The following is a 48817-nucleotide window of genomic DNA, read 5'->3' on the forward strand; positions in this document are numbered from 1 at the left end:
GTCGGCAGCACACTGGCTTTGTATTCAGGGGACTGCTCCTCAAAAAGTTCCCAAGAAGGCATGGACACCACTCGCACTTTCTTGCCGTTGGCAGTCAGTACTTCGGCGGCTTTGACACAGAGGGAGACTTCTGAACCTGTGCCGATCAGGATCAAGTCGGGGGTACCTTGGCAATCCACCAGTGTGTAGGCTCCCTTGGCCACATTGGCGGCAGAAGTACCGGCCAAGTTAGGCACATTTTGGCGGGTAAGCGCGAGGAGGGTCGGCTGCTTACGCCGTTGGATTGCCACTTGGTAGGCACCCGAAGTTTCATTGCCATCGGCAGGGCGGATCACCAAAAGGTTAGGAATTGCCCGCAGGGAAGCTAAGGTTTCTACGGGTTGGTGAGTGGGGCCGTCTTCGCCAAGGGCAATGGAATCGTGGGTCATGACATAAATGACCCCTGCTCGGGAGAGGGCTGAGAGGCGTAGGGCAGGCCGCAGGTAATCGGCAAAGACCAAGAACGTAGCACAGTAGGGAATCAAGCCGGAATTGTGGAGGGCAATGCCATTGCAGATGGCGGCCATGCCGTGCTCGCGCACCCCAAACCGAATGTTGCGATTTTGGTACTGGCCTTTTTGGAAGTCACCGGAGCACTTGAGTTCCGTGAGGTTGGAGTGGGTCAGATCCGCAGACCCACCGATGAGTTCCGGCAGCTTAGGGGCGATCGCATTTAGGCAAATTTCCGAATGCTTGCGGGTGGCCACAGCCTTGTCTTCGGGCGTATAGCTCGGCAGATCGGCATCCCAATTGGCGGGCAACTCCCCGCGCAGTAGCCGTTCAAACTCGGCGGCCTCCTCAGGATATTTCTGGCGATAGGTGGCCAAAGTTTGGTTCCATTCGGATTCATAGCTAGCACCCCGCTCAATGGCTTTGCGGAAGTGATTCAGCACCTCTTCAGGAACCACAAAAGGCTCATAGGGCCAACCGAGGTTTTCGCGGGTGAGCTTGACTTCCTCAGGCCCTAGAGCCGCGCCATGCACTGCGGCAGTATTGGCTTTGTTCGGAGAGCCATAGCCAATGGTAGTGGTGATCTTGATGAGGGAAGGTTTGTCGGTTACCGCTTTGGCGGCTTCAATGGCTTTGGCAATGCCTGCGAGATCCGTATTGCCATCGGCCACGTGCTGCACGTGCCAACCGTAGGCCTCAAAACGCTTGCAGACATCCTCCGTAAAGGCAATGTCGGTGGAGCCGTCAATGGAAATATGGTTATCGTCGTAGAGGGCAATGAGTTTACCCAGACCCCAGTGACCGGCGAGGGAGCAGGCTTCACCGGAAATGCCTTCCATATTGCAGCCATCGCCGAGGATGACATAGGTGTAGTGATCCACTAGTTTGACATCGGGCTTGTTGAAGCGAGCCGCCAAATGCGCCTCGGCCACTGCTAAGCCAACGGCATTACAAATCCCTTGACCGAGAGGACCTGTGGTTACTTCCACACCGGGGGTTTCAAAGTTTTCGGGGTGACCGGGTGTGCGCGACCCCCATTGGCGAAACTGCTTGATGTCCTCAATCGTAACACTGTCGTAGCCCGTAAGATACAGCAGGGCATACTGCAACATACAGCCATGACCCGCTGAGAGGACAAAGCGATCGCGATTGAACCACTGCGGATTTTTGGGGTTATGCCGCATGAACTGGTTCCAGAGCACATAGGCCATGGGTGCTGCCCCCATGGGCAGACCGGGGTGCCCAGAGTTGGCCTTTTGCACCGCATCGATCGCTAGGAACCGAATGGCATTAATACAGAGTTCATCAAGGGATTGAGTCACCGCAGGCATTGCTTCCTCTCTCTAATTGGGTTTGCAGCAGAAGTTAACGGTCGGGAGTGTATTTGCGGAAGGCCAACGTTACGTTATGCCCACCAAAGCCAAAGGAGTTGGACAAAGCCACCGTCACCGGACAAGCCCGGCTCTGATGGGGAACATAGTCCAGGTCGCAAGCAGGATCTGGCTGTTCCAAGTTAATTGTAGGGGGGATGCGATCGTGGGCAACTGCCATCACCGTAGCGATCGCCTCAATGCCCCCCGATCCCCCCAAGAGATGCCCCGTCATGGATTTTGTCGAACTCACAGGAACACGACGGGCATTTTCCTCCCCAAGGGCGCGCTTAATGGCGGCGGTTTCCGTACTGTCGTTGGCGGGGGTACTGGTGCCGTGGGCATTGATGTAGCTCACCTGATCCGGGGTAATTCCCCCATCCTTAAGGCAGGCTTCAATGGCACGGGCGGCCCCTTCGCCCCCCGGTGAGGGAGCGGTCATGTGGTAGGCATCACAGGTGAGGCCATAGCCCACCATTTCCGCATAAATGCGTGCCCCGCGGGTCAGGGCAAATTCCAATTCTTCCAGAATTAGGATGCCGGCTCCTTCGCCGAGGACAAAGCCATCACGGCTGAGGTCAAAGGGACGACTGGCATGCTGGGGGTCATCGTTGCGGGTGGACAGGGCACGCGCAGCCGCAAAACCGGCCACTGACAGGGGCGTGATTGCTGCCTCCGTACCACCGCAGATCATTGCCTTAGCATAGCCATGTTGCACCATGCGGAAAGCATCGCCGATGGCATTGGATCCCGCTGCACAGGCAGTCACGGCACAGGAATTAGGCCCTTTGGCACCGGTGTGAATGGCGGTGAGTCCAGCAGCCATGTTGGCAATCATCATTGGAATCATAAAGGGACTGCAGCGACTGGGCCCCTTGGTGAGATAGATCTCCTGCTGCTCCTCCATCACCTTGATTCCCCCCACACCAGTGCCAATAATGATGCCAATGTCCGTGGCATTGCTGTTGTCAATGGTTAACTGGGCATCCGCAAGGGCTTGCTTGCTGGCAGCCACGGCAAATTGGGCAAAGCGATCCATACGCTTGGCATCTTTGCGATCCATGTAAAGGGTGGGGTCAAAGCCCCGCACCTCACCCGCTATGCGGCACTCATGGTGACTGGCATCAAAGGCCGTGATGTAGTCAATGCCGTTGCGACCGGCCATTAACCCTTCCCAATACTCCGCAAGGGTGTTCCCGAGGGGGGTAATTGCTCCCATCCCCGTGACAACTACCCGTTTTTGGTGCGCCTTTGCCATGGACCTATGCAGCTACCTTACTATTGATAAAGTCAAGGACATCTTGGACGGTTTTGAGTTTCTCTGCCTCTTCGTCCGGAATCTCTACGCCGAAGGCTTCCTCAAGGGCCATGATCAGCTCCACAGAATCGAGGGAGTCGGCATTGAGATCTTCGGCAAAACTGGCTTCGGGCACAACTTTTTCTGGATCAACACTCAGTTGATCGGCAACAATTGCTTTGACCTTTTCGAGAATTTCAGATTGATTCATAGATGCCTGAACTGATGGACAACGATGGAGAACAGGAATTGATGCGGGCGATCGCCATTCCTCAAATCTAGGATGTTTCGTGCCCAGAATCAACGCGCCACAATTATAGGACAAAATGGGGATCCCCTAAGAGACTTCTGCAACTGTGATAAGCTACAGTTTGGATACTTGATACCAACAACGCTACATCCGCTGTTGCCCTTCCTTCACCGAGTTACCGATGCATTTTACGATTGCGAGTCTGCTTGCCAACTTTAGCGAAGATAAATTCGTTGCCCCCAAAGTTCTCGAAAAAAAGCTCGGCTGCGATGATCCTGAGAGCCAGCGAGAACTGGAAATTGCCCTTGATGCCCTAGAACGCATTGGCCTCCTGATCAAAGAACGGGGCAAGTATCGCCGTGCCGGTGATGAGGGCTTGATTGAAGGGCGGCTGCGCTGCTCCAGCAAGGGCTTTTGCTTTGCTATTCAGGAGACCGAGGGCGCTGAAGATATTTTTATACGCGAGCATCAACTCAGTACTGCTTGGAATGGCGATCGCGTGCTGGTGCGGGTCACCCGTGAGGGCCGCCGCAAGAAATCTCCCGAAGGGGAAGTGAAGCTGATTTTAGAGCGGGGAAATCCCTCGGTGATTGCCCGGGTTAAACAGACGGAAGACGGTTTTCGGGCTATCCCCCTTGACGATCGCCTGCTCTTTGAAATTGCCCTTGAGCCAAATGACCTCGTGCCCGATCTATCCACCGTCGTGGATCAACTGGTGCATGTAAACATTCGCCGCTATCCCTTGGGGGGATACTTGCCCATAGGAGAAATTGGCCAGATTTTAGGCACGGATGCCCAATCGGCCCCTGTCTTAGACCTGATTTGCTGCAAGCATAACCTCGTGCGGCAATTTAGCCCAGCGGTGCGCACAGCGGCAGCAACGTTGAATGCCCAGTTGGCGGATTTGGATTTAAGCGATCGCCAAGACTTGCGGGAGTTGGTCACCATTACCCTAGTTGCCCCCGGTCAAGAACCCCAAGTCGCTTTTTCCCTTGATCCCCTCACGCCGAACCTCTGGCAGTTGGGAATTCACATCAGTGATGTGGGAGGTCTGCTCCCCCGCGATGAATTGCTGGATCGGACGGCACGGCGACTGGGCATGACCTTGGCCACCCCTGAACTGAGTCTGCCCCTCCTCCCCCAGGAGCTGGAGATGCTGCGCCTCCTGCCAGGGAGCGATCGCGCGGCAATTTCCCTCCTAATTGCAATTGACAACAGCGGCACCGTCCAGTCCTACAAGATGTACCGCAGTCGTATCCGCGTGGATGCCTGTGTTACCAGTGAGCAGGTCGCGGCCACCCTTGCCTTGGGAGATAGTTCGGGCGATTGGCTGCGTGCCCTGATTCACCTTGCCCAGGCCGTCAGTCAGCAACGCCAGCAACGGGGCAGTATTGAAATCCCATTTGCGGATGCCTTGAGTCTTGCCTATGCAGACGAGGGTCTAGCACCCGCTATTTCCCTACCCCAGGTTACCCCTTGGACAAGTTTAGTCGTTCTTGCCAATGAATTAATTGCCCGTCATCTAAGGAAGTTGGGTGTGCCTGCCCTCTACCGCATCCAGCCTGTCCCCGAACTCTACGCAGTGCAGGATTTTCTCAAGCTCTGCCAAAATCTGGGCTTGCCCTTGAGTCTAGAGAATCCCTCCCAAGTTACCCCACGCGACTGTCAGCGCTTTATGGCCCAGTTGGCCACCTCAGATTTGGCACCGCTGTTGCAAGAACTCTTACTGGATAAACTCAAACCCGCCAGTGATGCCAGTGTGCCACTACCCCACTTTAGCTTGGCCACTGGGGAAGGCTATGGCCACTTCTGCTCTCCTTTGCAACGCTACACCGACATTGTCAATCAGCGCATTTTGCATCTTCTGCTCACGGAGGGGCGCGATCGCCGCGGTCCACGGGCCAAGGAGCGCGTTAATCTCGGTGACTCCGCTTGTTTAGAGCAAGTGAACTGGTCGGTTTTCACCACCGATGTCCAGCGCGAGGTGGATACCCTCCTGAACGAACTGGTTCCCCACCTCCAAGAGCGGGAGCGGCAAACCTACACGGCTTGGAAAGATTTGGTGGGTCTGCAACGGGTGCGTCAAGTCCAAGCCTGCATCGGTGAAGTGCGTCCCGGTATTATTACGGGGGTACAGTCCTATGGCTTCTTTGTCGAACTGATTGATTTTAATGTTGAGGGCTTAGTTCATGTCAGTTCCCTCAAAGATGACTGGTATGACTACCGCGCCCTTGCTCAAACCTTGACGGGCCGACGCAACCGATTGCGTTACCGCTTGGGCGATCGCGTTGAAGTGCTGATTAAAAATGTGGACTCCTATCGTCAGCAGGTGGACTTGATGGTAATTAGTGGTGGCTCCCAAGCCTCAGAAGAAGACCTCAACGGCAGCGGTGATGTTGGGGAAACCGCTATCCCTCCCGAAGCAGAAGCCCCTGACGATCTCTAAACCAGCAGTGGATGTTTCGCAGGGAGTGGGCAGCGGTTGAAAATCGTCTATTTTGGCACACCAGAGTTTGCCCTTCCGCCCCTACAGCGGCTGCTGGAAACGGAGGCCCATCGGGTCTTGGGGGTGGTCACCCAGCCTGATCGGCGGCGGGGACGGGGCAATCAAGTGTCTCCTTCGCCGGTGAAGACCTTAGCCCTCAACCACGGCTTAGCGGTCTGGCAACCTGAGCGGCTGCGTCGAGAGGCAGAGTTGCCTGACATCCTGCGATCGCTGGCCGCCGATTTCTTTGTGGTGGTTGCCTACGGTCAACTTCTGCCCCCGTCAATCCTTGAGATTCCCCGCTACGGCTGCCTCAATATCCACGGCTCACTGTTGCCCAAGTATCGCGGTGCAGCTCCCATTCAGTGGGCACTCTACTACGGTGAACGGGAAACCGGTGTAACCACAATGCTCATGGATGCCGGCATGGACACAGGCCCGATGCTCCTGAAGCGAACAGTGACCATTGAGCTAGGGGATAACGCCGCTACCCTCAGTAGGAAGCTCAGCCACATTGGTGCCGATCTGCTGCTGGAAACGTTGCAGCAATGGGGGCAACTTCACCCCGAACCGCAAAACGAGGCTGAGGCCACCTATGCTCCCCTCATCCAAAAAAGTAACTATGCCATTGATTGGCGGCGATCTGCCCTCGCCCTCCACAACCAAGTGCGCGCCTTTTATCCCTATGCCTACACTCAGTGGCAAGACACCCCCTTGAAACTGCTACAAACGTGGCCGTTAGTACCTGAAGTTGCTGCGGAATTACCCGAACCCTTACGGTCTTTTGTCGGTGCGCCCGAGGTGTCCGCTGCTCCTGGCACCGTGGTGGAGCTGATTAAGGGATGGGGACCTGTTGTCCAGACGGGAGAGGGGCGGCTGCTGTTGAGTCAAGTGCAGTTGAGTGGCCGCAAGGCCCAGTCAGGGTGGGATTTTGTCAATGGTGTGCGGCTGGCGATCGCCACCCAGTTCGGGACGGCACCATCACTCCTGTAACTGAGTTTTAAGCAAGCGGGGCTTAATGTAACTAAATATTACGATTTTGCCGTTTTGACAGCACTGTGCCTTGACACCCCTTGGAGTGGCTCACTACACTGACACACATACCTAGGTACGTCTCTAACCCCTATGGAAGATAAGCAAAAGGTTACGTTGTATCTGTCCCCCGATGTGCACCGCCAGCTAAAAATTGCCGCTGTGATCGAGCAGGAAACGATGTCTACCCTTGCGGAACGTGCCATTGAATTTCTGCTGGCTCACCCAGAAGTCTTCGCGGAATACGCAGAGCAAAAGCACGGTAATGTGCATCGGGTCTATCACTGCCCAAAATGCGCCAGTGCCCTTGTCCTACGGGGGGATGAGCTAACGGCCTTGGTCGATCAGCCGACGGTGATTGATGAGGATAGCCTCAGTGTTCCCTCGCTCTCCGTGGAGTTGGTGTCTGCCCGCTAAGCTAAGGGCGGGGGTATCGGGTCAACCTTGAAAAAAGGAGGTGATGGCTGTGCAAGAAGAGTTGAGTATCCTAATCCAAGCGCAATATCCACTGATCTACCTCCTGACCTCCGAAGAAGAGCGGGCTGAGCAGGCGATCGCCAGCATTGCCCAAAGCCAAGTCGGGTCTCAAGGGCGGTCTCCCCGCAAGCTCTACATCTGGACGGTGACCCACGGCATGGTTGAGTATGGTCATCCCCGCAACAACAGCCACCATAACACTGTCTCACCGGAGGCCGCGATTCAATGGGTTGTTCACCAACGGGAACCGGGCATCTACGTCTTTAAGGATTTGCACCCCTTCATTGATTCACCCCCTGTAACTCGCTCCCTGCGGGACGCGATCGCCAGCTTCAAGAACAGCCACAAAACCATTATTCTCATGTCCCCGGAAGCGGCGCAGCGGATTCCCGTCGAACTGGAAAAAGAAATCGTTGTCGTTGACTATCCCTTGCCAAGTATCAACGAACTGGATCAAGTCCTAGGGGAGCAACTAGATCCTCGCAGTCGTCGCCTCACCCCCGAAGCCCGCGAAAAACTGGTTAAAGCCACCCTTGGCCTGACGCGGGATGAAGCCGAAAAAGTCTTTCGCAAAGCCAAAGTTACCGCCGGTCGCCTCACCGAAGCCGAGGTGGACATCATCCTTTCCGAGAAAAAGCAACTCATCCGCCGCAACGGCATCCTGGAATACATGGAAGTGGATGAAACCATTGATTCTGTGGGGGGTCTAGAGGAACTCAAAACTTGGTTGCGGCAACGCGCCAATGCCTTTAGTGAAAAAGCGCGGGAATACGGCCTACCCCAACCCAAGGGGATGCTCATTTTGGGCGTGCCCGGCTGCGGGAAGTCCCTCATTGCCAAAACCACCTCTCGCCTTTGGGGTCTACCGCTGCTGCGCTTGGATATGGGGCGGGTCTATGACGGGTCAATGGTGGGACGCTCCGAAGCAAATTTACGCAACGCTCTGAAAACTGCTGAATCCATTTCCCCTGCCATTCTCTTTATTGATGAAATGGACAAGGCCTTTGCCGGTGGAGCAGGCTCTTCGGACTCCGATGGCGGTACCTCTAGCCGTATCTTTGGCTCCTTCCTGACTTGGATGCAGGAGAAAAAGTCTCCCGTCTTTGTCTTGGCGACGGCCAATCGCGTCGAGCGCCTCCCCGGTGAATTCTTACGCAAAGGCCGTTTTGATGAAATTTTCTTTGTGGATTTGCCCAATGCCGAGGAGCGCAAGGAAATCTTTCGCATTCACCTGAGCAAGCGTCGCCGTGATATCGATCGCTTTGATCTAGAGCAACTGGCCAATATCTGTGATGGCTTTTCCGGTGCCGAGATTGAGCAGGCCATCATTGCCGCCATGTACGAAGCCTTTGCTCAAGGGCGCGAGTTTACCCAGTTAGATATTATTGCCGCCAGCCGTGCCACTCAACCCCTTTCCAAGACGATGCAAGAGCAGGTCACGGCACTTCGCGATTGGGCACGCCAACGGGCGCGTCCGGCGGCTGCTTCAGTGGCTGAATACCAGCGACTGGAGTTCTGACAAGCTTCCTTCTGTCTGCCCTATGCAGACGGGAGAAAGACCCGACCACAGGGGTTTGGTTCGCCATAAATTGTGGTTCATTCAGTCCAATGTTTCTGTCTCAATCTGGAGGAAATCCACATGTCTCACTTCAGCACCCTGCGTACGAAAATTACCGATGCTGAAATCCTAAAAGCCTCTCTGCGCGATTTGGGCATTGCGGTGAAAACCGATGCCGACGTGCGGGGTTACAACGGCCAACGTGTGCGCGCCGACATCGTCGCTGTTCTTGACGGCGAGTACGATCTGGGCTGGTCCCGCAACGCCGATGGCACTTTTGATCTGATTGCCGATCTCTGGGGTGTGGCCAAAAAACACAACCAAACTGAGCTAATCAACTCGATCAACCAAAAATATGCCATCAACAAAACCTTGGCTGAGGTGAAGCGCCCTGGCCTTCAGAACGCCAACGTCAAGCTCGTGGTGCATAGCTAATCCTGTTGCCAATTGCTTTGTACGGTCTAGCGCGCGTTCCCAAGTAATCCGCCGGCCGACTCCCCAGGGGTCGGCCTCTTTTTTATCTCCATTTGGATTCATGTTGCATTCATGAACTGGCGATCGCCCGCTTGAGATGATTTTGCAGGGTTTGGCTGGGCAGGCCACTCTCCAGATGCTGCCACGGTAAGATAGTCTCCACTGGCCAATTGGCAGTGACGTAGGCTTCAAAGTCCGGCAACTGTCCCCGCAGCTCCTTAAAAGCACGGCGATAACTGCCGAGGGAAGTGCCATAGTGGCGAACCCGCTCTAGGAGGGGAGCCAGCCGGCGATCGCCCCGCGAAATTAAAGCTTGAATCAGCGAGTCACTATAGGATTCGGGACGAAACTCTACCCCCAATTTGGCCAACTCTTTTTTTAGAAACTTGAGGCGTTTTTCGGCCACAGGTTGAACGCCCCACCACTGAAAGGGAGTGTGGGCTTTGGGCACAAAGGTACTACAGCCTAGGGTGAGTCGCAGTCGCGGCGCTATTTTTTTCAATTGGCGAAAGAGATCCACTGTGGCTGCAACATCGGCATCAGTCTCTGTGGGCAGTCCCACCATGCCATAGAACTTCAGCCCCTTGAGGCCACCGGCTTGGGCATGGCTGGCGGCAGCAAGAATCTCATCGGTCTCAAGCTTTTTGTTAATCACTTGGCGTAGGCGTTCAGAGCCTGTTTCAATAGCAATTGTCAGTGACTGACTGCCCCGTTGACTCAAGAGTTGGGCAAGGGATTCCGTGACCGTATTTGTGCGCACAGAGGCCAAACTCACCCGCACATGGTCAAACTGCGGCTGACGTAAATACTCCATCAAGGCGGGAAATTCGGGATGTTGGGTAATGGAGGCACCCAAAAGTCCTAGGCGATCGGTGACCGCTAGCCCCTGCTCAATGGCGGGAATCAGGGTTTCTAAGCTCGGTGTGCGAAAGGGCAACGTCAAATAGCTGGCCAAGCAAAAGCGACATAGCTCTGGACAACTGCGCACCACCTCCACCATGTAGATCTTTTCCCAAGCCGCAAGGGGGGTAACCACTGTGGAGGTGGCAAGGCTCTGGCCGCGATGCACTTGTTTGGCCACCGTAGGGGGTACCGTGGACTTTAGCGGTTCAATTCCCTGAAGGGGGCCGGTGGCACTGGCATAACTGACCGCATAGAGACTGGGGACATAGAGGCCGGGCAATTGGGCAAGGGCTTCCAGCCGTTGCGATCGCGGGGCAGTGCGCACCTGAGCCACAGTGTTCAGAAACGGCTCTAGGAGTGGCTCCGCATCCCCCAGTAAAATCACATCAAAGAAATCCGCAAAGGGTTCAGGGTTGGCCGTCAGGACAGAACCACCGCCAAAGACAAGGGGGTGGCTCTCTTGGCGATCGCGCTGCCAAATCGGAATGCCCAGCCGCTCTAAGAGCGCCAACAGATTGCCGTAGTCCAACTCCCACGAGAGGGAAAACCCCACCAACTCTGGATCCCGCGGCAGTGGCTCCTGTACATCCGTAAAGAGACGGCTTATCGCCACATCGGCACGGCTGGCCAGTTGCGCCCACACCAGTTGATACCCCAAGCTAGTAATGCCAACGCTGTAGGTATTGGGAAAGCCGTAGATGATGCGCAGCGCCTCTGGGCGGGGGCGCGATCGCTCAAAGAGAAGGGTTTCAGCGGCAAAGGGGGAATTCATCTAGGTTGGCGTTGACTTACGACGGCTGGTTTTTGTGGTCTTAGTGGCCGCCTTTGCAGTAGCCTTTTTTGTTGTTGATTTTGTTTTCGGGGCGGTGGCCGTTGACGTGCGGCGGGTTTTCTGGGGGGCTTTTTCCGCCAACAGGGAGAGGGCTTGCTCAAGCGTCATTGTCTCTGGCGTCACCCCCTCCGGCAGTGAGACATTCACCTTACCGTGGTTGACATAGGGACCATAGGGACCATCTAGAACTTGCACCGGCTCCCCATCCTCGGGGTGGTTCCCCAAAATCGCTAGCACCTGTTTCTTGGCACGGCCGCGACTGGATTTTGGAGTTGCCAGTAGCTCTAGGGCACGCTCCAGCGTAATCGTATAGACATCATCCTCCCCCTTGAGGGAGCGATAGTCCTTTTCACCTTCAGGGTCATGGACAATGTAGGGGCCAAAGCGGCCTTGATTGGCTTGAATCAGTTTGCCGGTTTCGGGATGAACTCCCAATGTGCGGGGCAGTGACAAGAGGGTAATTGCTAAGTCGAGGGTGACTTCATCGGGACTCACTCCCTTGGGTAGGGAAGCCCGTTTTGGTCTTGGATTGGCCTCGGTGGCTTCCCCCAACTGCACATAGGGACCAAAGCGCCCCGTCAGCAAGAAGATCGGTTCCCCAGTCTCAGGATGCACCCCCAGCTTGTCCGGACCTTCTAGTTTCTGGCGAATGAGTTGCTCTACCTGTTCACGGGTAAGGCTACCGGGCGTGGCGTCTTGAGGCAAGGAGGCCTTAATGGGTGGACTGCCGTTGCCATTCCGATAGACAACAAAAGGCCCAAAGCGCCCCACCACCACTTCCGCATTCAGTTCCGGCAGGGGGATTGCTCTTGCTTCCGTGGCCTCAATCGTGCGCTCCCGCTCTTTCACCTGCTGCTCAAGACCATTTTCACCTAGGTAGAAAGATGCAAGGTAGGGCTGCCACTGCACCTCCCCCGTGGAAATATCATCGAGGGCTTGCTCCATCCGCGCCGTGAAGTTAATGTCCACTAAATCGGGAAAGTATTTCTCCAGCAGAGCGGTAACGGCAAAGGCGGTAAACGTGGGTTCAAGGGTATTGCCGCGGCGAATAGCATACTCGCGGTCTTGGATCGTGCTGATGATTGTGGCGTAGGTGCTGGGGCGCCCAATGCCGGCTTGTTCGAGGGCTTTGACAAGGCTCGCCTCGGTGTAGCGCGGCGGCGGCTGCGTTTCGTGCCCAACACTTTCAAGGGCTTGGCAGCGGAGAATATCCCCCACCTGCATTTGCGGCAGAATCACCTCTTGACTTTCAAGGGCGGCATCGGGATCATCGGATCCTTCCACATAGGCACGGAAAAAGCCCGGAAAATCAATGCGCTTCCCGTGGGCACGGAAGAGGGCATCCCCGGCCGTAATTGAAACCGTTAGCAGGGTCACACGGGCATCGGCCATTTGGGAGGCTATCGTGCGCTTCCAAATCAATTCATACAGTTCCAGTTCCCGATCCTTAAGTCCTGTTTCTTGGGGGGTCTGAAACCGGCTGCCGGCAGGCCGGATTGCTTCGTGGGCCTCTTGGGCACCCTTGGTTTTGGTGGTGTACTGGCGCGGCTGCGGCGACAAAAAGGCTTTGCCGTACATCGCTTCCACACAACTGCGCGCAGCAGCGATCGCCTGCTCCGACAGATGCACCGAGTCGGTGCGCATATAGGTGATATAGCCCTCTTCGTAGAGCTTTTGGGCAATGCGCATTGTCTCTTGGGCCGAGAGGTGGAGTTTGCGGTTGGCCTCCTGTTGCAGGGTCGAGGTGGTAAAGGGGGGAGCAGGTTTGCGCGTCTGTTGGCGTTCCTCTTGCTCCGTCACCGTCCATGTTTCTGTTAGCAGGCGATCGCGCAGGGCATTGGCCGCCGCCGCATCTAAGAGCAAGACCGCTTCGGGATTGCGCACCTGTCCCGTGGCCGGATCAAAGTCACTGCCTGTGGCCAAGCGTTGACCGCCGACACTCACCAAACGGGCTGGAAAAAGCGTGCCCCGTTGATCTAGAGTGGCTTTGAGATCCCAAAATTGCCCCTTACGGAAGGCCAGTCGTTCCCGCTCTCGTTGCACTAATAGGCGCACGGCCACCGACTGCACTCGTCCGGCTGAGAGGTGGGGGGCAATCTTCCGCCACAGCAGGGGTGACAGGGTATAGCCCACCAAGCGGTCGAGGATGCGCCGCGTTTCTTGGGCACGCACCAGTTGTTGATTGACATCGCGGCAATTGCGCAGCGCTTCTTGGATCGCCTCTTCCGTAATTTCATGGAAGACCATCCGCCGCACCGGCACCTTTGGCTCCAATAGTTGCAGCAAGTGCCAACTAATACTTTCCCCTTCGCGGTCTTCATCGGTTGCCAGCAGGAGTTCGTCAGCAGTTTTTAGGGCAGTTTTCAGGTCTTTGACAACTTTTTGCTTGTCTTTGGGGACAATGTAGAGGGGTTCAAAGCCGGCAGCAACATTCACCCCGAGGGTTGCCCACTCTTCCCCCTTGAGTTCGGGGGGCACATCGGCCGCGCTGCGGGGCAGATCACGGACATGACCCATCGAGGCTTCCACGCGATAGTCCGGGGGCAAAAATTTGCGAATGGTACGGGCTTTTGTCGGAGATTCAACAATGACAAGGGTGGACATAGCAGATGCTGCGGGATGGGTTTTTCGGCACTCTCAAGTTTAGCGATCGATCATAGAACTGTGTTCTCCCACCGTATCATGGGGAGCAAGGAGAAGTATTTCCCCACTATTGATAACCCTAGCCCAACCAATTGGCGATGGGGAGAATCTGTTTAGTCAGCATAGCGGTTTTTAGGAAGCAGCGATGACTCAGCGTGGGGCAGCCCCAGAAATCGTGATCCAAACACGCCACCTCAATAAATATTTTGGCGATCGCCATGTCCTCAAGGACATTAACTTCACGGTTGCTAAACAAGAGGTGGTCGCCCTCATTGGCCCCAGTGGTTCCGGCAAAAGCACCTTACTCCGCTGCTTGAATGGATTGGAGACGTACCAATCGGGAGAGATTTTCATTCTCGGCCATTACCTGCCGCCGACACCAACCCCTCAGCAACTGAGAAGAATTCGCCGTCAAGTGGGCATGGTCTTTCAGAGCTTTAACCTCTTTCCCCACATGACGGTTCTGCAAAACATTATTGAAGCCCCCATCCTTGTGCGCAAACTCCCCCGCCGTGTGGCTATCGAAATGGCCGAACGTTTATTGGCGAAAGTGGGTTTGCTGGACAAACGGGATGCCTATCCTCGGCAACTCTCCGGGGGACAACAACAGCGGGTGGCGATCGCCCGCGCCTTGGCCATGCAGCCGGAGATTCTCCTCTTTGACGAACCCACCTCTGCCCTTGATCCGGAACTGGTGGGGGATGTCCTCGCTGTGATGCGACAACTGGCTGAAGAAGCCATGACCATGGTGGTGGTCACCCACGAGATGCAGTTTGCCCGTGAAGTCTCTTGCCGCGTCGTGTTTCTTGCCGATGGCCAAATTATTGAGGAAGGGTCGCCCCAAGAACTGTTTCGTCGTCCAAAACAGGAGCGAACCCGCGTTTTTTTAGAGCGTGTGCTGGTTAGGCACTAACCCTTGTAGGCCTTGATGCATTTTTCCACAAGGGCCTGCACGGCATCCACATCCTGCCAGCCGAGAATTTCAGTCACTTTTTTTTCCAGATTTTTGTAGGTGCGGAAGAACTCGGCAATTTCTTCAAGGCGGTGGGGCGCAATGTCCTTAAGGGATTTCACCTCAGCATAGCGAGGATCATCAGCAGGCACACAGAGAATTTTCTCGTCGCGATCGCCACTGTCAATCATCTCCAGTAAGCCAATGGGGCGGGCAGGAATCACACACCCCGGAAATGTCGGCTCATCCATGATCACTAAACCGTCGAGGGGATCGCCATCCTCCGCCAACGTATTGGGAATAAACCCATAATCATAGGGATAGGTCACCGCTGAATAGAGGACGCGATCGAGGGCAAAGACATTCATTTCCTTATTAAACTCATATTTATTGCGGCTGCCCCCCGCAATTTCCACCAGCACATTGACAATACCCGGCTTAGGTTGGGCAGGAATACGGCTTAGATCAATACCCATAGTAACGATGTCCACGCAACAAGTCTCCATTTAACCGACTTGCGGACCCTGAGGCAAGGATCCGATAGAGAGGCTACTCCTAAGGCCGTCGGAGCTATGCAGACGGAGCACTTCCCTTGGAAGGATTTTGCGCAAGTAACACCGGCCATAGCCCCCAAAGGGCAAAGAAAAGGAACAGAAGGCCATAGCGATGGGATAGGAAACGGAAGTCTAGCTGCTGGTTAAGAATACTCATCAGAAGCACACCACACACCATTGGCAGAGTCTGAACCGCTGCACAGCAGATCATGAAAGAACGTAGTAAATTTGCCGTAGGCACCTTGACTAAGTGAAGTGATAGGAAAAGAGATACAAGTAATGTCAAGAGAATAATTCCAGTGCTGACAAATGGCAGGGAAGCATTCAGCTCATTTAATTTATTACCAGCAAAAAAAGGCGGAAATGAATTGGGCAAAACAAGATAAAATGGCATTACAATAGATATAAATGTCAGTACAGAAACAGATAAGTAAGTCAGAGTGACTGCTAGTCTTCGGCCACTAGCGCGCCAGAAAAGAATGAATATCAATGGTAGTAGTGTTAGAAAATTACTGCGCGAAGCTAGGGCAATTCCTGTAAAAAGACTCGTGCTAATTTTTGCAGAAAGTGACGCAGAGGGTAAAGCTTTCATTTGTAGAAAAATTGCTGTTAAAACATAGATACTATTTGCAATCAAATCGCCACCTGAAATATACTCGTACTGAAATGCCGGTGATAAAACCGACAAGAATATGAGCATTATAATAGCTGATACATAACTTTCTAAGTATATGGTTGTCAAAACAATAAATACCCCTAGCCAAAATAGATTTTGATAGGCGCTGTTACCCAGTAAGATAAATGGTGAAGCGATTAGTATAGCTCCGGGTAGAGGTGTTATCTTTCCACCTAAGTGAGTGTTTGCAAAATAGGGGTATCGTCCTTGCATCAACTCCCCAAAAGCAATATTCAATGCTTCATCGCGATCGCTACCAATTCCAAGAAGACCTTCGTTTTCTATCGGATAGAGAATCCAAAAGCAAGCAATCCCAAAACCAATCACACAGATAAGAATAGCAAAGTAAAACTTAGAAACAAAAGAGAAAATTTGAGATCTGAGTTTGAGAAGGGACACCAAGGTCACTGTATAATAGTGAGATAACTCAAAATACCAATTAAGCCAAAATATTTTTGCACCAATGCTGTGGAGGGAAGAGAAAAAAGGAATACAAAAGAGACGCAAGCAATTGCCAAGGATACTTTGGAGTCATTGTTACTCATGGCATTAAACTGAAATACAGCTCCGTGTCTAAAATGACACAAAAGGAGGATCACTCGATTGATCTATTAGGTCGCTTTCCGCTAAGGTTTTGGGAAGTCCTTTGTCAGCTTTGCCCTATGTCTCTCAAACGGTTGGTGCTTGCTGCCCTCAGTGTGGTAGTGGCTGCCCTGATTACGGTGTCGTTGGTTGGGAGTTACCTCGAACCCCAAACCCAAGGGCAAATTAACCTCTTACAAACCAATTTGTCGCTACAAGCCCACGAATGGCAGGAGTTAGGGGATGTGGCCACCCGCGATCGCCTGATAGGGAATGTGCAAAGCGCCATTGAAGCCTACGAACAGGTACTGGCCACTCCCACGCCCCAAAACCAACGGCTGCGTCTTGAATTAGGACTCCTCTATGCCGATGCCGGCCAGCGCGATCGCGCCTTTGACACCTGGCAACACCTGATCAACGAGGCGCAAGGGGCAACCCACAGTACCGCGGAGGTGCTGATGGGGTTATGGGCAGATCCGCCCCAATTGCTGCCCGATGCTGAAACATTGATTAAAAATGCTCTTCAGGGCTGGTTTCGCGATCGCGCCCTTAAACGCCTGTATGAACTGCAACAGCGACCCGATGCCCTTACTGCCTTGACCACCGCAGTCCAAAACCGCGCCCAAGCCGCCTTCTATCGCCTTGTCCTCATTGGTACCACCCCTCTCCTAGGCAGTTTAATTGGCATTGTTCTTTGGATTGTCTGGATCTATCAGCATCTGCGGCGCCGCCCACAGGAGCAGCCGCTACCTCCACTCACGGCAGTGCCTTGGGGTTGGGAAACCCTTTGGGCAGGCATGGTGATCTGGTTTGCCCTCTTTTTTGCCATTAGTTTAGTGCTCATGCCCTTGGTGCGCTCCTTCATCGGTATGGCGTTGCCGCTGCGCTCTGCCATGGCACAAACCCTCTATGCCTTGCTGACTTACGCCCTGATGACCTTGGCCGGATTGAGCTGGCTCTGGTACTTTCTGCGTTCCTTTGGTAAGCGCCCTTCGGATTGGTTACGCTGGCAGGGGGGAGTAGGGGGTGCCCTGCGTTGGGGTGTTAGTGGCTATCTGGCTGCCCTGCCGCTTGTGCTCTTGAGTTCATTGATTAGTCAAGCACTGCTGAAAAACCAAGGGGGCGGCAATCCGCTGCTAGAGATCATTTTGCAAAGCCGCGATTACACCACGTTTGCCCTGCTCTACGTCATGGTGGCAGTGATGGCTCCCTTCTTTGAGGAGATTCTCTTTCGGGGGTTCTTCTTTCGTTCGGTGCAATCCTATCTGCCCTTGGGAATGGCCATGGGTTTAACGGGGCTGCTGTTTGCGATCGCCCATCTCAACCTAGCCGACCTGTTGCCCCTGACGGTTCTGGGGACAGTGCTGAGTTACATCTACTGGCGATCGCAAAACCTCGGTGCCGCCATGGTGCTCCACAGCCTCTGGAACAGTGGCTCCTTTTTGGGCTTGCTCCTATTGAGCGGGGGGACGGAAGCGGGGTTCTAACTGCTGCACCAACCACTGACGCGGCACCAGCCGACTGGCAAAGGCAAGGAAGCGATTGGCAGGCTGACCGGGAATGATCGTGGCCACATCGGTTGGCAAAGCGGCAAGGGTTTCGGCAACTACCTGTGCGGGGGTATCCTGCTGGGCAATGAGGGCCGGATTGCGGAGCATATCGGCGCGCTCAAAGAATTGCGTAGCCGTAGGCCCAGGGCAGACGGCCAGGACACGAATTCCTAGGGGTTTAACCTCTGCCCAGAGCGCTTCGCTAAAGTGGCGCACAAAGGCTTTGCTGGCGGCATAGACGGCAAGATAGGGCAGCGGCTGAAAAGCGGCAATGGAGCTAACGTTAATGATCGTGCCCTGGCGCCGCGGGCGCATTTCTTGGAGCACCAGATGGGTGAGTTCTACCAGTGCCGTGATGTTCACTTGGAGCATGTCGGTTAATTGCTGGCGATCGCGCTCCCCAAAAGCCCCATAGTCCCCAAAACCGGCGTTGTTAATCAGCATATCTACGCTTAGCCCCAAGGCTTGAATCTGCCCATAGAGCTGGACAGCAGCACCGGGTTCACTTAAGTCTTGGGGGATACACACGACCGGTACCTGTTGGCTAAGGCGAGCCTTGAGCGCCTCTAGGGCGTCGAGGGAACGACCCGTAAGGATGAGATGATGCTGGCGATCGGCCAACGCTTGGGCAAAGGCTTGCCCCAATCCCCCCGTTGCCCCCGTGATCAGTGCAGTGGTCATAAAATTGTTACGAAAAGTAAAGATCGCTATCTTAAAAGTAATACATACTCGATTAGGGAAGAGGCAGCATGACCTCCACGCTCTCAGCCACCGCAGCTTTTCCCACCGCAGAGTGGATGTGGCGCGGCCATCGCATCTGCTACAGCGTCAATGGCAGTGGTGCTCCCGTCGTTTTGGTGCACGGCTTTGGCGCCTCGATTGGTCACTGGCGCAAAAATATCCCTGCCCTTACCGCCGCCGGTTACCGTGTCTATGCCCTTGATTTGCTGGGATTTGGTGCTTCGGCAAAGCCGGATTTAACCTACAGCTTGGATTTGTGGGCAGAACTCCTGGCAGACTTTTGGCAAGCCCATATTGGTGAACCCGTAGTTTGGGTGGGCAACTCCATTGGCGGTCTGCTGTGCCTGATGATGGCCGCTCGCTATGGCCACACCTGTCGCGCTGTGAGTGTCCTCAACTGTGCCGGGGGACTGAACCACCGTCCCAATGAATTGAATTGGGCGCAGAGCCTCTTTACGGCCATTTTTCGCACCTTGGTGGCCTCTCCCGTCATCGGCCATTTGATTTTTCATCAGATTCGACAACCCGAGCGCATTCGTCAAACCCTGACGCAGGTCTATGCCAATCCCGAGGCCATTACCGATGAATTGGTAGAACTGCTGCATCGCCCGGCTATGGATGCCGGCGCCAAGGAAGTGTTTGCCCGCGTGATTTCAGCCCCGCCCGGACCAAAAATTGTGGATTTGCTTCCAGAAATCCAAGTGCCGATTCTCGTGCTCTGGGGGGAGGTGGATCCCTGGACACCGATTTCAGGGGCAAAGCACTTTGAAGCCCATCAAGATCGGCTACCAATTCGCATTGAACGGTTACCGAATACAGGTCACTGTCCCCACGACGATCGCCCGGAGTTGGTGAACCCAATTTTAATTGAATGGTTGCAGCAGTTGGCGCAAGCTTAACTCAAGAGGCAAGCAAGGAGATCGAGACTTTCGGGCAAGTGGGGCAATAAAATGCGATCGCCCACCATGGCGGCACACAGCAGCATCAGGTAGAGAATCGAGAACTTAAAGAGATTACGTGCCTGTTCTTTGTCCTCTGGAGTCTGGGTTAACTGCCATGCGCGGTAAATAAACCAACTGCCTAGGGCGATCGCCACCCCACCATAGATCCAACCCACCACACCACAGGGGTAAACCAACAACAGGCTGGTGGGTACCAGCGCCAAGGTGTAGCGGAAAATTTGCTGTGCCGTCACGCGATCGCCATCCACCACTGGCAGCATCGGCACTCCCACGCGGGCATAGTCCTCTTGAATCAGCATTGCCAACGGCCAAAAATGGGGCGGCGTCCAGATAAAGATAATGGCAAACAGCACCCAAGCTGCCCAACTCAGTTCTCCTGTGACTGCTGCCCAGCCCACCAGAGGGGGAATCGCCCCGGCAGCACCGCCAATAACGATATTTTGCGGCGACAAGCGCTTCAGCCAGTGGGTATAAACCCCCACATAAACCGCAATTCCCACCATGGCAAGGCAGGCACTTAGAAGATTGGCAAACACCGCCAAAAGACTAAAGGCCGTTGTTGCCAAGAGCACTGCCAGAAACCCGGCTTCCCAAGGAGTAACTCGACCTGCCGGCAAAGGGCGATGGCGCGTCCGCTCCATGATGGCATCAATGTCGCGGTCATAGAGACAGTTAATCGTATTCGCTGCTGCCGCCGCACAGGCACCACTGACAAGGGTAATCAGGAGCAGTTGGGGAGCCACCCGACCTTGGCTTGCAACTTCCATGGCCGCCGCAGTCGTAATCAAAAAGAGGAGAATTAACCGAGGTTTGGTGAGTTGGACATAGTCCAGTAATTTTGTTGAAAGATCTCCCGTTGAGGAGGAAAGTCTGGCTAGGAATGTCATGGGAGCCTCAAGATTTCAAAACCTATGCTTCAGGGAAGCGGGTTGGCGATCGCAAGGCCTGCTGTAAGCAATCGCGCCACGCCAATGCGGAAATGGCAACCAGCAACCCCAAGAGGGTGGCGCCAATCACTTGATGGGCAACGGTGAGTGCTGGGACTTGTAGCTTCAGTTGTAAAGTGCTCCACCCCAGAGCCACTTGCAGACCCACCAGCGGCAGGAGCAAGAAACTCAATTGCCGCAACAGGGGAGCCAAAGCTGGGCTGCGCCACGCCACAATCACAACGCTGAGGACGCTCAGGGTGGCCGGGACAACGCCTATTAGATGGCTATTGAGCACTCCACACAGGCGATCGCCATAGAGGCACTGATGTACTGCCCACTGCGACGACACCAAGCCGCCCAACAAGCTTTGGCCATAGACACATATAGCGGCGATCTGTACGACAATCCGCAACCAACGGGCGCTACCCGTGCCACTAAAGGGAGCCAAGCCAACGGTGATTGCCGTTAAAAGACAAAAGAAGAGCAAGCCTGTACCAAGGTGAGCGGTGACAATTTCAAAGCGCAGCAACTCAGTCACCGTGAGTCCGCCGAGAATCCCCTGCACAATCACAAGGCACAGTGCCGCCCCAGCAGCGTAGGGTACCCAAGGAGACAACGCTTGTCGCCAAGCCACGCTTAATCCTGCAAAGGCGATCGCCAGCAGGCCTAAACTCGTGGCCAGCAGACGGTGAAACCACTCTAGAAAGATCTGCAGATCCATTTGCGGCACCAGCGTGCCAAAGCAGAGGGGCCAATCGGGACAGGCTAAACCGGCATCCATTACCCGTGTGGCACTGCCCACCGCCATCAAAAAGAGGGTAAAGACCGTCATCAGCAGAACGAGGCGAAAAATCCACTGGCGACGGACACTGGGATCACTGCCTAGGGTCAAGGGTGGAACATCAAAAGGACCCAGCACAGATGTTTCCTCGACAGCAACAACTCCTTCATGGTAAAGAAGCTAAAGGGGGGATCACGGCCAGGGTGAAAATCTATAGCTTTTCTTTAAGTTTTCGCTAGAGTATAAACTTTTCTTGCAATTTTTTGCTGAGGTGGGCTATCTAAAACGATGGCTCGCTGGCACTGGGTTGGCTGCGCAAAAAGTGGAGAAAATCCAAGAGTTCTTCATCGGTGAGTTGCTGGCGCGATCGCTTACCATAGCGTTCGAGTAAACAGGCACGGCCTTGGGCTTCTGTCCATCCCAAGCGTTTCATTTCCGCGGTGGTTTGGGCAATTTCATCCGCCAGATCCACAGGCTCGCGCTTGGTGGGCGGCTTCTCGCTCGCTGACTTACTACGGCGGGGGCTGGGAGGGGTGGTGGGTTCTAGGAGCAGCTCGGTATTGCTGGCCTCTGACCAAGGGGCCGCCTCTAGGGCTGCAGGGGGGCGGGGAATCAGTTCTGCTTCCGTTTGCACAGGCAGGTGAATTCCCAAAAGTTGCAGGGCGCGCTGGCGGGCGCTATCTTCCGCCTGTTCTAGGGTCGGGGCAGCGGCCATCCCCGTAGCTAGAACGGTGTCCCCCACTAAGAGGGTCGTTTTGACAATGAAGAGACCGTCATGAATTTGCAATAAATCGCTAACAATGCTGCCGGTGGGATAGCGGCGATAGAATTCGTTCATGGGGGGCCGCAACAAAACGACGCATCGAGTTAATCTTATCCTATCCTTGCTGGTGGGCTGGCCTAGAGCAGATTCAGCACTGCCCGGTGAACCGCCGCCGACCGCAGGTAGGGTTGATAGTCGGGCAGGGGGGCTGAAAATGTCTGCTGCCATTGCTGAACCAAGGCAGTGGGGTCAGGGGGTAATGCCTCCAGTTCAACGCCGGCCATACCCGTATCGGCCATTAAGTAACTCACCTTGGGATCGTAGCTGAGGGCAAAGCAGCGACAGCCAACACTGGCCGCCATAATCAAGGCATGCAGGCGCATGGCGATCGCCCCTGCCGTTGTCGCCAGGAGTCCCTTCATCTCGCGGGGATCTTCACAGGACACGAGTTGCGTCTGCTCAGGAACCAATGCCCCATAGAGATCCTCAGCCAAGGGCAAATCCTGTTGAGGTTGAAAGGGCAACAGCAAAAGCGGCACACCTGTTTCTTGCTGCCACTGACGCAAGGCCATTTTCAACAACTGCCAGCGATCGCCCGTCAGGTGCCGATGGGGACGCAAGCAAACTGCAATCGCCCTCTTTTCCTGAGGGGGCGCAACAGGACGCGCCGACAGCAGCCACACGGGATCAGCTCCCTGTTGATGGGGAATCCCCCACTGCCGCAGGAGGGCGGCTGATCCGGAATCCCGCACCGTGACGGCCAGACAGCGGCGGAGAACTGCCCGTGTCCACCCCCGATAGACTGGCGATCGCAGCGGTCCAATCCCCTGTGCCCAAGCAATCGTGCGACAGCCAAACCGCTGTGCAAGGGTCATTAAGCCCAAGTAGTAGAGGGGACTCCGCCAACTGGTTACATCCTGAATGAGGCTGCCGCCGCCCCAAATAAAGGCTTGGCTCTGTTGGAGGGTGCGCAGTACCTTGCGCCACCGGCGGCGATCGCAGGTGGCAACGCCATAGCGGGCTGCCGTGGCTGCCGCATTGCCGCTGAGAACCACGGGCGAAACGTGGGGCGGCAACTGTTCCAAGAGCGTCGCCAAGAGGGCTTCATCCCCGGCATTGCCATAGCCGTAGTAGCCACAGAGAAAGACTTGAGTCATCCCACAGGCTCCACCAGCGGCACCGCTTGTAGAATCTGTTGCAGCACGTTGATCAAGGCGCGGGTGGGCTGAATGGCGGGCACCCAAGAAATGGAGTGATGGGGATACCTAACTTGCAGCCTTGCCACTTGCTGGTGCACTTGGTTGACGGTTTTCCCGCCAAAGAGAAAGTAGCCATAAATTTTGCTACTGGTGTGGCCTTCAGCTATCCGCGCCTCAATGGCCTGATCTAAACTTGTTGCTTGCGTCAGCAGTGCTGGCAGCACCCCACAGGTCTGACACAGCGCCTCAAACCAAGGGAGAACCTCAGGCCGACGACTGCCGTGGCCAAGGAGAATGTGGGCGGATTCATGGGCGATCGCCAATTGTAACCACGCCTGAAAGAGGGGCTGTCCCCCCAAAAAAGGAAGCAATTCGATGGGAAGCACAGCGTTGGCTGCTGCGATCGCCGGCGGCAGATCCACCACCACATGGTTGCCCGGCAACAAAAAGAGGGGCAGGATCACCAGTCGCTCCGCCCCCTGACACTGTGCCTGCTGACTAAACTGGCGAATCTGCTCAGGCAGCGGTGCCCCTTCTAGGGTGCCCCATCCCACCTTACCTAGGCCGGCCAATTGCTGGCAGAGAAATGCCAGTGCCTGCTGCGGCACCGGGTCAGGACTGCCGTGGCTAATGAGGAAGTAGGCCGTCATGCCGAAGCAAAGAAGCGCGATCGCCAGTTCTCGCCCAAGAGTTCCTGCTGCGGGACTAAGACTTGCTCGCCGGAGGCCAACCACTTCACCTGTACGGTGCGCTCCGTAGCTTCACTCTCGCCAATGACCAGACACACCGTGGCACCGACGCGATCGGCACGTTTCACCTGCTTAGCAAAGGCGCTGCCGCTAAGATCCACTTCTACGGTGTACCCTTGACGGCGCAACTGCTGGGCTAAAATCAGCCCCTGCCGTTCGGCGGCTTCGCCGCGCGTCACCATATAGAAATAGGGTTCCGCCCGTGGCGGTAAGGGGCGCTCCCGCAGGAGTAAAATCAACCGTTCTAGTCCCATGGCCCAGCCAATGGCAGGGGTGGCAGGTCCCCCTAACTCCTCCACCAGGTGATCGTAGCGACCCCCCCCACAGACCGTTCCCTCATTGCCCAAGCTTAAGTCCTGAAATTCAAAGGCAGTGTGGGTATAGTAATCCAGACCCCGCACCAGGGCAGGGTTAATCTGGTAGCGAATGCCGAGATCTTGCAGAAGGGATTGCACCTGCTCAAAATGGTGGCGGGATTGCGGACTGAGATAGTCCAATAGACGAGGGGCTTCCTTGACAATGGCTTGGGTGCGCGGGTCTTTGCTATCGAGAATGCGCAGCGGGTTGCGGTGCAGCCGGTCTTGGGAATCGGGGTCTAAGTCGGCTGTGTAGGGCGTGAGGTAATCCACGAGGGCTTGGCGGTACGCCCTGCGATCTTCGCGATCGCCCACAGAGTTGAGCATGAGGGTTAACTCTTTTAGTCCCAAAGCCTGCAGGATCTCTAGGGCCACGGCAATCACCTCCGCATCGGCGCGGGGATCAGCACTCCCGAGCACTTCTACCCCCAACTGGTGAAACTGGCGATAGCGACCTGCTTGGGGGCGCTCATAGCGAAACATCGGGCCTAGGTACCACAGGCGTTGCACGCCCCCTTGGCTATGGAGGCCATGCTCGATATAGGCGCGAACCACCCCTGCTGTGCCTTCGGGGCGCAGGGTTAACGACCGCTGAGCGCGATCGCTAAAGGTGTACATTTCCTTGCTGACAATATCGGTGGCTTCCCCAATCCCCCGCTCAAAAAGAGACGTGTACTCAAAAATGGGGGTGCAAATTTCGCGGTAGGCGGCGCGATCCAGAATCTGGCGAGCAGTGGTTTCCAAGTACTGCCAATAGACCCGCTCGGCGGGCAAAATGTCGCGCGTTCCTCGGGGTGCTTGCAAACCCATGGGGCAGGAGTGAGCAAATGAAACAGACGTATTATACCTGCCTAGCTCCCCAGTAACTTCTCCACTCGCTCCAGAATCTCGCGCATGTGCCTTAATTCCTCTAAAATCTCCCTCAGGAGGTCGGTGGTGGGATTGGGGGGAATGGTTTTCAATTCCACATGGAGCGTGGTAATGCCCATGACATCGCGGGCAAAGCGCGCCACTTCGTTGGGGTGAAACAGCAGCGGTTCGCGGCGAGTTTTGCGATGCTCTGGGTTGAGGCGTTGGGGATCAAAGGGGGGATTGAGGGTGTCTTTACTGGTATTAACGTAGCGGTAGATGGAGGCACGGGAGCGGCGGAGAATTTGCTGTACCTGATCAATGGTCATTAGCTCATCCTCCTCCCCCCAGTGGGCAGAATACTGCATTGAGCATGACCAAAGGGTAATGGGGCTATCAAATTTACTCTAGATAACGCAGAAATGACTCTGTTAAGTTTTCATTGTTACTTCTTCTGAGTCTAGGGTAGTGGAAGAGGGGCGATGTTGCTGCGCCAACAAACCACTCGCAAAAGAGAGTGCCACAGTGGAGCGATCGCCCCCCGCCAAATCCGCAAGAGCTTGGATACGTGCCTCATCGGTTAAGTAGTGTACAGCGATTGTCGTTGTTGAGGTGGTTGAATCAATATCCTTGTGCACCAGATAGTGGTGATCAGCTGCTGCTGCAATTAAGGATTGATGGGTAACGCACAACACTTGATGGGTTTGACCCAAGCGGCATAAGCTCTCGGCAATTGCCGCCGCCACTCGTCCAGAGACGCCCGCATCAATTTCATCAAAAATCAATGTCTTTGGTGTTTGTTGGGTCGTCAGACAGGTCTCCAGCGCCAGTAAAAAGCGACTCATTTCACCGCCAGAGGCAATCTCCCCAAGGGGTTGCAGGGGCTGGCCGGGGTTGGCGCTCCAGAGAAAGGTAATCTCGTCGGCACCGGCGCTAGTCACCTCCGTGGGTGTGAGCTGAACCGCAAACCGGGCTTGGGGAAGGCCAAGGGGTTTGAGGTGCACTAATAGGTCTTGCTGTAGCTGCTCGGCTGCCTGTTGCCGCAGCTGGCGGAGTTGGGCGCTGGCTGCTTCAAGGGCCTGTCGCAGTTGGGTAACTTCTGCTTCTAAAGACTCTTGGCTTGTGGATTCTTGACTCAGGGCTGCTAATTCTGCTTGGCTGCGATCGCGATAGGCAATGACACTGGCCAAATCAGGGCCATACTTGCGGCACAACCGTTGAAGTTGGTGAATCCGCTGACCTAGGGCTTCCAGGGTGGCCGGATCGGCGTCAAGGCGATCAGCATAGCTGCGCAGTTGGCGGGCGGCTTCCGTCGTGTGGGCGATCGCCCCCTCCAACAATTCGCCAATGGGCTGAAGCTCTGCATCCCAGTCGGCAATCGCTTGCAATGCCCCTTGGGCTTGCGCTAGCAGGGTCACCACACTGGGTTCCCCTTCGTAGAGAAGGTGATAGGCCCGCTGACTTTGAGCTTGCAGTTCCTGCACATGGCTGAGGCGTTGATAGTCCTGTTGCAACTGGGTCAGTTCCTCAGGATCGTTTAGAGCAGCAGGCAGCAGTTCTTGGAGTTGAAGGCGCAGCAAGTCCAGGCGTTGGAGGCGCTGCTGTTCTTGAGCAGCAAAGTCTTGCCATTCTCGCTGCCGCGCCTGCCAAGCACGATAGGCTGCTGCCACCCGCTGCCGCTGAGCTATTAAGGCCTCGCCACCATAGCGATCGAGCCAATCCCGCTGTTGGGCAGCACTGGCCAGTTGCACCGCCTGTCCCTGGGCAGTAAGGCGCACAAGGTGTTGCCGCAGTTCCTGAAGTTGTTGGCGATTCACCAGCACACCGTTGACTCGACTGCGACTGCGAAAGGTCTCTCCCCTAAGGCTAAACTCGCGGGTGCAGATTAATTCATCGCCTTCAGCATCAATTTCTAGGATGGACAGCCACTCTCTGACCGGGGGGGTAATGGTGAAAATGGCCTCAATACAGCCCTGCTCTGTCCCCGATCGCAACTGCCGTGCCGAGAGCTTGCCCCCCAGAAGGGCATCAATCGCATCAAGGAGAATAGACTTGCCTGTCCCTGTTTCCCCTGTGAGGACATTCAAGCCCCGCTGAAAGGTCACCTCTAGCTCTGCAATGAGGGCAAAATTCTGAATCCGCAGCGTTTGTAGCATTGTGGCTCCACGAGAGCAACAGTTCTAGGGCAATCCTTGGGAAAAGAGCTGCAACCCACTTTTAGGATCGTGCGACTTGATTTTGTACCGCTGATTAGCCTACATAGTAGAAGGTAACATTTTGCAACAATGTGAGGAGCAACCGCGCGGATGATCACGGAGGTAGCCATCCCGACCACGGTTCCCAAGGAATTTTTAGGTCCCCCGCTGGGCTTTAATCCCACACTGGTGATGTTTTTTGCGGCATTTGCGATCGCCCTTCTCTCCACTTGGGGCCACTTTCAAGGGCATTGGCCGGGCTGGATTTCCTTTGGGGCAAATATGTTGGCCTTGCACTTGATGGGCACAGTGATTCATGATGCCTCCCACAATGTTGCCCACAGTAACCGGATTATGAATGCGATCATGGGTCATGGCAGTGCTCTGATGTTAGGGTTTGTCTTCCCTGTCTTTACCCGCGTCCACATGCAGCACCATGCCCATGTCAATGATCCCGAAAACGATCCTGACCATTACGTTTCCAAAGGGGGGCCGTTGTGGCTGATTGCTCCTCGCTTCTTTTACCATGAGGTTTTCTTTTTTAAGCGGCGACTTTGGCGAAAATACGAACTTCTAGAGTGGTTTCTCAGTCGCCTAACACTGGCAGGGATTGTCACCTTGGCGGCGGTCAATGGCTATTTAGACTACGTGCTCAACTACTGGTTTTTGCCGGCGGGGGTCGTGGGTCTAATGCTGGGTCTATTTTTTGACTATTTTCCCCATCGCCCCCACATAGAGCGCGATCGCTGGCACAATGCGCGGGTTTATCCCAGTCGCCTTCTAAATATCTTGATTTTCGGCCAAAACTATCACCTGATCCATCATCTCTGGCCGAATATTCCCTGGTACAAACTACAGCCGGCCTACTATGCCACCAAACCCCTGTTGGATGCCCACGGCTGTAAGCAGACCCTTGGTATATTTGAACCGGGGAATTTCTTGCCCTTTCTCTACGATGCGTTGGTGGGCTTGCACTTCCATCGCCCCCGTTCTTCTTGAGGTCAATCTCGCCTATGGTAACTGAGGCTGCGGGCGATCGCCCCCTCGTGGTGGCGGTCGAGAATTTACGAAAGTCCTATCGTAGCGGCTTCTGGCTGCGCACCGTGCTCACCCCCTTGCAGTCCGTATCCCTAGAGGTACGCCAAGGGGAAACTTTTGGTCTGCTGGGTCCCAACGGTGCAGGCAAGACCACCTTCCTCAAGATTCTCCTGGGGCTTGTGAAACCCAGTGGCGGTCAGGGCACGCTGCTGGGGCATCCCTTGGGCGATCGCGCCGTGCGGCAGCGGATTGGCTACCTGCCGGAAAACCCCTACTTCTATGACTATCTGACAGCTTGGGAATTCCTAGAGTTTACGGCGGGACTCTTTGGCCTCAGTGCCGCTACCCGCAGAGAACGTATTCCCCTGCTTTTGGAGATGGTTGGCCTCAACCTCAAGGACGCCCGCAAAAAACAAATGTGCCGCTATTCTAAGGGAATGGTGCAGCGGGTCGGCTTGGCGCAAGCCCTGATTAACGATCCTGAAGTGGTGTTTTTGGACGAACCCATGTCGGGTCTCGATCCCCTTGGCCGCTACCAAATTCGTGAGATTATTCTTTCCCTAAAACAGCAGGGCAAGACCATCTTCTTCAACAGTCATGTCCTGGCGGACGTGGAGGCCATTTGCGATCGCATTGGCATTTTGGCCCAAGGGCAATTAATTTGTGCTGGCAGCGTGGATGAACTGCTCGGCAGTAGCGAAGCTTACCATGTGGTGGGCAAAGGAGGTCATGTGGATGGCCTTCAGGAATGGCTCTATTCCCTAGAAATTCAGGGCGATCGCTGGCAAGGGGTGATCAAAATTCCCCTGCCCCGGTTTCTAGCCTTGGTTGAAGAAATGGGGGGCAAAGTCCTACAACTGCGCCTTGCTCGCCCCACCCTCGAAGAGTTTTTTGTGGAACAACTGCGCCAACAGGGGATTCAAGTGACCCATTAGGGACGCAATCCCTCTGAAGTCCTCGTCACAACAGGTCATCATCCATGCTGAACTGGCGCCGTTTTCTCTGGTTAAGTTGCCTTGCGGCTCTTTTGGGGATTTCCTGTGGCACCTCTTTTTCTTCTAACGCCACCGATGCCCTCGGCCAACAGATTGAGCAATTGCGCCAAGCGCCCCTCATGGTCATGGTCGAGAACTCCCAAGGCCGCCCGATTCCCAATGCCCGCATCGAACTGGTGCAACAGCGCCATGCCTTCCCCTTTGGCGTTGCCCTCGATACGCAGATGTTTCGCCCCAGTCCACCGCCGGCTGCCCCTTGGTACAAGCAGACAGCTCAGGAAAACTTCAATGCGGCTGTCCATGAAAATGCCCTCAAGTGGTACGAGTTGGAGCCAGAGCAGGGCAAGCTGGACTTTACCCTCGCTGACACCATCTATCGTTGGGCGCAAGCCCAGGGCTGGCCAATGCGCGGCCATACCCTCTTTTGGGAAGTGGAGCAGTTTAATCCCCCCTGGCTAAAAACCCTGCCACCAGAGCAATTGCGCGCAGCGGTGAAAAACCATGCCATTACGGTGTGTCGCCACTACCGCGGTCGCATCAATGAATTTGATGTCAACAATGAAATGCTCCATGGCAACTTTTTCCGCAGTCGCCTTGGTGAGGGTATTGTCAAGGAGATGTTTGCATGGTGCCGTGAGGGGAATCCTGACGCGATTCTCTATGTCAATGACTACGGCATCATTGAGGGCGATCGCCTGAACGACTATGTAGAGCAGATTCGCAGTCTCTTGGCCCAAGGGGTTCCCCTAGGCGGGATTGGCATTCAAGCCCATCTGGAATCTCCCTTGGACGAGGCCAAAATGCAGCGTGCCCTCGACACCCTTGCCCAGTTCAATCTGCCCTTGAAAATCACGGAAGTGAGTGTAAGTTTGGCCGACGAGCAGCAGCAGGCACAGACCCTGCGCCAAATTTACCGCATTGGTTTTGCCCATCCCGCCGTGAAGGGAATTTTGCTCTGGGGCTTTTGGGCGGGGAACCATTGGCGCCCCCAAGCCGGACTCTATCGCCAAGACTTTTCCGCCAAGCCGGCAGCGATCGCCTACCGCAAACTCCTCTTTGAGGAGTGGTGGACAAAGGCAAATGGCCAAACGAATGCCCAGGGGCAATGGCAAGGACGGGGTTACCTAGGGCGCTATCGTTTGACAGTGACTGCCCAAGGCCAAACCCGCACCCAAGAGTTGGAACTGCCCCCAGGGGGGACAACGGTAACCGTGCGGCTGTGAGCCTAGCCCTGCATCGCTGCTCGCAGGAGGGAAAGCCACGCCAAGGGACGACCCGTGTAAATGTCCATAACCGCCTTGGCCAGTTGGGGGAGGGTGCGGTGGCCATAGAACCAAGGGGGGGTCACCCCTAACTGGAAGGGAACGCGAATCACGGCCTTTGCCGGATAGTCAAACAGGAAACTGTTGTGCACTACTCCCACCCCAGAGCCGATGGCCGCCGGTGTATGGCCGGGAAAAGCCCCCCAAGGAGTACAGCCTAACCCATAGGCCAAGGAAACCCAGGCATTAATGGCAATAGAGCCGTAGCGCAGTTGGGCGATCGCCTGCTCCAGCACCTCTGGATGGCCGGCCTCCGTGCGCGGGTCAATGATCACGCTACACCCCAAGGTTCCCCAGAGCCGCTCATTCACAAAGGGCACCGCCGTGGCCAGATAGGTCGCGGCATCGTTTACGGGCAGGGTCACCTCTGCCAACAGACCGCAAAAGACCTCCTCTTGGAAAATGCGGGGATTGGCGGTGGGGGTGAGGCTTGGAATCAGCGTCCAAGGGATCGTGCCCTCCACAGCAGGGCTGAGGACGATGGCTTGGGGATAGTCGGCCACAAAAGACCGGTAACGGGCGATCGCCCCCGGATAGTAGGCAGGGCGGGGCGGAATCTCTTGCAGTTGTGCCTTGAGGGCATTCAGGAATGCCTCCCGCTGCGGCCATCCTGCAGCCGTGACAAGGATTTGCGCCCCAATGCAGTTGAAGCTGGCGTTATGCACCAAGGCACTGGCCACCTGGCGGGCTTGGTACCTCAGTTCTGCCTCTGTCCATTCCCCAGGAACCATTAACAGGGGAGTAACATTGCCCAATTCCGCCGTGATGGGCTTAAGCAGTTTGCGCTGTTGGCGGGCTTTGCGAATCGCCTGCTCAGCTGCTGTTTCTCCCCAGACAAGGCGATTGTAGGTATGGTGGGAACCGGTGATGTGAATGTGCTGCGTCAACGGATGGTGGCAGAGGGCTTCCCCCATCGCAGCATCTCCCTCAACAATCTCAAGGAACCCCGCTTCAATCAGAGGCGCACAAATCTTGCGAAAACAGGCCGTCAAGGGAGCCAAGAGGGGATTCATCTTCAGCAGTGCCACGCGATTGGCCACCACCAGTTGATAGAGGGCATCCGCCAAGCACAACGATGTGATATTGCCGGCCCCTAGCACCACAGCAACTCCCGGTGGCGGTGGGTTCCGGTAGGCATTCCCCTGGCTAGGGGGTTGATTGGGTTGGATCCAAACTTCGGCTTTAACTCCAAACCAGAGTAAGCGCTCTTGCCAATTGCGCGGCAGAATCTCAGCAATGGCCTGACCGGTGGGAGTAGTTCGCCAGCGGGGCACTGGGGGGGCTGCCTCGTGACGGAGGGCATGGAGATAGTGATCCAGCTGGAGAATGAGTCCCAGAGGGCCTGTTGTCCACTCTTCCCCGGCCCAAACGCCTTGGGGATCAATGCCTTTGATTTGACAGGCTAAGTGCACCCATTCTGCGGCGTGGCGACGGACAAGGGCTTTGATGGGTTCGAGGTAGGGAATCCGTTGACGGGGAGAGAGATTCTGCCAATCGCTGGCCTGCCGATGGAGGCGTTCGAGTTCGGGAATCGTTGCGGTTGAAAGGGTCATAGCAGTTGGTTGCTTTGTTCCTGTAAGCACGGGGGGACAGCGGTGCCGGTTCTGGGCGTGCTGCTACTCTCAATACTCCTCTGCCAAGAAACTCAATCGCGATCGCCAGCCCGCTGCGCTACATTAAAAAATTATGAACGATGCAAGGGAGGTAAGGCGTGATTCGTCCCGACAGCGAAGTCATTTTAGAAGTTCGAGAACTGACGGCCAGTGTAGAGGACACCCCCATTCTCAAAGGCCTGAACTTGACCATTCGCGCGGGAGAAATCCATGCCATCATGGGACCCAATGGCTCCGGCAAAAGCACCTTCTCCAAAATTCTCGCGGGTCATCCCGACTACACCGTAACGGGTGGCGAAGTACTTTACAAAGGCAAAAATCTCTTGGCATTGCCCCCTGAAGAGCGGGCGCGCGAAGGTGTCTTTTTGGCGTTTCAATACCCCCTTGAGATTCCAGGGGTGAGCAATCTTGACTTTTTGCGGGTGGCCTACAATGCCAAGCGTCAGCACCAAGGCCTCGATGAACTGGATGCCTTTGACTTTGATGATCTGGTGCGGCAGAAAATTGAACTGGTGAAATTAGATGAGGGCTTCCTCAATCGCGGGGTAAATGAGGGCTTCTCCGGCGGTGAGAAAAAGCGTAACGAAATTCTGCAAATGGCACTCTTGGAGCCAACCCTTGCCATCCTCGATGAAACGGACTCTGGCTTGGATATTGATGCGCTGCGGATTGTGGCCAATGGCGTTAATCAATTGAGCCGCCCCGATAACTGTATTCTCCTGATTACCCACTATCAGCGGCTGCTGGATTACATCGTGCCCGACTATGTGCACGTTATGGAGGGGGGACGGATTATCCTCACCGGGACGAAGGAACTGGCGTTGGAACTGGAAGCGCGGGGCTATGACTGGGTGCGCGAAGAGGAGGTTGCTACACCATGACAATTACGGTCAACGCCAATTCCGATCAAGCGGATCTGCCCAAAGCTAGTCGCGCCAATGAACTCAATGATCTGTTGACCTTAGCACCGCCGCCGCGCCACGCTGAGCTGGAACCTTTACGCCAAGCCGCCCGCGATCGCCTCCATGAGCAAACGTTACCTACCCCCCGCGATGAGGACTGGCGCTTTACGGATTTAGGGGCTTTGCGCAGGCGCTCGTTCCAAGCTCCTATTGCCCCTCTCCATCCAGAAATTGTTGCCGAAGTAGGGCATCTGTTGGGTGAGCGCAGTTTTCCCACTGTTGCCCAAATTGTCCTGATTGACGGCTATTTCTGTGGGGAACTTTCCCGCGTGAATGCCACTGGAGTTGAGTTATTGCCCCCTTCAATGCCAGCGATCGCCCCCGCGGAGATTTTTAGCGATCTCAACAGCGCTATGCTGGCGGATCGGGTTTGTCTGCGCCTAACGGGACACTTGGCTGAACCTGTGGAAGTGTTTTTTGTCAGTAGTCGGCAGCAGCAGAGTGTTGTTTCACCGCGCCTTTCCATTGAAGTGGCAGCCCAGGGCCAAACTACCCTGGTTGAGCACTTTTTGTCTCTAACGGGCGATCAACAGTTTACCAATAGTGTCACGGAACTTTCCCTAGGTACCAGTGCCCATCTGCGCCATGTACGGATTCAACACCAATCACCCACAGCGATTCACATTGGCTGTACGACAGTTTGCCAAGCCCAAGACAGTCACTACGAAGGACACGCCATTGATTTGGGGGGATGCCTGAGCCGCCACAATTGGCAGGTGCAGATCTACGGCAGTGGTAGCCAGACAATCCTAAAGGGACTGGCGATCGCCAGGGACAGTCAAATTATGGACACCCACTCGGCAGTGTTCTTTAATGCGCCCCACAGCAGGAGTGAACAAATTCACAAGTGCATCGTTGGCGATCGCGCCCACGGCATCTTTAATGGCCGCGTAGTTGTGCCTCAAGTGGCGCAACTGACAGATGCCAAGCAACTCAGTCGCACGCTGCTGCTTTCCGACAAAGCCCGTGTGGATACCAAACCGCAACTGGAAATTGTTGCCGACAATGTCAAGTGCTCCCACGGTGCCACCGTTAGTCAACCGGCGGCCGATGAGCTGTTTTACCTCCGCAGTCGCGGGTTAGATGAGCAGGAAGCTAAGACCCTCATTGTCAAAGCCTTTGCCCTTGAGCAGCTAACGGGTATTGAGCCGCAGATTCTGCGACAGGAGTTAGAAGGAGTACTATTAGCCAAATTACATTGAGTCTGCCGCAGCAGCACTCTTGCACCGCCCTGCGAAAAGCATATTCACTCCAGTCCAACGGAGGACGCCGACCCCTGTCCCCAACAGCAAGACATACGGCGGTCTTAGGGGGCGTCCTAGAAATCCCCCTTGGTGGAGCATCATTAAAATATCGGCCACCTCTTTGGGCAGGCCTAGGTAATAGTAACCAATATGGAATAGCACACCTGTGGCCGCAGTCATGACCTAGGGCGCGGCAAGCCTCGCCGTACCACTGCGCGAGAGCAAGCTAACAGGCCGGGGAGGATGTCAAAGGTTACTCACGGGACACTGAGTTTTGCAATTCAGTTCGCAGTTGCAAGGAAGCAGCCACCATATTTTTCAAAGCAGGGATGACTTCTTCCCAGCGGCGGGTTTTCAGGCCACAGTCGGGGTTGACCCAAATTTGCGCCGCCGGCAGATGTTCTAAAGCAGTTTTGAGCTGGCGGACGACTTGCTCCACAGTGGGTACAGCGGGACTGTGAACGTCATAGACACCGTTCCCCACTTGGTGGCGATAGCCCGCATCGGTAATTTCAAAGAGGGTTTCGTTGTTACTGCGGCTATTCTCAATTGAGAGGACATCGGCATCTAGACGCTCAATGTGTTCGATAATGTCTCCAAATTCCGAGTAGCACATGTGGGTGTGGATTTGGGTCTGCGGCTGCGCACCTCCTGCTGCCAAGCGAAAGGCATCCACTGCCCAACTGAGATAGTCTGACCAACGTTCAGTCTTGAGGGGGAGGCCTTCTCGCAGGGCCGGCTCGTCAATCTGGATGATTTTGGCGCCGGCTGCCTCTAAATCTGCAACTTCTTGGCGCAAAGCTAGGGCAATCTGAAAGGCTTGCTCTTGGCGGGGCAGATCACAGCGGGGGAATGACCAGTTGAGCATGGTCACTGGGCCTGTGAGCATCCCCTTGACCGGCTTGCCCGTGAGGGACTGGGCTACTTTGAATTCCCGCAGCGTCATGGGTTGAGGACGGAAGATGTCGCCGTAGATAATGGGGGGGCGCACACAGCGACTGCCGTAGCTTTGCACCCAGCCGTGCTCCGTCAAAGCAAAGCCGCTTAACTGCTGGGCAAAGAATTCCACCATGTCGGTGCGCTCAAATTCGCCGTGGACAAGGACATCAAGGTTAGCCTCCTCCTGAAGGCGAATACATTTGGCAATCTCGGCGTCAATGGCTGCCTCATAGGCCGCTTGGGAAATTTCTCCCCGCTTGAGTTTAACCCGCAGTTGGCGCACCTCCGCCGTCTGGGGAAAAGACCCAATTGTTGTGGTGGGCAGCAGGGGCAGTTGAATTTGTTGTTTTCGCCGTTCTTCATAGGGCAAAGAGCGCTCAAAATCCTTGGCGGTGAGTGCCTTGAGCTGGCTTTGAACCGTGGAGTTGGCGGGGCTAAAAGCGGAGAATGCAGTCCATTGGTTTGCCCGTTGCTGGAGAGCGTCAACAGCACCGGCTTGTCCTTTTAGATAATCCGCCAGCAAGCGCACCTCCTCGAGTTTTTGCTCGGCAAAACTGAGCACCCGGCGCAGGGGGGCGGCTAGCTTGGTTTCTCGGCGGACGTCGTAGGGGACAAATTGGAGGGAGGCGGAGGGCTGTAATTGGATTTGTGAGGTGACTTGGAGAATAGCCTCTAGGGTGGTCAAAACCGACTGGGGCTGCAAAGCCCAGACATTGCGGGCATCCACTATGCCTACGCCGAGGGTTTTGTCCGGCGGAAAGCCGTGCTGCTGTAGCAGGGCTAAATTGGTGCCACGGGTAAAGTCTAAGCTCAGACTGGCTACAGGCAAGCGCACTGCCCAGGGATAGGCGGCGCCGAGGTCATCGAAGTAGGTCACCAGATGCAGGGGCAGACCCACGGCACTCAATTGCTGATACAGACGTTCATAGAGGGATTGAAAATTCACCGCGTCGCTAAGAACCAGCGCTGGCTCATGGAATTGAACTCCCTTCACACCTAAGGATTGCAGGGTTTCTAGAAGAGCTTGGTAGCGATCGCCCAACTGGGCTGCCGCCTGCTCTAGGGGGATGGATAGGCGACTTAGGCGCAGAAAAGTGACCGGGCCAATGACAATGGGGCGAGCCGAATCCCCCAACAACTGCTGCGCCTGCTGCACTGTGGCAACAAAATCGCTAAAATCTGGCTCTTGCCAGCGATCGCCCACCTCAGGCACCAAGTAGTGGTAGTTGGTATCAAACCACTTTGTCATCTCCAGAGCCGGTATTCCCTCGTAACCGCGTGCCATGGCAAAGTAGCGCTCCCAGCCACTCAAGGCGGCAAAGCGCTCCGGCACAATGCCCAGCCGCAGACTCCAGTCCAGCATTGGGTCGTAGAGGCTCATGTCCCCAACGCCAATGTAGTCAATGCCCGCCGCCCGTTGAGTGTTCCAGTTTTCCTGGGCAATCATCTCTGCGGTTTGTTGCAGCCTATCTATCTCTAACTGACCCTGCCAGTAGGCCTCTAGGGCTTTTTTCAGTTCGCGGTTACGGCCAATGCGGGGAAAGCCAACCGTTGCCGTTGGCACAGATAGGCAGACTGTTGGTGCAGATAGGGGCTTGCTCATAGATTGTTGTCCTCTTGTGGTCTTCTAGGAATGGCTCTCAATTGCTCAAATGGGGTGCTGCCGTCTAGGGCAAGACGGCTAGGAAATATTCGGAAACCAAAGACTGTGCTTCCCTCGGAATGGCTCACGCCATTGGGGAAACTGGGGCTAGAGTTCTCTAGAGGGTTTTACAAAATTCCTTGGAGATGAGGGGGTGCGATCGCCCTTGTCCTGTGCCCTGACAAATCAATGCTCTGGCCGAGAGAGTATAGATACACCGGAAAATTGCTATTCATCCGTACCTCGCAGATGAAGTAAAAGGTGGACTATCACCTTCTGGCGGGCATCCTGACTGAGAAGAGGAGCCTCTTCATCACAGTTGCGGGACAGCGTCGGATTTGCACCGAACTTTCCCCCTTGCGTTTGTCGGCTGCTCCCCGACAAAACCAGAATTAGATAGAGTGTAGCACACGACCCACCTGTCCCAATGGTGCAAGGGGAACTCCATTGACCGGGCCTTACAGGTACCACTGGCCATCTTCAAGGAATACCCCCGCGGCTCCAGTTTTTCCCTAAGGCGGGCAGCTACCCTTTGAAATCAGTCGGGAAACCTTTCTACAAGTTGCCGACAAAAATACCAGTGTCGAAGACGCCCGTTGCATCCAACTGTTGCTTGAGCAACCGCATTAATTTGAAGGCATTGCCGCGATAGTCCCAGGCGTCCAGTTGCTGCTTGAGGCTCAGGGGTGCCCCCAGGACGGTGACATAGCCTTGGGGAATCCTTTGGCGCAGCCGCAGAATTAATTGGCGCAGGTGTTCCTCTTTCCCCTGAAGATAGACATAGCCGACGCCTGCGCTCATTTCACCCCGACACCCACAGGTCAATTCTGTTGCCAACCGGTGCAATTGGTTGAGCGTGGGCAACATCTCCTTAAGGGGTACGCCAATCTTAAGAATGACTTGTTCAGGGGTAGGGTTGAGGACAATCCCCGACGGGCTTTGGGATTCAAGGCGGAGGTTGTGGGTCCGCGCAATTTCACTTAGGCGATCGCCCAACATGCCCAGGGCAAGCACTTCCCGTAGGGTGTGAAACTCCAATTCCAGTAAAAGTCTTCCCGTGGGTTCAAGGCGCAGGACACAGCGGGCAGGGGCAAGGGAACTGCTTAAAATTGCCGCTAGGCCGCCCCCTAGGGCAGTGGTCTCTCCCTGGAGCTGCCAAATTTGCACTGCATCGGGTAGCGGATACACCCGCAGTGTCACTTCCGTTAGAATGCCCAGCGTGCCATAACTGCCAATGAGCAGTTTCATCAGGTCATAGCCGGCAACATTTTTAACCACGCGCCCCCCGGCTTTAACGATTTGGCCATCACTGCGAATGAACTTGACCCCCAAGAGTTGATCGCGCCATGACCCATACCGCTGCCGCAACGTACCATTACTTTGGGTTGCCAAGCAGCCACCAAGGGTGGCCGTTTCCCGAAAGAGGGGGTCTGCTGCAATCCACTGCCCCGCTGCTGCTAGGTGCTGCTGGAGTTGTTGAAAGGGAATGCCCACTTGGGTGGTGACGGTCATATCCGCTGCCGCATGATCTATGAGCTTGTGCCATGCGGTGGTGCGCAGAAAAATATCCGCCTTCGGGGTGTTCCCCAGCCAGTTGAGTTTGGTGCCTGCGCCAATGGGCAATACCCGCCAGCCTTCGCGCTGCGCACAGGCAACCACGGCTGCCCCCTCTGCAGGGGTGGGCGGAGTCACCAGCAGGGCACGCTCAGGGAGATAGGGGCGCAAGTGGGGGGCGCGATCGCCCAATTCCGCGAGGGAGTGAACCGCTGCCTCCCCCAACAGGGCGGTCAACGTTTGTTTCATGGATTACGGGTGGGCAGTTCAAAGACAAACCCTTCGTAGTATAAAAGTTGACCGTCCTCACTTTTGACAGGGCGGGCGCATTCACAAATCGTGGTGATTGTTTGATCAGCACGATACACTTTGGAGACCAAGTTGCGCACAACGCCGTGGGATTGAATTTGCTGTTGGAATTTTACCCAAGAGCTGTCGTCAACATAGGGACGTTTGTTGTGGTGTTCAATATCTGCTAGCCAGTCTTCAGCATCGGCATAGCCATAGATACGCGCCAAGGCATTGTTGACTTTGAAGTAAACCCCCTCCGGGGAACTTTGGTAAATCCCAACCACGGCTTCGTCAAACATCTGCCGATACTGCTCTTGAGCAGCTTGCAATGAGGAGACCAAGTCCCGCCGCTCTTCAGCAATTTCCTGCAACTGTTGGTTTTGCTTTTGTAACAGGGCATTCTTTTGCCGTAGCTTCCGCTGCAGGAGGGCAATCGTCAACTGGTTTTTTACCCGTGCGAGCACTTCTGCCTGCTGAAAAGGTTTGGTGATGTAGTCGGCGGCACCCATCTCAAAGGCCTTGACTTTGTCAAACACGTCATCGAGGGCACTAATGAAGATAATGGGGATATGCTTGGTCTTGGGATTCGCCTTGAGGGTTTGACAGACCTCGTAGCCATTCATATCGGGCATCATGATGTCCAGCAGGATTACATCTGGCGGTTCGGCCTCAATGCCCATAAGTGCCATTTGGCCACTGATGGCACCGCGCACATCGTAGCCCTCAAGTTGGAGCAGTGTGGTTAAAACTTCCACATTTTCGGGGGTATCATCGACAATTAAAATGCGACCAGCCCCTGAGTCAAAGAGGTCGGTGGTCATGCACAGGTCTCCCAATGTCAATCGTTCGTCAGCGCCCTGACATTCCCCATCCTATCAAAGTCTTTTCTGAGTGTAGGCGATCGCGGGTTCACTAGCTGTTGGCAAATTCTCAGCGCGGGATTCTCTTTTTATATATTTTCTTTTCTATAGGATGGGAAGGGGATTGCCGGGCAAAGGGAACGATGACAACCAACTGGGAAAACTTTCGCAAAAACCTTGGGGAGTGGCATGGCTCGTTTACGGCTGTCAGCCCTACGGGAGAAGTGGGAACCTCGGTGCCGTCAATTTTGATCCTTGCCGATACAGCGGACGGGCAGCGGGTGCGGTTTGAACTGCGACGCTTTGGCAATGGCCTCGATCAGCCCCCCACCAGTGAAACGGTGCAGGAGTATGCCACGATTGGCCGCCAAAATGTCTTTTTTCCCACGGGCGCCTTTTCTAAGGGGTCGTTACAGGTGGCGCCCTTTGCGGAGTTTGGGGCCGAATATGGATTTGTGATGGGCGATCGCCGACTGCGGTTTGTCCAACTCTTTGACAAAAATCAGCACCTGCAATCCATGACCCTGATTCGCGAGTTTCGTGCCCACAGTAATGCCGTTGAACGTCCCCCTTTAACCGTGGATCAACTCCTAGGCGAATGGCGCGGTACGGCCTACACCGTCTATGCCGACTGGCGATCGCCCACGGAAACTGCCACCCATCTTACCCTCTGGCGCGAAGGGGACTGTCTCCACCAAGTGCTGCAAACCCCCGACAATCGGGTGGAAACAACCGCCACAATTGCCGGCTCACGCCTTCTCTTTAAGGAGACGGATCAACCCAAGCAGCTTGTGTTGCTACCCGATGGCACCTCTAGCCTAACCCCGCTGCAAGTCTCCTTTCGTCAGTCCTTCTTTGTGGAGGTGGGCTGGTTGTGGGCGCAGGGGCAGCGGCAGCGCCTCATTCGTACCTATGGCGATCGCGGGGAGTGGGTGAGTGCCACGCTCGTTGTCGAAGAACAGATACACTGAGCATCCCCAGTAGGAGGGGAAGCAACCAATCCCCATAGCGGGTGTAGAGAGTTTGGGTCTGGCGACGGAAAATTCTTGCTGCATGAATCACAAATTCATCGGTATCTGAGAGCCAAACGGTCTCCCCCGTCGGTGCAATCACCGCAGAAAGGCCGGTATTGGTGGCACGGACTAGCCAGCGATCGCCCTCCACGGCGCGCAATACATCGTGGCCATGGTGTTGACTCATGAGTTGACGGCGGTAGGGGTCATTGTTGGCCAAACTGAGGATAAACTGTCCGCCGTGAACTAGTTGCCGGCGACTGCGGTGGGAAAAGGCGGATTCAAAGCAAATCAGGACAACGGCCTTGCCCCAAGGGGTGGCAAACACTTGCTCAGGGTTCCCCGGCAACAGGCGCGATCGCAACGTGGACAACCGCTGCACCACCCCTGAGAGCCAATCGGGAATGTATTCCCCTAACAGGACAAGGTTAACTTTGCTATAGCGACTGTAAATCTCACCGTTGCTATCGAGCGTTAAAAGCACCTGTTGATGTCCCCCCGCTGTCTCCATAAACGTCCCCAACCACAGGGGCACCCCTGCCTCCCGCACTGCGCCAGTGAGGGGATTCATTTGCCGGGGGCGCCAGAGAATTGGCAGTGCTCCCTCAGGGGTTAAAACGGCATCCACTCCCAAAGTTACCAGTTGGCGATAGCCACGGACATAGTCCTGCCAAGCACGGCGGATACCCTCTGGCGTGAGCTTTTGTCGGGTCGGGATGTTGCCTTGGATCAGACCCACCCGCAGCGGTTCCCCTTGATCTGCAATGACCCTAGCGCCTAGGACACTATTGAGGCCGATCGCCCCCGCAAGCGTAATCGCAAGCCAGACCCTTGCTCCTACTTGCCGCTGCAGACTGAGGGTGACCAAGCCATTCACGGTCATGATCACCGCTGTAATTGTGGTGGGTCCGCCAAGCCGACCCAGTTGCATTAGTCCCCTTGGACTTTGGGTCAAGGATAAACTAATCCACCACAGGGGCGAATAGCTCCAGAGGGCTTCGAGGGCACACCAGAGCGTTACCCCCCACAGGAGTTGCTGAAGCCTGGATTGCCGCCCACCATAGCGGGCCATCAAAAATGCCCAAAGACCACTGAGGATTCCCCCCCAAACGCTCAAGAAAAGCCAGATTCCCCGTGAGATTAACCAACTGGGCACAGGGGCAATGCCAATCCATGTCAGGGGATGCAGATCCCATACCCAGACTAAGCTGCTGCCGTAGAACCCCAGTCCCCAGCACAGTCCTGCGATCGCTGCCCCCAGGGGAGATAAGACTTGACACTGACACCACAGGGGCACAATTCCTAAAAAGGCTAAGAACCACCAACTCACCGGCGGTAGTGCCAACTGTGTGCCCCAACCCGCGATGCTTAAACCAACGAACAGCAGCCACCTAGGCAATACTTTGGCGTTTGCGTTGCTCTTTGGGGGAAGGAGCCACATGCCAGTGTCCTGCTTTAATGAGTTCCCGTTCCAGTAAAGCAAAAAAGCGCTGGCGATCGCTGCCGCGCACAACGGCTAAATTGTGGGCTTCCGCCAATGCCACAGGATAGCCGTGGCCTTTTGCAATCTGGGCTGCGGTCAATGAGACCGCCTGTTGCCACAGCTCTGCATCCTCCGCCACCCATTGGGGAACTTCCAAGCGCACCACTTCGGTGCCCCCATGGAGATAGGCAACACAGATGCGGTGTTCACCGTAGTGCTCCAGAATACGACTGCGGCTGCGCCAGAGGGGGCTGTACTGTTGTGGCTGCAGCTGAGCTTGCCAAAGGAGAACATCCCGCAATGGTTCAAAGACCTGACAGGGCAGGCGATCGCCCGCCGCCGGCGGACTGAGGGGATGGCTCTGACCACAGTGGCGACTACAGTTGGGTTCAGGGTAGGGGCAAACCCCCAAACGCAGAAAATTCACGGTTTCATGGCTGCGGGAGGCGCTGATATAGCCCACAAGGGGGATCCTTTGGGCGCGCAATTGATCCCACGCAGCCAAAATGGGAGTCAACAGTTCCTCGCGCCCCATTGGCGGCAGTGATTCCCACATCCAGAAAATGAGTGACCCATCCAGCAGGGCCAAACTAGGGGTGGTTGGGGGATGAGTTTGAATCAACTCCCCAAGGGCAAGAATTTCCGCTTGGGTGCGGCGGTAGCGTAACCAGTCCTCAATGGTGAGTCCCCAGCCCCGCGATCGCCCCAATTCATTGGGGTCGTAAATCAGTTGGGGCACGCTGTCTAAATGCGGCCGCTGTCCTTGGCCATAGGCGATCGCCACCCGTCCCACATTAATTAAATAGCAGTAGGCAATTTCATGGTGACTGGGGGCAATTTGCGAGCCATCAACTGCAAAGATAGTGTGCTGGCTGGGGGCAGGGGAAACAGTATGCCGAACCGTTAGGGGTTCAAGGGGTTCGGCCACACTAAAGGGAAAGGCCTCCCCCCACTGTTCAATTGCTTGGCAATAGGTGTCTAAAGTTTCGGCCATGGCTGTGAGCACCTCACGGGCATGGGTCTGTTTCTGTTGGCTGGCGATCGCCCCCTGACGGATAGCTTGACCCACCCTACCCATTTGGGCAGCAACTTTGACCAAGTCCAGCACTGTTTTCGTCTCTAGGAATACAGATGTACAAAAGCCTTATTCCAATACTAAACCTAGATAACATCCCAATAATTGCTTCCTGTCAGCAGTTTGGCTGACGCATTTTTCAGTACCGGCAGAGAATCTCTCTTTGTCTTTGCCCTTTTCCCCGCGGACTGACGAGCCAGAACTGATTCAGCGATCGCCCCAACAACTCAAGTCTCCGCAGTTTCAGCAGCAATTCTGGGGTTGTCTGTGGATGCTCAATCACAAGCCAAGTATTAACTAGGTGTTGATTTCCCATCGGCCTATGGGCTGGAGCAGTTCATTTATGTAAGTCAATTCTAAGATTTATTACAATTATTACAATTGGCAATTGTAAGGAAGTTTGGTGGTTGCGAGGGGTACACTCAACAGTAGCCCTCTATATTCACTACAGTCTTTTGACAAGAATTGAAGATGCTTAAAACTCCCATAGAGTTAAGATTTAGATAGCCTACACCTTAGAAAGCTGCCCTATCCTTTCCGCAGGACATTAGACATTAAAAAAATTCACCTATTAACGTCCCTTTATCATTGAAAGTTCAACCATTTTCTAACAGTAAGGGAAGTATGAAGATTGGCGAACTACTGCTGAAAGCAGCTCTAATTAACCTTGGTCAGCTTCAAGTGGCCTTGATGGAGAAAGACATCTACAGTCACCTGCGCCTCGGAGAAATTCTGGTTCTCCACGGTTGGCTTTCACAGAAAACCGTTGACTTTTTTGCTGAAGAATGGCCTAGGCTGATCCAAGATAAAGAAAAACATCCCATTGGTTTTTATCTCAAAAAGGCCGGTTTATTGACCGAGGAACAAATTCAGCAAATTCTCAAGGAACAGTGGCAGATCGGCTATCGCTTTGGCGCTTTGGCTGTCCTCAATGGCTGGGTAAAACAGGAAACGGTGAACTTTTTCCTGCAATATGTGAACCCCGCCGCTCTCCAAGAAAGCAGTCGCATCGAAAGGGCACGGCGGGAAAATCCAGGGAAATCGAAGGGGTCTTCCCAACTCCCTTCGTTGAAACCAGTTCATCAGCAACTGAAGCAGGAGTGGATTGATCCAGAGGATTTAGCGGAATTCGACCTACACTTTGATGAGAACCAGTGGTTAACTCCGACAGAAACACCACAGCGGCATCCAATAAAAACTCGCATGAGAGGTCAACCCATGCGAGGCTAATTGATCATTTTTTTTTAATCATTCTTGGAAGAGGACAGCCATGGGCCTGCGTTAGCTCATTGTGGCAGGACTGCGGTCATAGCTTGTCCATAGCTGGGGCTTAATTTTGCCCTGAATTTGGTTCCAGTAATGACCTGCAGCTGCAGGTAATCCCATTTGGGCAATCATCCGTGTCAGGAGGGACTGTTCGCGGTTCTTGATCACTTGGTGGTGATGGGTGAGAATCACCCGCGAAAGTTGATTGAGATCAAGGGCTGGCATGTTCACTTCAGTAGCTGTGTGGGCACCGGGAGTTGACATGGTATTCACTCCTGCTGCTGGGTTGGTACGGTAGGCAACGCCACGATAGATCAAATCCTGCACGGGCTGCGCCGGGGGATTCACTGCATGGGTACAGTGGTAATTCCAACCCCGATACTTTGCAACAACATCGGTTGCTTCCGTGCGTACTGCCGGCGGAACGTAATCGTATTGAACGCCGCGATAGGTAAGTGTGGTTGTCATGGTTATCGCCCCCAATTGTTTACGAGGTGGTTTTTGTCCACTGAGGCGCGTTCCTTCGGGACAACTGCCCTACTTCCGTCTTCGCTCCGCCCCCAAATTTTGGGAAGCTCTTTAGCGAAGATGAACGATTTATTTCTGTATCCAATTTAACATTTTTGCCACTATGAATGCAAGTTTTTACAAAAATTTACACTAGCAACCCTCCCCTATGTTCGAGGGGGCCTAAATAGGGGGGATGGGAATGTACTCAAGTCTCAGCAGTGTTGATCAGAATGATGTGGCGATCGCGATCGTAGGTAAGCCACTGCTCCTCTTTGAGCTTGCCCAGCAGGCGAGTCATCGTCACCCGACTTGTCCCAATGGCCGTTGCCAGTTGCTGATGGGTCAGGCGAACACTGTAGCGCGTACCCAAGGGATGGGGTTGACCAATTTCTTGTTTCAACAGCAAAAGTAAATGGCGCAATCGATCCTCAATGCGACGATGGCTGGTAATTCCTAGGAGACCTTCTGCTTGAGATAGGCGACGGGCAAGACCGCGTACAAGACTTTGGGTCAAGTTGGGAGAGGATTCCACTTCCATTAGGGTAAAGAGCATCAGCTCTACCTTAGACAGTGCTTTGGCTTGGTAAGCGGTTAGACGGGTCAAGGGTAAACCAAAGGCGGTTCCCGGTGTAGCCAGCCCAACCACCACTTCCTCGCCCTCAGGATGCAGCAGATTTAACAGGACAACGCCACGGCTGACCAACCAAATTCGCTCCGGCTCCATCCAGATGCTCTCACCCATGCTAAAGACGTGGAGTCGCGCAGAGGAACGCCAGTGTTCCTCCACAGGGGGAGTGATTGCAGCAGTGGAGACGTTTGCCATGGCAGCAGAACCTCAAGCAAAGGAACCAATATCCGGGTGCAAACCCAAGAGATTGGTTGTTTTTCCAACATTCCCAGTGCCTGTGTTCTGGGTAACGTTAGTCGAAACTGCCTATTAGGCTAAGGGGCAAACGTAAAGATGAGATAATCCTTAGCTCAAGAGAGGGTTAAGGTTTTATTGCTAAGGCAGAAATTGCCTCCAGCACTCCCCGTGCTTTATTCAGGGTTTCTTCGTATTCCCGTTGGGGATCGGAGTCCGCCACAATGCCAGCACCCGCTTGCACGTGAATGAGATGTTCGTCCTCAGTAAGGGGTTGCACCACCATTGTGCGAATGGCAATGGCCGTGTTCAGCTGACCTTCAAAGTCATAGTAACCATAGGCACCCGAGTAGGGGCCACGGCGGCAGCCCTCCAATTCATGAATAATCTCCATCGCCCGAATTTTGGGGGCACCACTCACTGTCCCGGCGGGGAAACAGGCTTGAAGTAAGTCCCATGCCGTTTTGTGGGGGAGTAGCTCTCCCACCACATTACTGACAATGTGCATGACATGGGAATAGCGCTCAATCACCATAAACTCTTCAACGGTGACACTCCCTTGACGACACACGCGCCCCAAATCATTGCGCCCCAAATCCACCAGCATGACGTGTTCAGCCACTTCTTTGGTGTCAGCGAGGAGTTCTGCGGCAAGTTGCTGATCTTCGGCGTGGGTGTGCCCCCGCCTACGAGTGCCGGCAATGGGACGCACAGTGGCAAGAAAAGACCCGGTTTTTTCAGGGTGGTGCTCGGCCTTGACCATTACTTCTGGGCTGGAGCCAATGATCTGCCATGGGCCAAACTGAAAGTAGGCCATGTAGGGAGAAGGGTTAATCAGGCGCAAGGAGCGATAGAGGGCAAAGGGATCCCCCCTATAGGTGGCACTGAGGCGTTGGGAGAGCACAACTTGGAAAATATCACCTGCCCGAATGTAGTCTTTGGCACGCTCCACGTTGGCACGGAAGGCTTCAGGGGTAATGTTGCTGGTGTAAGGGGGGGGTTGACGACTGGGCTGCCAGCGGAGTTGGGTCGCCTCGGCGGGAATGGGAGTTTGGAGTTTACTCAAAAGCCGCTCTAGGCGATCGCTGGCGTGGGTATAGGCCGTTTTCAAGTCCGTGTCGCGGGTATCGGCATAGACCACGGCCCAAATTTTCCGCTTTACCTGGTCAAAAATCAGGATTTGATCCACCTGCATCCAGACGCCATCGGGCAAATCCCTTGCGGTGGCAGGATGAATGGGCACCCGCGGCTCAATCCACTGAATGAGTTCATAGCCCCAAAAACCAAAAAGTCCGCCGATGCCCCCCGGCAGTTGGGGGAGCTTCACGGGCTGATAGGGGGCAAGACAATCGGCCAAAATCGTGAAGGGGTTGCCAGTAAATGTGGTTACGGAGCCATCGCGATGGGTTTGAGTAGTTTGGTTGCCCCGTGTTTCCAGTACCCACAACGGATCACAACTGAGGAGGCTATAGCGCGCTAGTTGTTCGCCCCCCTCAACGGACTCCAGCAAAAAGTTGTAGGGGCGATCGCGACAGACCCGGTACCAAGCCGATACGGGCGTATCCATATCCGCCACCCACTCCTCGTAAATAGGGATGAAATTCCCCTGCTTGGCAAGCTGACAAAAGGTCGAAAAATCGGGGTACATGGTTGCGTCAGTGAAAACCTTTTTATTGTCCCTGTGAACTACCGCTACAGAAGTGTTGAACGATAGATTGAGAGACTAGAAAAAAGGGAATGAAGTGGTGTATTCTTCCCTTAAAAAGAAGAAAAAGGAAAATTTTACTGTCGCATCCTTTGGCAAGATTGTCAAGTCTATCCTCAAACACCTCAGCCCTTACGACTCTCCTGTTTTGAACTTACAACTGCTGTTCAAAATCTGGCTGACCTATGTTCGAGACCCCAGCTTGAACAGCATGAGAGCTTTGTTTTATCGCCTGAATCGCTCAGGAATACAGGTGTTCAATAGTGGATTGCAGCTTTGATTGGCAGCCAGAGTTACTTGTGGCCTCTCGCATCCGCTCGACGCAGGCTGAGAGTGTTAAGTTTTGTTACAGGATTCAACACTTCTGCTAACGTTGATAACGCCAATTGTTGGTTAATGATTCCGCAGGCGCTCAATTAAGAAGAAGTGATTTTATTCGCCAAAACCTCTGGCAAGAAGGGGTGGTGTTTTTTAAGGACAGCCATTGAAGGTATTAATGCGCCACCAGTGGATATTGTCTGCTTCAAAGCGACCATCCAGATCCACCCGTACTGAGAAGTCAAACCAAGCTGCGGGTGGGATTTCTATTCCCCATAGGCGATCGCTCCCCAGCACAACGCTAATGAGACACTGCAGAAAGCCGCCATGGCTAACACACCAAACGCAGTCCTCATCGCTGTGACGCCGCAGTTTTTTCCAAGCCTGTTTTGCCCGCTGCCAAGCCATGGCCATGGACTCTGCCTCGGGGACTGGAATCAGGTAATCACTTTCCTCCAGTTCTGCACAGAGGTCGGG

Annotated in this window: 42 protein-coding genes, 1 pseudogene and 2 riboswitches; of the genes and pseudogenes, 17 read left to right on the forward strand and 26 right to left on the reverse strand. The window is 54.8% G+C overall.

Annotated elements, in window-relative coordinates; genetic code table 11:
- The 3 genes from tkt to acpP form a co-directional block, all read right to left on the reverse strand.
- Positions 1–1820, reverse strand: a 1820-nt coding sequence (gene tkt / locus Q0683_RS04310; RefSeq protein ID WP_298976460.1) for a transketolase, incomplete at its 3' end; no start/stop codon positions are given.
- Positions 1821–1854: 34 nt separating this feature from the next.
- A complete protein-coding gene (gene fabF / locus Q0683_RS04315) occupies positions 1855–3117 on the reverse strand; it encodes a beta-ketoacyl-ACP synthase II (RefSeq protein ID WP_298615564.1) in 1263 nt (420 codons plus the stop codon).
- A gap of 4 nt (positions 3118–3121) precedes the next feature.
- Positions 3122–3367: an acyl carrier protein gene (acpP, locus tag Q0683_RS04320; protein WP_298615567.1), complete on the reverse strand. Its 246-nt coding sequence runs from the start codon at positions 3365–3367 to the stop codon at positions 3122–3124.
- Between the two features lie 220 nt (positions 3368–3587).
- Between acpP and Q0683_RS04325 the strand changes: the two genes are divergently transcribed.
- From Q0683_RS04325 to Q0683_RS04345, 5 genes are all read left to right on the forward strand, one after another.
- Positions 3588–5852: a ribonuclease R family protein gene (locus Q0683_RS04325; RefSeq protein WP_298615570.1), complete on the forward strand. Its 2265-nt coding sequence runs from the start codon at positions 3588–3590 to the stop codon at positions 5850–5852.
- A gap of 36 nt (positions 5853–5888) precedes the next feature.
- Positions 5889–6884 carry a methionyl-tRNA formyltransferase gene (gene fmt / locus Q0683_RS04330; RefSeq protein ID WP_298615571.1) on the forward strand — a complete coding sequence of 332 codons (996 nt, stop codon included), beginning with the start codon at positions 5889–5891 and terminating at the stop codon, positions 6882–6884.
- Between the two features lie 132 nt (positions 6885–7016).
- Positions 7017–7340 (forward strand): ribbon-helix-helix domain-containing protein, encoded by a 324-nt coding sequence (locus Q0683_RS04335; RefSeq protein WP_298615573.1) that lies wholly within the window; start codon positions 7017–7019, stop codon positions 7338–7340.
- A gap of 49 nt (positions 7341–7389) precedes the next feature.
- Positions 7390–8919 carry an AAA family ATPase gene (locus Q0683_RS04340; protein ID WP_298615607.1) on the forward strand — a complete coding sequence of 510 codons (1530 nt, stop codon included), beginning with the start codon at positions 7390–7392 and terminating at the stop codon, positions 8917–8919.
- A gap of 120 nt (positions 8920–9039) precedes the next feature.
- Positions 9040–9393 carry a DUF1257 domain-containing protein gene (locus Q0683_RS04345; protein ID WP_298615575.1) on the forward strand — a complete coding sequence of 118 codons (354 nt, stop codon included), beginning with the start codon at positions 9040–9042 and terminating at the stop codon, positions 9391–9393.
- Positions 9394–9502: 109 nt separating this feature from the next.
- On the opposite strand, the gene Q0683_RS04350 is transcribed toward Q0683_RS04345, so the two are convergent.
- Both Q0683_RS04350 and topA read right to left on the reverse strand, forming a co-directional pair.
- Positions 9503–11107 (reverse strand): radical SAM protein, encoded by a 1605-nt coding sequence (locus Q0683_RS04350; RefSeq protein ID WP_298615577.1) that lies wholly within the window; start codon positions 11105–11107, stop codon positions 9503–9505.
- Positions 11108–13771 carry a type I DNA topoisomerase gene (gene topA, locus Q0683_RS04355; RefSeq protein ID WP_298615579.1) on the reverse strand — a complete coding sequence of 888 codons (2664 nt, stop codon included), beginning with the start codon at positions 13769–13771 and terminating at the stop codon, positions 11108–11110.
- A gap of 184 nt (positions 13772–13955) precedes the next feature.
- On the opposite strand from topA, the gene Q0683_RS04360 reads away from it, so the two are divergent.
- Entirely contained in the window at positions 13956–14723 is a 768-nt protein-coding gene (locus Q0683_RS04360; RefSeq protein ID WP_298615582.1) for an amino acid ABC transporter ATP-binding protein, read from the forward strand.
- Here the strand turns inward: Q0683_RS04360 and Q0683_RS04365 are convergent.
- Complete coding sequence (locus tag Q0683_RS04365; protein WP_298615609.1) at positions 14720–15232, reverse strand: inorganic diphosphatase; 513 nt, start codon at positions 15230–15232, stop codon at positions 14720–14722. The two genes, Q0683_RS04360 and Q0683_RS04365, sit on opposite strands and share 4 nt — an antisense overlap.
- 100 nt (positions 15233–15332) lie before the next feature.
- Positions 15333–16391: a hypothetical protein gene (locus Q0683_RS04370; RefSeq protein ID WP_298976464.1), complete on the reverse strand. Its 1059-nt coding sequence runs from the start codon at positions 16389–16391 to the stop codon at positions 15333–15335.
- A gap of 263 nt (positions 16392–16654) precedes the next feature.
- Here Q0683_RS04370 and Q0683_RS04375 point away from each other — a divergent pair, with 263 nt between their 5' ends.
- A complete protein-coding gene (locus Q0683_RS04375) occupies positions 16655–18061 on the forward strand; it encodes a type II CAAX endopeptidase family protein (RefSeq protein WP_298976466.1) in 1407 nt (468 codons plus the stop codon).
- On the opposite strand, the gene Q0683_RS04380 is transcribed toward Q0683_RS04375, so the two are convergent.
- The gene (locus Q0683_RS04380; protein ID WP_298976468.1) at positions 18029–18805 is read right to left on the reverse strand and encodes an SDR family oxidoreductase; all 777 of its coding nucleotides are present in this window, start codon (positions 18803–18805) and stop codon (positions 18029–18031) included. The two genes, Q0683_RS04375 and Q0683_RS04380, sit on opposite strands and share 33 nt — an antisense overlap.
- Before the next feature lie 68 nt (positions 18806–18873).
- On the opposite strand from Q0683_RS04380, the gene Q0683_RS04385 reads away from it, so the two are divergent.
- Complete coding sequence (locus Q0683_RS04385) at positions 18874–19764, forward strand: alpha/beta fold hydrolase (protein WP_298615590.1); 891 nt, start codon at positions 18874–18876, stop codon at positions 19762–19764.
- Here the strand turns inward: Q0683_RS04385 and Q0683_RS04390 are convergent.
- The 8 genes from Q0683_RS04390 to recN all read right to left on the reverse strand — a co-directional run bounded on the left by Q0683_RS04390 (position 19761) and on the right by recN (position 27609).
- A complete protein-coding gene (locus tag Q0683_RS04390) occupies positions 19761–20714 on the reverse strand; it encodes a heme o synthase (protein ID WP_298615593.1) in 954 nt (317 codons plus the stop codon). The two genes, Q0683_RS04385 and Q0683_RS04390, sit on opposite strands and share 4 nt — an antisense overlap.
- A 22-nt stretch (positions 20715–20736) precedes the next feature.
- Positions 20737–21675: a heme A synthase gene (locus Q0683_RS04395; RefSeq protein ID WP_298615596.1), complete on the reverse strand. Its 939-nt coding sequence runs from the start codon at positions 21673–21675 to the stop codon at positions 20737–20739.
- Positions 21676–21817: 142 nt separating this feature from the next.
- A complete protein-coding gene (locus Q0683_RS04400) occupies positions 21818–22375 on the reverse strand; it encodes a hypothetical protein (protein WP_298615598.1) in 558 nt (185 codons plus the stop codon).
- A gap of 62 nt (positions 22376–22437) precedes the next feature.
- Positions 22438–23457 carry a polysaccharide pyruvyl transferase CsaB gene (gene csaB / locus Q0683_RS04405; protein WP_298615601.1) on the reverse strand — a complete coding sequence of 340 codons (1020 nt, stop codon included), beginning with the start codon at positions 23455–23457 and terminating at the stop codon, positions 22438–22440.
- Positions 23454–24149 carry a sirohydrochlorin chelatase gene (locus Q0683_RS04410; RefSeq protein ID WP_298616978.1) on the reverse strand — a complete coding sequence of 232 codons (696 nt, stop codon included), beginning with the start codon at positions 24147–24149 and terminating at the stop codon, positions 23454–23456. The genes csaB and Q0683_RS04410 overlap by 4 nt, the downstream gene beginning before the upstream one ends.
- Positions 24146–25414, reverse strand: a complete 1269-nt coding sequence (hisS, locus tag Q0683_RS04415) for a histidine--tRNA ligase (protein ID WP_298976472.1) — start codon at positions 25412–25414, stop codon at positions 24146–24148. The genes Q0683_RS04410 and hisS overlap by 4 nt, the downstream gene beginning before the upstream one ends.
- Positions 25415–25455: 41 nt before the next feature.
- A complete protein-coding gene (locus Q0683_RS04420) occupies positions 25456–25782 on the reverse strand; it encodes a resolvase (protein ID WP_298976474.1) in 327 nt (108 codons plus the stop codon).
- Between the two features lie 102 nt (positions 25783–25884).
- Positions 25885–27609, reverse strand: a complete 1725-nt coding sequence (gene recN / locus Q0683_RS04425; RefSeq protein WP_298611609.1) for a DNA repair protein RecN — start codon at positions 27607–27609, stop codon at positions 25885–25887.
- Positions 27610–27759: 150 nt separating this feature from the next.
- On the opposite strand from recN, the gene crtR reads away from it, so the two are divergent.
- From crtR to Q0683_RS04440, 3 genes are read left to right on the forward strand one after another with little or no spacing between them, the layout of a single operon-like run.
- A complete protein-coding gene (gene crtR / locus Q0683_RS04430) occupies positions 27760–28647 on the forward strand; it encodes a beta-carotene hydroxylase (RefSeq protein WP_298611606.1) in 888 nt (295 codons plus the stop codon).
- Between the two features lie 14 nt (positions 28648–28661).
- Positions 28662–29621: an ABC transporter ATP-binding protein gene (locus tag Q0683_RS04435; protein ID WP_298976477.1), complete on the forward strand. Its 960-nt coding sequence runs from the start codon at positions 28662–28664 to the stop codon at positions 29619–29621.
- Between the two features lie 44 nt (positions 29622–29665).
- A complete protein-coding gene (locus Q0683_RS04440; protein ID WP_298976478.1) occupies positions 29666–30904 on the forward strand; it encodes an endo-1,4-beta-xylanase in 1239 nt (412 codons plus the stop codon).
- A gap of 2 nt (positions 30905–30906) precedes the next feature.
- On the opposite strand, the gene Q0683_RS04445 is transcribed toward Q0683_RS04440, so the two are convergent.
- On the reverse strand, positions 30907–32556 hold the full coding sequence (locus Q0683_RS04445) for an aldehyde dehydrogenase family protein (RefSeq protein ID WP_298616981.1): 1650 nt from the start codon (positions 32554–32556) through the stop codon (positions 30907–30909).
- 158 nt (positions 32557–32714) lie between these two features.
- Between Q0683_RS04445 and sufC the strand changes: the two genes are divergently transcribed.
- Together sufC and sufD are read left to right on the forward strand one after the other, a co-directional pair.
- Entirely contained in the window at positions 32715–33497 is a 783-nt protein-coding gene (sufC, locus tag Q0683_RS04450) for a Fe-S cluster assembly ATPase SufC (protein WP_298611594.1), read from the forward strand.
- On the forward strand, positions 33494–34780 hold the full coding sequence (gene sufD, locus Q0683_RS04455) for a Fe-S cluster assembly protein SufD (protein WP_298611591.1): 1287 nt from the start codon (positions 33494–33496) through the stop codon (positions 34778–34780). The genes sufC and sufD overlap by 4 nt, the downstream gene beginning before the upstream one ends.
- Before the next feature lie 295 nt (positions 34781–35075).
- On the opposite strand, the gene metE is transcribed toward sufD, so the two are convergent.
- The 3 genes from metE to Q0683_RS04470 form a co-directional block, all read right to left on the reverse strand.
- Positions 35076–37364 carry a 5-methyltetrahydropteroyltriglutamate--homocysteine S-methyltransferase gene (gene metE, locus Q0683_RS04460; RefSeq protein WP_298976480.1) on the reverse strand — a complete coding sequence of 763 codons (2289 nt, stop codon included), beginning with the start codon at positions 37362–37364 and terminating at the stop codon, positions 35076–35078.
- Between the two features lie 299 nt (positions 37365–37663).
- A riboswitch (cobalamin riboswitch) is annotated at positions 37664–37809 on the reverse strand.
- Positions 37810–37958: 149 nt separating this feature from the next.
- Positions 37959–39206 (reverse strand): FAD-binding oxidoreductase, encoded by a 1248-nt coding sequence (locus Q0683_RS04465; RefSeq protein WP_298611582.1) that lies wholly within the window; start codon positions 39204–39206, stop codon positions 37959–37961.
- Positions 39203–40069 (reverse strand): response regulator, encoded by an 867-nt coding sequence (locus Q0683_RS04470; protein WP_298611579.1) that lies wholly within the window; start codon positions 40067–40069, stop codon positions 39203–39205. Before Q0683_RS04470 ends, Q0683_RS04465 begins: the two co-directional genes overlap by 4 nt.
- Before the next feature lie 182 nt (positions 40070–40251).
- Between Q0683_RS04470 and Q0683_RS04475 the strand changes: the two genes are divergently transcribed.
- Complete coding sequence (locus Q0683_RS04475) at positions 40252–41079, forward strand: DUF3598 family protein (RefSeq protein WP_298611250.1); 828 nt, start codon at positions 40252–40254, stop codon at positions 41077–41079.
- Here Q0683_RS04475 and lnt read toward each other — a convergent pair.
- The gene (gene lnt / locus Q0683_RS04480; RefSeq protein WP_298611253.1) at positions 41009–42562 is read right to left on the reverse strand and encodes an apolipoprotein N-acyltransferase; all 1554 of its coding nucleotides are present in this window, start codon (positions 42560–42562) and stop codon (positions 41009–41011) included. The genes Q0683_RS04475 and lnt overlap by 71 nt on opposite strands.
- Positions 42513–43712 carry a DNA double-strand break repair nuclease NurA gene (locus Q0683_RS04485; RefSeq protein ID WP_298611256.1) on the reverse strand — a complete coding sequence of 400 codons (1200 nt, stop codon included), beginning with the start codon at positions 43710–43712 and terminating at the stop codon, positions 42513–42515. The genes lnt and Q0683_RS04485 overlap by 50 nt, the downstream gene beginning before the upstream one ends.
- Positions 43713–43842: 130 nt before the next feature.
- Here Q0683_RS04485 and Q0683_RS04490 point away from each other — a divergent pair, with 130 nt between their 5' ends.
- Positions 43843–43980 (forward strand): hypothetical protein, encoded by a 138-nt coding sequence (locus Q0683_RS04490; RefSeq protein WP_298611259.1) that lies wholly within the window; start codon positions 43843–43845, stop codon positions 43978–43980.
- Between the two features lie 323 nt (positions 43981–44303).
- A complete protein-coding gene (locus tag Q0683_RS04495) occupies positions 44304–44909 on the forward strand; it encodes a hypothetical protein (protein ID WP_298611261.1) in 606 nt (201 codons plus the stop codon).
- 51 nt (positions 44910–44960) lie between these two features.
- Here Q0683_RS04495 and Q0683_RS04500 read toward each other — a convergent pair whose 3' ends face one another.
- From Q0683_RS04500 to trpE, 3 genes are all read right to left on the reverse strand, one after another.
- Positions 44961–45413 (reverse strand): DUF4278 domain-containing protein, encoded by a 453-nt coding sequence (locus Q0683_RS04500; RefSeq protein ID WP_298976484.1) that lies wholly within the window; start codon positions 45411–45413, stop codon positions 44961–44963.
- 44 nt (positions 45414–45457) lie between these two features.
- Positions 45458–45542, reverse strand: a riboswitch (Glutamine riboswitch).
- 118 nt (positions 45543–45660) lie between these two features.
- A complete protein-coding gene (locus tag Q0683_RS04505; protein WP_298976487.1) occupies positions 45661–46278 on the reverse strand; it encodes a Crp/Fnr family transcriptional regulator in 618 nt (205 codons plus the stop codon).
- Between the two features lie 166 nt (positions 46279–46444).
- Positions 46445–47965, reverse strand: a complete 1521-nt coding sequence (gene trpE / locus Q0683_RS04510; protein ID WP_298611269.1) for an anthranilate synthase component I — start codon at positions 47963–47965, stop codon at positions 46445–46447.
- Positions 47966–48062: 97 nt separating this feature from the next.
- Between trpE and Q0683_RS04515 the strand changes: the two are divergent.
- Positions 48063–48260: pseudogene (locus tag Q0683_RS04515) on the forward strand (hypothetical protein); the annotation flags it as partial.
- Between the two features lie 233 nt (positions 48261–48493).
- On the opposite strand, the gene Q0683_RS04520 reads toward Q0683_RS04515, so the two are convergent.
- Positions 48494–48817: histidine phosphatase family protein (locus Q0683_RS04520; protein ID WP_298976489.1), on the reverse strand; the 324-nt coding region annotated here is incomplete at its 5' end.

This window comes from uncultured Thermosynechococcus sp. (assembly GCF_938074695.1).
Classification (GTDB): domain Bacteria; phylum Cyanobacteriota; class Cyanobacteriia; order Thermosynechococcales; family Thermosynechococcaceae; genus Thermosynechococcus.

Excerpts from the sequence above, each read along its gene's own strand:
- Q0683_RS04400 (WP_298615598.1), bottom strand. The coding sequence starts at position 22,375 with ATGAACGAATTCTATCGCCGCTATCCCACCGGCAGCATTGTTAGCGAT.
- lnt (WP_298611253.1), bottom strand. The coding sequence starts at position 42,562 with ATGTGGCTCCTTCCCCCAAAGAGCAACGCAAACGCCAAAGTATTGCCT.
- Q0683_RS04500 (WP_298976484.1), bottom strand. The coding sequence starts at position 45,413 with ATGACAACCACACTTACCTATCGCGGCGTTCAATACGATTACGTTCCG.
- Q0683_RS04390 (WP_298615593.1), bottom strand. The coding sequence starts at position 20,714 with ATGACATTCCTAGCCAGACTTTCCTCCTCAACGGGAGATCTTTCAACA.
- Q0683_RS04440 (WP_298976478.1), top strand. The coding sequence starts at position 29,666 with ATGCTGAACTGGCGCCGTTTTCTCTGGTTAAGTTGCCTTGCGGCTCTT.
- Q0683_RS04345 (WP_298615575.1), top strand. The coding sequence starts at position 9,040 with ATGTCTCACTTCAGCACCCTGCGTACGAAAATTACCGATGCTGAAATC.
- Q0683_RS04465 (WP_298611582.1), bottom strand. The coding sequence starts at position 39,206 with ATGAAACAAACGTTGACCGCCCTGTTGGGGGAGGCAGCGGTTCACTCC.
- Q0683_RS04505 (WP_298976487.1), bottom strand. The coding sequence starts at position 46,278 with ATGGCAAACGTCTCCACTGCTGCAATCACTCCCCCTGTGGAGGAACAC.
- Q0683_RS04325 (WP_298615570.1), top strand. The coding sequence starts at position 3,588 with ATGCATTTTACGATTGCGAGTCTGCTTGCCAACTTTAGCGAAGATAAA.
- metE (WP_298976480.1), bottom strand. The coding sequence starts at position 37,364 with ATGAGCAAGCCCCTATCTGCACCAACAGTCTGCCTATCTGTGCCAACG.
- Q0683_RS04360 (WP_298615582.1), top strand. The coding sequence starts at position 13,956 with ATGACTCAGCGTGGGGCAGCCCCAGAAATCGTGATCCAAACACGCCAC.
- Q0683_RS04350 (WP_298615577.1), bottom strand. The coding sequence starts at position 11,107 with ATGAATTCCCCCTTTGCCGCTGAAACCCTTCTCTTTGAGCGATCGCGC.
- Q0683_RS04470 (WP_298611579.1), bottom strand. The coding sequence starts at position 40,069 with ATGACCACCGACCTCTTTGACTCAGGGGCTGGTCGCATTTTAATTGTC.
- Q0683_RS04475 (WP_298611250.1), top strand. The coding sequence starts at position 40,252 with ATGACAACCAACTGGGAAAACTTTCGCAAAAACCTTGGGGAGTGGCAT.
- Q0683_RS04495 (WP_298611261.1), top strand. The coding sequence starts at position 44,304 with ATGAAGATTGGCGAACTACTGCTGAAAGCAGCTCTAATTAACCTTGGT.
- acpP (WP_298615567.1), bottom strand. The coding sequence starts at position 3,367 with ATGAATCAATCTGAAATTCTCGAAAAGGTCAAAGCAATTGTTGCCGAT.
- Q0683_RS04435 (WP_298976477.1), top strand. The coding sequence starts at position 28,662 with ATGGTAACTGAGGCTGCGGGCGATCGCCCCCTCGTGGTGGCGGTCGAG.
- Q0683_RS04335 (WP_298615573.1), top strand. The coding sequence starts at position 7,017 with ATGGAAGATAAGCAAAAGGTTACGTTGTATCTGTCCCCCGATGTGCAC.
- Q0683_RS04420 (WP_298976474.1), bottom strand. The coding sequence starts at position 25,782 with ATGACCATTGATCAGGTACAGCAAATTCTCCGCCGCTCCCGTGCCTCC.
- Q0683_RS04375 (WP_298976466.1), top strand. The coding sequence starts at position 16,655 with ATGTCTCTCAAACGGTTGGTGCTTGCTGCCCTCAGTGTGGTAGTGGCT.
- sufD (WP_298611591.1), top strand. The coding sequence starts at position 33,494 with ATGACAATTACGGTCAACGCCAATTCCGATCAAGCGGATCTGCCCAAA.
- crtR (WP_298611606.1), top strand. The coding sequence starts at position 27,760 with ATGATCACGGAGGTAGCCATCCCGACCACGGTTCCCAAGGAATTTTTA.
- Q0683_RS04380 (WP_298976468.1), bottom strand. The coding sequence starts at position 18,805 with ATGACCACTGCACTGATCACGGGGGCAACGGGGGGATTGGGGCAAGCC.
- Q0683_RS04445 (WP_298616981.1), bottom strand. The coding sequence starts at position 32,556 with ATGACCCTTTCAACCGCAACGATTCCCGAACTCGAACGCCTCCATCGG.
- fabF (WP_298615564.1), bottom strand. The coding sequence starts at position 3,117 with ATGGCAAAGGCGCACCAAAAACGGGTAGTTGTCACGGGGATGGGAGCA.
- recN (WP_298611609.1), bottom strand. The coding sequence starts at position 27,609 with ATGCTACAAACGCTGCGGATTCAGAATTTTGCCCTCATTGCAGAGCTA.
- topA (WP_298615579.1), bottom strand. The coding sequence starts at position 13,771 with ATGTCCACCCTTGTCATTGTTGAATCTCCGACAAAAGCCCGTACCATT.
- Q0683_RS04410 (WP_298616978.1), bottom strand. The coding sequence starts at position 24,149 with ATGACGGCCTACTTCCTCATTAGCCACGGCAGTCCTGACCCGGTGCCG.
- csaB (WP_298615601.1), bottom strand. The coding sequence starts at position 23,457 with ATGACTCAAGTCTTTCTCTGTGGCTACTACGGCTATGGCAATGCCGGG.
- trpE (WP_298611269.1), bottom strand. The coding sequence starts at position 47,965 with ATGTACCCCGATTTTTCGACCTTTTGTCAGCTTGCCAAGCAGGGGAAT.
- hisS (WP_298976472.1), bottom strand. The coding sequence starts at position 25,414 with ATGGGTTTGCAAGCACCCCGAGGAACGCGCGACATTTTGCCCGCCGAG.
- Q0683_RS04385 (WP_298615590.1), top strand. The coding sequence starts at position 18,874 with ATGACCTCCACGCTCTCAGCCACCGCAGCTTTTCCCACCGCAGAGTGG.